This window comes from Pandoraea sp. 64-18, assembly GCF_001899225.1.
Taxonomy (GTDB): domain Bacteria; phylum Pseudomonadota; class Gammaproteobacteria; order Burkholderiales; family Burkholderiaceae; genus Pandoraea; species Pandoraea cepalis.
This window is the reverse complement of sequence record NZ_MKVU01000020.1, coordinates 157606-212855: the sequence shown is the minus strand read 5'-3', so window position 1 is coordinate 212855 and position 55250 is coordinate 157606. Positions and strand designations below refer to the sequence as shown.

Below are 55250 nucleotides of genomic sequence, written 5' to 3'. Positions count from 1 at the left end.
ACCTTCGGAACCATGCTGTCGCGATGATACCCGCTTGCCCTGATTCTCGCTGGTCGCGCTCTCGTTGCCGCCGCCCCCGTCGCCACGTTCGCCGCCCGAGCTTTCGCCACTGCTTCCGCCCGTCGGTTTGCGACGTCGGCGGCGACGCTTGGCGGCCGGCGTGGAGCCCGGTCCGCTGCCTTGGGAAAGCAGGGTGTCGCGTGTCGCGGCGTCGCCTTCGAGGAAGTCGGTCCACCACTGGCCGGCTTCGGCCGGGACTTCACCGGATTCGCAACGCAGCAGCAGGAAATCGTAACCCGCGCGCAGACGCGGATGCTCGAGCATGCGCAGCGGCGTGCGGCCAACGCGTTTGTCCAGGCGCACCTGCAAGCCCCAGATATCCTTCATGTCGGCGACGAAACGCCGCTGGATCGCCAGCTTGCCGGTTTGCGCGTCGAGCACGTCGTCCATCGCGAGATGCAGCGCCGGAATCGGATATTCGCCCGCACTTTGATAGGCCTGCCACTTTTCGAGCACGAGATGCCAGAGCAGCGCGGCGAACAGGAAGCCCGGCGAGACCGGCTTGCCTGCGCGGATGCGTGCATCGGTGTTGGCGAGCGCCAGCATGACGAATTTCTCGCCCAACGGCTGCTCCAGTACCACGTCGAGCAACGGCAGCAGGCCGTGATGCAGGCCCTGCTCACGCAGTTGCTGCACACACGCCCACGCGTGACCCGAGAGCAGCAGCTTGAGCATCTCGTCGAACAGACGCGCCGCTGGCACGTTGTCGATGAGTGGCGCGAGCTGTGTAATCGGCTCGGCCGTCGCGTCGTCGATCTTGAAGCCGAGCTTGGCCGCGAAACGCACCACGCGCAGCATGCGCACGGGGTCCTCGCGGTAGCGCGTGGCCGGGTCGCCGATCATGCGCAGCACGCGCTTCTGAATGTCTTCCCAGCCGTGGTGATAGTCGTGCACCGTCTGGGCCGCCGGATCGTAATACATGGCGTTGACGGTGAAGTCGCGCCGGGCAGCGTCTTCCTCCTGCTCGCCCCAGACGTTGTCGCGCAGCACGCGGCCCGATTCGTCGGTGACGTGCGTCTTGCGGTCGAGTTCGCCTTTTTTCGGACGACGTGCGCCGATCTGCTCGCTGTCGACGGCATCGACCAGCGCCCGGAACGTGGAGGTCTCGATGATCTCCTGGCCGAACTGCACGTGCACGATCTGGAAGCGGCGACCGATGATGCGCGCGCGGCGGAACAGGCGCTGGACCTGCTCGGGCGTGGCGCTGGTGGCGACGTCGAAGTCTTTCGGGGCAATGCCCAGCAGCAGATCGCGCACGGCGCCGCCGACGATGAAGGCCTTGAACCCGGCTTGCTGCAGCGTGTCGGTCACGCGCACGGCGTTCTTCGAGAGCAGGCTCGGATCGATGCCGTGGACCGAGGCGGGGATGACAACCGGCTTGCCGGTCGGGGGCAGGATGGCCTGGCTGTCTTTGCCAAGCAGTTTCTTGATGAGTTTGCGGATCACTGGAACAACTCGAGAATGGGCCAGCGACGCGCCAGCGCGATGTCGCGCAGCGCCTCATCGGGGTTCGTTGCCACCGGATGGTTCACCTTCTCCATCAGGGGGACGTCGTTGGCGGAATCGCTATAGAAAAAGACGTGGTCGAAATCGTGCCACGACTTGCCAAGGCTGGCGAGCCAGCCTTCGGTGCGCGTGATCTTGCCCTCGCGGAAGCTCGGTGTACCAACATAGTCGCCGGTATAGCGTGCGTCCGGTGCGTTCGGATCGTCGCCGGCCACGGCCGGTTCGGTGCCGATCAGGTGATCGATGCCGAACGCCCGGGCGATCGGCCGCGTGACGAACGTGTTGGTGGCCGTCACGATCGCGCACAGGTCGCCGGCCCGGCGGTGCGTGTCGAGCAGTTCGAGTGCTTCGGGACGAATGTGCGGCAGGATCGCTTCTTCCATGTACTGCGCATGCCACGCGTCGAGCTGGTCGCGCGGATAGCGCGCGAGCGGCGCGAGGCAGAAACGCAGATAAGCCGGCATATCGAGCCGGCCTTCGCAGTAATCCTGATAGAACGCCTCGTTGGCCTGTGCGTACGAATCACGCTCGACAGCACCCTGGCGCACGAGGAAACGACCCCACTCCTTGTCGCTGTCCGTGGGCAGCAGAGTGTGGTCGAGATCGAAGAGGGCTAAATTGGTCATTGCGCGAATTTTACCTGAAGCTAGGGGCGGCTTACCTGAACCGGCGCGATACCGGTCAGTTTTTCCCTTCGGGGACGGCCGGATCGGTGTGGGTCAGCATCTGGCGCAGCAACGGCAGGGTCACCGCGCGCTTTTGTTCCATCGAAAAGCGGTCGAGACGATCGAGCAACGCCATCAGGCTCGACATATCGCGCTCGAAGTGCGTGAGCAGATAGGCGGGCACGTCGGTCGCCAACTGCAACCCGCGCTCGCGGGCGGCATTCTGCAGCGCCTGCTTCTTGCCGTCGTCATCGAGTCCCACAATGTGAAATACGAGGCCCCAGCCGAGGCGGGTGCGCAGGTCTTCGCGCAGCGGCATGTCGACAGGGGGCTGGGCGCCTGCGGCCACGAAGGCACAGTGCGGGCGGGCGCGTGTCTCGTTGAACAGGTTGAAGGCGGCGATCTGCTGAGTAGGGGAGAGATGGTCGCAATCGTCGACGCAGTAGACCGTGCTCGCGTCGTCGAACGTGAAGGCGGCCAGCGGGCTGTTCGGGCGCAGATAGCGCGCGCTTGGGCCCACGGCATGGCACAGGGCCTCCATCAGGTGGGTGCGGCCGGACCCGGCCGTCCCCCAGAGGTAGATGCCGCGATCGCGTGCCGTGCCGGCCGAGAGTTCGGCGGGCAGGCCGGCGAGCGTTTGCGCCGCCTCGCGATTGGGCCCGACAATGAAATTGTCGAACGTGGCGGGCGGCGGTGTGCCGAGGTCGAGAAACAGTTGCTGGATCACGAACGAGGAAAGCCGGCAAAAGGCTGGCGGAGTGCGGTTTACAGGGCAAGCCGACGTCGGCTTGCGTCCGATATCCGGTTTGCATGCCGAAAGGGCACGCGCATCGGGTAAAATCGCATTTTACCGAACCTTGATGCATTCCCGTCATGTCACACCCTAACGAAACATCCGGCCTTTCCTATCGCGACGCTGGCGTCGACATCGAAGCGGGCGACGCATTGGTCGAAGCGATCAAGCCGTTTGCCAAAAAAACCCTGCGCGACGGCGTGCTGGGCGGCATTGGCGGCTTCGGCGCGCTGTTTGAAGTACCCAAGCGCTACAAGGAGCCGGTGCTTGTTTCGGGGACCGACGGCGTGGGCACCAAGCTCAAGCTGGCCTTCACGCTGAACAAGCACGACACGGTCGGCCAGGATCTGGTCGCCATGAGCGTGAACGACATCCTGGTGCAGGGTGCCGAGCCGCTGTTCTTCCTTGACTACTTTGCCTGCGGCAAGCTCGACGTGGCCACCGCGGCCACCGTCGTCAAGGGCATCGCCCAGGGGTGTGAGCTGGCGGGCTGTGCCCTGATCGGTGGCGAGACGGCCGAAATGCCGAGCATGTACCCGGACGGCGAGTACGATCTGGCGGGTTTTGCGGTCGGTGCGGTCGAGAAGAGCAAGATCATCGACGGCACGACCATCGTGCCGGGCGACGTGGTGCTGGGTCTGGCCTCGTCGGGTGCGCATTCGAACGGTTATTCGCTCGTTCGCAAGATCATCGACGTTGCCAAGCCAGATCTGGACGCCGATTTCCACGGCCAACCGCTGCGCGACGTGCTGATGGCGCCGACGCGCATCTACGTCAAGTCGCTGCTGGCGCTGATGCAGTCGCTGCCGGTCAAGGGCATGGCCCACATCACGGGGGGCGGCATCGTCGAGAACATTCCGCGTGTGCTGCAAGACCACTTGACGGCCGACATCAAGCAAGACGCCTGGACGCTGCCTCCGTTGTTCCAGTGGCTGCAGGCGCACGGCAAGGTGGCCGACGCCGAAATGCACCGCGTGTTCAACTGCGGTATCGGCATGGCGGTGATCGTCGCGGCGGCTGACGCCGACGCGGCCGTCAAGCACCTGGAAGCGTCGGGCGAGACGGTCTACCGTCTGGGCACGATCCGCGAGCGCAAGGAAGGTGAAGCGCAGACGATCGTGTCGTAAGCCCCGGGAGGGCGATGCCCTCCGGATATGCGCAATGCACTGAGAGCCCGCCGGCGATCGCTTCGGCGGGCTTTTTTATGGCAGCGCGAGGTCAACGTACGGCGGTGTCGGCCAAGGGCTCACGCAGATCGGCCGCGTCAGCGCTTCATCCGCGCCTCCACGGCTCGCATGACATCCTCCAGCGTGGTCTCCATCACGCGCACGAGATCGTCGAGTTGCGCGCTGGGGGCCGCGGCGCGAGGCGTGATGCGCAGTGTATGAAATGGCATCGACGGCTCGAAACGTCGCAGCACGAGATCGGAGTCGAGGAAGTCGTAGGCCGACACCGGGTGCAGCAACCCGATGCCGACGTTCTCTTTCACCATCGTGCCGATGTTGACCGAGTAGCGGGCCGTGGCAACGACCTGCTGATGCAGATTGCCCTCGGCAAAGAGTTGATCCATGCCCCAGCGCACCATGTCGGTCGGCTCGTAAGACAGGATCGGCTGCCCCTTCAGATCGGCCAGACGGATCACCTTCTTGCGCGCGAGGACGTGCCCCGCGGGTAGGGCGCAGATCGCGTCGAGGTTGGCGAACGAGACGGCATCGGTCGCGGCCACGTCGATCGTATTGGTCACGAGGCCGAGCGCGAGCTGATGCGTGACGACCTGGTCGCGAATCAGATCGGAGGCCCCCGTGGTCAGCGCGAGCTGCACGCTCGGATGCAACGCCCGGTAGCCGGCCATCACGCGTGCAAAGAAGCCCAGACCGAACGACACGACCGACCCCACGCGAATGACGGCCGTGTCGGGGTTACGCAGATTCAGCGCGAATTCGCGGATGTTGTCGAGGCCGGCATAGCGGCGCTCGACTTCCTCGAAGAGCGCGAACGCCTCGGCCGTCGGTTCGAGCCGTCCGCGCGCGCGATCGAACAGCGTGAGACGCGTCGAGCGTTCGAGATCGGCCACGAGACGGCTGACTGCGGACTGCGACGTGCCGAGCACCTGGGCCGCTTTGGTAGTCGTGCGCGTGAGCATCAGCGCCCGAAAGGCGTCGATGTGCCGGAAATCCATCGATTCTCCACGGAAGGGTTAGCTGTCGGGGCCCTTGCGCATGGGGCCTACAGCGCGAAAGCGTGGATTCTACCGCCCTTCATCACCATCGGAATCCGCTCCCCCTGGCCGAGTAGACAATCGATCGACGCCAGCGGATTGCCGTCGACGATCAGCACGTCGGCATGCGCGCCGGGCACGATCTCGCCCAACTGGCCCGACTGGCCGAGCACCTCGGCGCCGATGACCGTCGCGCTGCGCAGAATCTCCGCCGGCGAGAGCACTTCGGCGCGTAGACGGAATTCGTCGCTTTGCAGGCGCTGCGACTCACCCAATAAATCCGAGCCGTACCCCATCTTTACACCGGCCTCGCGGAAGATCTCCAGCGAACGCAGGCCCGCCGCATGAACATTGGCGATCTTCGCGACGCTATCGTCGGGCAGCCCGAGCGACTTGCCTTCGTTCGCGAGGGCGTCGTACGTCACCAAGGTGGGTACGACGTAAGCGCCTTGCTCGGCCATGTAGCGGGCCGTGGGGGCGTCGACGAGGTTGCCGTGTTCGATGGTGCGCACGCCGCAGCGCACGGCGCGTTCGATGGCCGATGCCGTGTAGGCGTGGGCGAGCACATAGGTGCCGCGCCCGCGGGCCTCCGCGACGATGGCGCGGATTTCGTCTTCGGCATAACCCCAGGCCCCAACGGGATCGGTGGGCGAGGCCACGCCGCCCGAGGCCATGATCTTGATTTGGTCGGCGCCCATTTGCAGCTCTTCGCGCACCGCGCGTCGAACCTCGTCGACGCCATCGGCCACGCGCGACAGCGCGCCGACGCGCACGCAGCACGGGCAGGGCCCGTCGGTGCCGAGGTAGTCGGTGCGCGCGCGACCGTCGCCGTGTCCGCCGGTCTGGCTGATCGCGCGGCCCGACACGAACAGGCGCGGCCCTTCGGCCAGTCCGCTTTCGACCGCTTGCTTGATGGCGTGTCCCGCACCGCCCGCGTCCCGCACGGTGGTGAAGCCGCGCCGCAGCATGCCCTGCAGAATCGGCACCGACCGGAGCGTGACGAGCACGTTCGGCAGATGGGCTTGCGAGGCCAGGTTGAGCTGCGTGGCATGCACGTGCACATGCAGATCGATCAGTCCCGGCATCACGGTGCGCCCGTGTGCATCGATCTCGCGCGCCGACGCCGCCCGAATCGGCTTGTCCGACACTTCCTTGATGCGTCCGCCTTCGATCAGTACGGCGTGGTCTTCGCGCAGCTCGCCCTTGACCGGGTCGAGCAGCGCACAATTCGACAACAGAATCGACTCCATGACCTCTCCTCCAGGATGGTGTGTCTGGGGTTGCCCGGGTCAGCGGGCAACCGTGACTCGCGGGCCTGCAATCGTCAATCGATCGTGGCGTGGGCGAGCGTGCGGGGCGTGCGCGTGAGCATCACGGGGGTGTCGCCGGTGACGACCGAGTCGTCCAGACGGAAGCCCCCCAGGCCGTAGACATAGATGCCGGGCTCGGCCGAATACACCTCGTTCGCGAGCAGCGGACGATGGTTGAACGCCATGTCGTCCGGGTACTCGTGGCCGATGATGCCCATGCCGTGGCCCGTGCGATGTCGGATGAACTCACCGCACCCCGCTTTCTCGATGACGGCCTGCGCCGCGGCGTCGATCCCCGAGACGGGCTTGCCGGTCACGGCCGCGTTCACTGCGGCTTCATTGGCGGCGCGCGCGACCTCGTAGTAGCGCGCCTGCTCGCTCGACGGCTTGCCGCAGAACCACGTGCGTTCGTTTTCGATCACGAGACCGTTCAGGCGCGGGATCACGATGTTGACCATGCCGTCGCCCGCATTGATGCGCGCTCCGCACGATGCCCCATCGCCATGCGGCGAGGCCGAGGCGGGGCCGGGCAGTGTCCAGCAGCGCATCACTTCGAGGTTCTCGCCGGGGAAGCGCTTGGCCCCTTCCGTGACCATCAGCGCGGCCATCGCGTAGTCGAGTTCCTGCACTAGACGGCCGGGACGAATGTTCTCGCGATACCGGTCCTGCACCCAGTCGGCCAACTCGGCGGCGGCGCGCATGATGGCGATTTCCTCGTCGTGCTTGACCCAGCGCAGGGCGCGCATCTCGGCAAGCATGGGCACGAGCTTCGCATCGGGCAGCAGGCCACCGGCGCGCGCGAGCGGGCCACCGGCCGCATCGACGCCAATGCGCGAGCCTGCCAGACCGGCGGCGCGCAGCGTGTCGGCGATCAGCATGGGCACATCGGCGAGCAGCGGCTGGCGCTGGGTCACGCGCGGATGCTCGGCGTAAAGCGTGACGCGATCGAGATCGAGCCACAGATGGCCCCGCTCGCGAGCCATCATCAGGTGATGCGTCGACAGCTCGTTCATCACCGCGAACGGCTCGCCGTTGCGCGGCACGCACACGGCGATGGGGCGCTCCCACGTCTGCACATCGACGTGAAAGTTCGTGGCCCACTGAAAGAAATCGGCGGCGGTGAACACGAGCGCGTCGACGCGCGCGCGGTCCATCAGGTCTTGCATCAGACGATGGCGGTACTGACGTGTCGCATCGGAGAGAGTCGGCATCACGAAGTCCTTATCGGCAAATTGGGGCAAATGTCAGGGGCAGACGGCGTTGGGCATGACCGACGGATGGGGCCGGTCGGCACGCAAGGTCGCGCGGATCAGGGCGGGCAGATCGGTCAGGTCATCATCGTCTTCGCATAGCGCCGATGGATGATCCAGTGCGACGCAATGGCGAGCACGAACGTCACCACCATCGAGACGATGGACAGCACCGCGCCGAACGGCCAGTTGTTCGCTTTCGCGATCTGGTCGTAGATCGTGGGCGTCATCATGGTGATGCCGGTGCCGCCGAGCAGTACGGGGGTGGCATAGGCGTTCATGCAGAGAATGAACACGAGCATGGTGCCGGCGGCGATGCCCGGTGCGGCCATCGGCAGTATCACGCGCGTGAGTGTTTGCCAGAAGGTGGCGCCCAGATTGCGCGCGGCTTCCTCGACGGAGAAGTCCATGCCTTCGAGCACGCTTTGCAATGTGAGGATCATGTAAGGCAGCACCACGGCGGTGGTGCCCACCACGACCGCGAACGGCGTGTACAGCAAGCGAATCGGCTGCGGCACGATGCCCAGCGACACGAGCATGGCGTTGACGAAGCCGGCCGTGCCGAGCATGACCATCCAGCCGGCCGCGCGCACGACGTTGCCCACCAGCAGCGGGAAGACCAGCAGCATCACCAGCAGGCTCTTGAAGCGGGTTTGTGTGCGCGCGAGCACGTAGGCGACCGGGAAGCCAAACACGAGCGCGAGCGCCGTGCACAGCGAGGCAACCTTGATCGTCGTCCAGAGCACCGAGAGGTAGTACGGATCGGTGAAGAACTTGACGTAGTTCGTGCCGGTCAGTGCCGCCTGCATCATGTCGACCGGATCGAACCGGTTGAAGCTGTAGCGCACCAGTTGCAACCCGGGCAGCACGATGACGAGCAACACCACGAGCGTGGCGGGCGTGGCAAGCGAGCCGCCCGTGAGCGCGCCGCGCACCGCGCGCGCGGTGGCGGCCCGGGCGGCTCGGGCGGCATCGGCAGCCGGTGGGGACGGCGTCATCGCAGGCTCCGGGGTGTCGGCGACGCTCACAGACCCACCTTGAATTCCTTGTTCCAGAAGTCGAGCAGCGCGGGCTTGTCGGCGGTGAAGCGGGCGTAATCGAGCTTGACCATGCGATCGAGTTCGGCGCGGGTGAAGCCCACGCTTTCCTGCAGCGACGGCGGCAGATTCGCGTTCGTCACAGTCGGCGCATAGCCCATCGTCTCCGCAAAGCCGATCTGGGCGCGCGGATCGAGCATCGCGTTCAGGTAGTTGAAGCCGCACAGCTTGGACTGCGAATTCTTCGGCACGGCGGCTTCGAACGTTACCGGCACGGCACCTTCCTTGGGCACCACGTAATCGATCGGCACGCCCGCCTTCTTCCATTGCAGCGCGCGCGCTTTCCACATACAGGTGAACCAGATGTCGCCGCTCTTGAGCGCCGACGCCACGGCTTCGTTCGACGGATAGACCTTGGGCTGCTGCGACTTGCGCAATTCGCGCAGGAATTGCACACCACCGGCCATATCGCCGTCTTTATGGCCGGCCGCGAGCGAGCTGCTCACCACGTTGAAGTTGTAGAGGATGTCCGAGAAACCCACACGGCCCTTGAGCTTGGGATCGAGTGCGGCGGTGAATGAGTCGGGCTTCGTGCCGAGCTTCTCCGGGTTGTAGACGATCACCATCGCGCTGAAGATGTGCGGGATCGAGTACGGACGGCGCAGCGCCTCCAGCGCATTCGCCAGATTCGGGACGAGCTTGGCGTCGACCGCTTCGAGAATGCCCGAGCGGTTGATGTCATACATATCGAGATCGGCCAGGCATGCAACGTCGAGCGAGCCGCGTCGCGACGCCTTCTCGGCGCGCAGCTTCGTCATGCGCTCGACCTGACCGGCCGAGTCGTACGTGACCTTGCCGCCGGCGGCTTCGATGATCGGCTTGCCGATGTTCTGTTCGAGAAGATTCAGATAGTCGCCGCCCCAGGTGCCGACGACCACGTTCGGGCAGGCGGCGGCAGCGTGTGCCGAGAGGGCATCGAGGCCGAGCGCGGGGGCGATCACCAGACCGGAGGCGGTCTTCAGAAACGAGCGGCGGTTCAGGGCGTGCGTCATGTCGTCATCCTTCAAAACGTTGGCCACGAGGTTGGCCAATACATGGGCCGAAGCGGGTGGAAGTGAGGCAGTGTCGTCAGGCGTTGAAAAACAGGCAATCGGTGCTCGCGAAGCACGCGTTGAGGGCGCGGCCCGGGGCATAGCGGCCGACGTCGTCGCGTGCGGTGTTCTGCACGTGCGCGACGAGCATCTCGCCCTGCGGACTCTTCAGACGGAGTTCGAGCGTGGAACCGAGATAGATCGTCTGGTCGACCGTGACCGGCATGGCCGTTTCGTTGTGCACAGGCGTGTCGCTCAGGCGCAGGCGCTCGGGGCGAATGCCGAGCGTCGTGGCGTCGGGGGCGGCGCTCGGCAAGGCCAGGCGCTCGCCTTTGGCCGTCACGAAATGGCCGTCGGTCATCCGCCCGGCGAGGAAATTCATCTTGCCGAGGAAGTTCGCGACAAATGGATTGGCCGGGCGTTCGTAAAGCGCATCGGCGGTGCCGATCTGCTGCACGCAGCCGTCGTGCATCACGGCCAGGCGGTCGGCAATCGCCAGCGCCTCTTCCTGATCGTGGGTGACGAAGATCGTCGTCAGGCCGAGCCGTCGCTGCAGGGCGCGGATCTCTTCGCGCACTTCGGTGCGCAGCTTGGCGTCGAGGTTGGACAGCGGCTCGTCGAGCAGAAACACGTCGGGACGAATCGCCAGTGCGCGGGCAATCGCCACACGCTGCTGCTGACCGCCGGAGAGCTGGCGCGGATAGCGATCCGCCAGCGACGTGAGACGCACCATATCGAGCGCTTCGCGAATTCGCGTAACGCGCTCAGCACTGGACACGTGCCGCATCTCGAGGCCGAACGCCACGTTCTCTGCCACGGTCATGTGCGGAAAGAGCGCGTAACGCTGGAACACCATGCCGGTGTTGCGGCGATGCGCGGGCAGGCGCGAGACCTCCTTGCCGCCGATCCAGATTTCGCCGGCCGTCGGCTCGACGAAGCCCGCGACCATGCGCAGCGTCGTGGTCTTGCCGCAACCGCTCGGGCCAAGGAAGGCGACGAGTTCGCCGTCGGCAATCTCCAGCGAGAAGTCCGCCACGGCGGCGGCGTTGCCGTATTGCTTGCGCAGACCGCGCAATGAAACGTTGGCCATGTCAGATCACCTGGCTGAGTTTGACGAAGCGATCGGTGATCAGCATGACGATGCCGAGCAGGACGATCTGCGCCGCGGAGACGGCGGCAATCGTCGGATCGAGGTTGAATTCGAGGTACTGCATGATCGCGATGGGCAGGGTGGTTTTGCCCGGTCCGACCAGCGGCAACGTGAGTTCGAGGTTCTCGAACGACACGATGAAGCTGAACAGTCCGGCCGCCACGACGGCGGGGCGCAACATCGGCAATGTGACGCGCCACAGTGTGCGCCACGGGCCCGCGCCGAGATTGCGGGCGGCTTCCTCGATGGTGCCGTCGATCTGTGCAAGGCTCGCGCCCACGAGACGCATCGTCCACGGAATGGTCAGGCAGACGTGCGCGATCACGAGACCGCCGAAGGTGCCGACGATGTCCATATCGAGCGCGTTTTCGGCGCGCAGATAGAAAAGGTAAGTCGCGATGCCCGCGACGATGCCCGGGACCACGAGCGGCAACAGCAACACATTGCCGAGCGTGCGGCGGCCGGGAAAACGATAGCGCGCGAGGGCGAGAGAGGCGGCGACACCGAGGATTACGCCGCCGATGGCCGCGCAGGCGGCGAGCTGGAGCGAGAGCAGGAAGCCGTCGGCGAACGCGGCATTGCGCCAGGCGTTCAAATACCATGAGAGCGTGTAGCCGCTCGGCGGGAACGTGATGATCGCGTCTTTGAAGAAGCTCAGCCAGACGACGAAGATCAGCGGGCTGAGCATGAACAGATAGATCAGCGTGACCCCGGCGCGCACCGCCCATTTAGCGACGGGCACGCGTCGCGCGCCGCCGGTCGGCCGCCGCAGCCCGTCACCCGCCACCCCACTTGGCTCCATCGAAGTCTGCGTCATTGGCGTCCTTCCCGGTATCGTGGATTCGATGCAAATTTGCATTGAACGAAACGTTGATATGCAAATTAGCATATCAAAATCGTCGTGCAAACCGGAAAGCTGTCAGGGTTTCAACGGAGACGGGAGACGGCTGGGGCGATAAGGCGATGCGGGTTTCGCAGCGTGCGACGCACGCGGGCACAGAACGCCTCGCCGGACGATCAGCGAGGCGTTCCGCAGGGATGGCGATGCGCTCAGACTTGCCAGAGCGCGCGTACGGCGTCGATGGCGTGTTGCAAGGCGTGGGCGGCCGTGCAGTCGACGATGTGGCGCTCGGGCATCGAGCGCAGCCAGGTGAGCTGACGCTTGCACAACTGGCGCGTCGCGAAGATGCCCTTGTCTCGCATCGTGTCGTAATCGATCTCGCCGTCGAGGTATTCCCATACCTGCCGGTAGCCGACACAGCGCATGGACGGCAGGCTCGGGTCGAGATCGCCGCGTGCGCGCAGGTGTTCGACTTCTTCGATGAAGCCGGCCGCGAGCATCAGACGAAACCGTTCGGCAATACGTGCGTGCAGTACCGCGCGGTCGCTCGGCTCCAGCGCCACCGGCACGAACGTATGGGGCGTTGGCGCGGCAGGTGCCCGGGCTTCTTCGGCAAGCCATTGCGACATCGGTTTGCCCGACAGCACGAAGATTTCCAGCGCGCGTTGAATGCGCTGTGCGTCATTCGGCGCGAGGCGGGCGGCCGTCGACGGATCGACGCTCGCCAGCCGTGCATGCATGGCGGGCCAGCCCTCGCGCGCGGCATCATCGTCGAGTTGGGCGCGTACGTCGGCGTTGGCCGACGGCAGCGGTGAGAGGCCTTGCGTGAGCGCCTTGTAGTACAGCATCGTGCCGCCGACGAGCAGCGGGCGGCGTCCGCGCGCTGCAATCTCATCGACAAGACGCAGCGTGTCTTCCCGGAATTGCGCGGCGGAATAGGCGTCGCGCGGATCGATGATGTCGATCAGGTGATGGGGAACGGCGGCCAGCTCGGCCGCGCTCGGCTTGGCCGTGCCGATGTCCATCTCACGATAGACGAGGGCGGAGTCGACGCTGATGATCTCGAGTGGGGTGTCCTGCGCCAGCGCAAGGGCGGCGGCGGTCTTGCCGGATGCCGTCGGGCCCAGCAGGCAGACGATCGGGGGCGATGACGTCATGAGCGGCTCAACGTCCCCGCATGAACAACTTGTCGAGATCGCCGAGCGTGAGCTGGTACCAGGTGGGACGCCCGTGATTGCACTGATCGGCGCGCTCGGTCGCTTCCATCTGGCGCAGCAGCGCGTTCATCTCTTCATGCGTGAGCCGTCGATTTGCACGTACCGCCGTGTGGCAGGCGAGCGTGCCGAGCAGTTCATGCTGACGTTCCGTGAGCACGCGCGAACCGCCGTACTGACGTAGGTCCGCGAGCACAGCGCGCGCCAGGGCTTGCGCGTCGGCGCCGTCGAGCAGGGCGGGAATGGCGCGCACGGCGAGCGTGGTCGGCGACATCGCCGCGAGGTCGAAGCCCAGTGCGGTGAGCGTTTCCTGATGTTCTTCCGTCGTACCGATTTCCACCGGGTCGGCGAAGAACGTCACAGGAATCAGCAGCGGCTGCACTGGCACGCTGCGTTCCACGAGTGCCTGCTTGAAGCGTTCGTAGAGAATGCGCTCGTGGGCCGCGTGCATGTCGACCAGCACGAGGCCATAGGCGTTCTGCGCGAGGATGTAGATGCCGTGCAATTGGCCGAGGGCGAAGCCGAGCGGTTGTTCCAGCGCCATGGCGTCGGCGTTGCCGCCGGTGCCTGCCGGCAGGGTGTCGCTGCCGGTGAGTGTCGTGTCGCCTTGCGTTGTCCCGGCATGGCCATACGGCGGCGGGGGTGCATCCGTGACGCCTGGCTGACCATACGGGCGCGGGGCGGGGGGCGCGGCGCGTCCGAACAAGTTGTCATAGACGGACAGCGGTTGCGCCATCGGCAGCGTGCCTTGCTGCATGCGGGGATTCCAACTGCTGCCGACGCCGCCGATCCCTCCGGCCGGGCGCGCAGCCATCATGCCGCTGCTGCCGCCGCCCAAAGCGGCACCCGGCCCGGCGGCAAGTCCACCGCCGTCGGTCAGGTGGGCGGCGTGCGTCGCGCCGCCGCTGCCCGCCGCTCGGGCCAGCGCGCGTTGCACGACGTGGAATACGAACTGGTGGACGCTGCGGGCATCGCGAAACCGCACTTCGATCTTCGAGGGGTGGACATTGACGTCGACCCATTGCGGCGGCAGTTCGAAATACAGCACGTAGGCCGGATAGCGGTCGCCGTGGAGCACGTCTTCATAGGCCGCGCGTACCGCGTGGGTGAGCAGCTTGTCGCGCACGAAACGGCCGTTCACGAAGAAATACTGCTGGTCGGCGCGCCCGCGACTGGCGGTCGGCAACCCGACGAAGCCCGACAGGCGCAACTCGGCGGCCCCCTCGTCCAGCGCCAGATGCGCGCCGGCAAAGTCGTTGCCGAGCACGCGCGTGACGCGCGTCGCGGCGTCAGTCGCGTTCCAGTGCTCCACCGCCCGGTTGTTGTGCAGGATCGAGAAGCCGACGTCGGGACGCGCGAGCGCGCTGCGGCGAATAACGTCCATGCAATGACCGAACTCGGTCTGCTCGGTCTTCAGAAATTTGCGCCGCGCGGGGGTGTTGAAGTACAGGTCGCGAACGTCGACCGTCGTGCCCACCGGGCCTGCGGCGGGGGTCAGCGCACCGGTGTTGCCGTCGATGGCGCTCGCGTGCGGCGCATCGGCCTGGCGGCTCGACAGCGTGAGTTGGGCCACCGACGCGATGGAAGCGAGCGCTTCCCCACGGAACCCCAACGTAAGCACCGATTCGAGTTCGTCGAGCGAGCGAATCTTGCTCGTCGCGTGGCGCGTGAGCGCCAGCGGCAATTGTTCGGCGGACATGCCGCCGCCGTCGTCGGTGATGGCGATGCGGCGCACGCCGCCTTCTTCGAGCTTGATCTGGAGTGCGCGGGCGCCGGCATCCAGGGCGTTCTCGAGCAATTCCTTGACGACGGACGCGGGGCGTTCCACCACCTCGCCCGCGGCGATCTGGCTGATCAGCTGGTCGGGAAGGACCTGGATGGCGCGCAACGGCGCGAGGCCCGTCGGCAGGGGGCCGGGGCGGCGCTCAGGGGCCTGGGTGCCGGTCGGGGCGGGCACGCCGGCCGGGTCGTGTGCAGGGGGGGAGGAGGTCGGGGTCGCAGACATGGGAACCATTATAAAGGTTGCCCTCAAAGACATAGGTCGAGCCAGGTTTCAGCGGGCAATACCCGCAACGGCGCCCGTAGCAGCGCAACTCATTCCTGTCATGGGAGGGTTGTAGGCTGGACCATGAATTCGACATACCCGTGACGGTCGGCGCCGACCGTCACGGGCACGACACGACGCCCGACGTTTGCGCTGGTATCATGCGTTCGTCGCGTGCCCGCAGGGACGGGCCGGCGTCCTTTATCTTGAGGAATCGACTTGGATACTTTGGTGCAATTGGTGGAGATGGTGCTCCACATCGATAAACATCTGGGGGTGTTTATCGATCAATACGGAAACTGGGTGTATCTGTTCCTGTTCATGATCGTGTTCGTGGAAACGGGGCTGGTGCTCTTTCCGTTCCTTCCGGGTGATTCCCTGCTGTTCATTGGCGGTGCATTTGCGGCGACCGGTGCGATGGATCCGTGGTTGCTCGGCGTACTGCTCTTCATTGCGGCAGTGACCGGCAACACGCTCAATTTCTGGATCGGATCGAAGATCGGGCCGCGCGTGTACGAGAAGAACTGGCGTTTTCTCGATCGCGACGCCTTGCGCAAGACCCACGACTTCTACGAGCATCACGGCGGCAAGACCATTGTGATTGCGCGTTTCGTGCCAATCGTGCGGACGTTCGCGCCGTTCGTGGCGGGGGTGTCGGCCATGTCGTGGGTGCGCTTCCAGCTCTACAACTTGCTCGGCGCCCTGATCTGGGTGACTCTGCTCGTGGGCGGCGGTTACCTGTTCGGCAACCTGCCGATCGTCAAGCAATACCTGAACGTCATCGTGCTGGTGGGCATTTCGGCAGCGGTGGTGCCGATCGCGCTCGGCGCGCTCTGGAAACTGGTCACGCGCGGTCGTCGCCGTGTGGCGCAGGGCCAGGGCGAGTAAGGTCGACCGTCGGGCAGACAGCGACCTCGCACAGGTCGAATAAAAAATGGCGCGTCCGGTTGATGACCGGGCGCGCCATTTTTGTCTTGGCGTTGCGCGAACGTCCGTGGCCGGCCGTCAGGCCGTCCGATTCTTCGCAAGGGGCGGATTCTTGGCGAAGTAGGCCTTGATGCCCTTGAGCAGTGCATCGGCGAGCCGCTCCTGGTAGGCCGGATCGTTCAGCGCCTGCTCTTCCTTGGGGTTGCTGATGAAGGCCGTCTCGACGAGCACCGACGGAATGTCGGGGGCCTTGAGCACCGCGAAGGCCGCCTGTTCGACGTGCTTGCTGTGCAGCCGGTCCGCGACGGTGCCGATCTCGGCGAGCAGCGCCGTGCCGAATACCTTGCTGTCACGGATCTGCGCCGTTGTCGACATATCGAGCAACGCATGCGCTACGGCGCGGTCGTTGGTCTTGATATTGACGCCGCCGATCAGATCGGACGCGTTTTGCGTCTTTTCCAGCAGACGTGCCGTCGCACTCGTGGCGCCACGCTCGGACAGGGCGAATACCGACGCCCCGTTCGCCGACGGCGAGGTGAACGCATCGGCGTGAATCGACATGAACAGGTCGGCGTCCACGCGGCGGGCCTTCTGCACCCGCACGCCGAGCGGCACGAAGAAGTCGGCGTCGCGCGTCATCATCACCCGCATATTGGGTTGCGCATCGATCTTCTCTCGCAGCCGCTTGGCGATCTGCAGCACCACCACTTTCTCGTAGGTGCCGCTGCTACCGATCGCGCCGGGGTCTTCTCCGCCATGGCCGGGGTCGAGGGCGATGGTGAGCAGGCGGGCGGTCTTCGGTCCGCGTGACGGTGGCGTGAGCAGCCCGTCGTCGTTGCGCTGGGCGAGCGACGGCATTCTGTCCGTGGTCGAGGGCGCCGGGGGGCGTGAGACGCGCGGGCCCGGCTCACGTTGCGCGTAACGCTGAAAGAACGCTTCGCTCTCCTCCGTGCTCGGCGTGCCCGTGCCCGACGACGGGTTCGAGGGCTGAGCGGGCGGTGTGTTCTGCGCCAATGCCTCGGCCTTGTGGCTGGACTTGGCGAGCAGTTCCATGAGCGGGTCGGGCTCGACCGCCGGATACAGGTCGAACACGGTGCGGTACTTGTAGCCCGCGACCGGCGGCAACGTGAAGGATTGTGGCTTCACGCCGGCCTTCAGATCGAACACCATGCGCACGACGCCGGGTTTGAACTGCCCCACGCGCACCTGCATGATCTGCGGGTCGTTCGGCTGGATCTTTGACACGAGATCGCGCAGCGCCGGGCTCAGATCCACTTCGTCGAGATCGATGACAAAGCGGTTCGGACTGGCCATAAGTTGCTGCTGGAACTTGACCGGGTTGTCGGTCTCCAGCGTGACGCGTGTGTAGTCCTTGGCCGGCCAGACGCGCACCGCCACGATGGCATTGGCGAAGGCGAGACGCGGGCCGGTGAGGGCGAGGATGAGTGTCGAGGCGCCGGCGCGCAATGCACGGCGGCGGCCGGCATTGGGCGATGAGGCGTCGTCGGTACGAATAAAGCGTTTGATCAGCATGAGTTCAGGCAAGCAAGACCGGCCGGCGTGTAGGCGCTCGTCGTCAGACGGCGGCTGTTGCCTACAGGTTCCAGCCAAAGGCCCAAATCGGGGGTGCCCAGGAGACCTTCGGCTTTCTCCGGCCACTCGACGAGGCACAGGGCGTCGCCTGCAAAGTGCTCCCGAAAGCCCGTGTCGTGCCATTCGGCCGGATCGGCGAAGCGATACAGGTCGAAATGATAGACCGGCAACACGCCTTGTGGTGTGTCGATGTTGTAAGGTTCACACAATGCATACGTGGGACTTTTGACGCGTCCGGTATGGCCCAGCGCGCGCAGCAGGGCACGCACGAGCGTGGTTTTCCCTGCACCGAGGTCGCCCGAGAGCTGCACGTGCAGTCCCGCATGCGCCGGGTCAGTGTGCGCCGCGCGTGCCACGATGGCGCGCGCGAGCGCTGCGGCGAAGGCCTCGGTGGCGGCCTCGTCCGGCAGCGCGAAGATGCGCTCGCCCAGGGGCGTCGGCGTTGATGAATCGGGCATTGCGTAAAATGGAGTCGATGAAAGCTTCCGTGATTTTCCCCGCTACCGCCGCACAAGTCGAGTCGGCGGCACCTCCGAATGCCTCGGAAGTGTCGTCCTCGCGCGACAATGCGACGTCTCCCGCCCTCGATGCCGGGGACTTGGCCGCGCTTGCCGGTCAGATTCGCGCATGGGCGAGCGAACTCGGTTTCGGCCGGGTCGGCATCACGGACATCGATCTCTCGCACGCCGAAGCGGGGCTGCAACAATGGCTCGACGACGGCTGTCATGGCGACATGGACTACATGGCGGCGCACGGCATGAAGCGCGCGCGGCCCGCGGAGCTGGTTCCCGGCACGGTGCGCGTCATCAGCGCACGCATGAACTATCTTCCGAACGACACCGACATGGCGAGCTGGCGCGAGCGTGAAGCCGCGCGCGCGGCGATGCCAGCCGAGGCGGTCGTGTCGATCTATGCGCGCGGACGCGACTATCACAAAGTCATGCGCCATCGGCTGCAACAACTGGCCGATCGCATTACCCAGGCCATCGGGCCGTTCGGCTACCGTGCATTCACCGATTCGGCCCCCGTGCTCGAAGTCGAACTCGCGCAGAAGGCCGGGCTGGGCTGGCGCGGCAAGCACACCCTGCTGCTCTCGCGCGACGCGGGCTCGCTCTTCTTTCTCGGCGAGATCTTTGTCGACGTGCCGCTGCCGGTGGATGCCGATGCGCCAAGCACGCCGAGCGAGGTACCAGGCAAGGCAACGGGGCACCGCCTGCACCCGGGCGAGCACTGCGGGCAATGTCAGCGATGCCGCGACGTTTGTCCGACCGGCGCCATCACCGAAGCGTTTCGCGTCGATGCGCGGTTGTGCGTGTCGTATCTGACGATCGAGCACAAAGGGGCAATTCCCGAGAATTTGCGCGCGAAGATGGGCAATCGCATCTATGGCTGCGACGATTGCCAGCTCTACTGCCCGTGGAACAAGTTTGCGCAGCCGTCGCCGCTCGCCGATTTCGCTCCGCGCAACCGGCTCGATAGCGCCTCGCTCGTCGAACTGTTCGCCTGGAGCGAAACGGAATTCATGGATAAGCTGGCCGGCAGCCCCATTCGTCGTATTGGCCATGAGCGATGGCTGCGCAATCTGGCCGTGGGGCTTGGCAATGCGCTGCGCGACTCGGCAGATGCCGCCGCGCGCGCGCCGCTGCGCGATGCCTTGCTCGCGCGACGCGATCACCCATCGGCGTTGGTGCGCGAGCATGTCGAATGGGCGCTGGCCCAGGAAGGAGCCACCGTTTGACCCCAGGCACCCACCCCGCGAGCGAGAACCTCACCGACGTCGACAATCTCGATGACCCGTCGTCTCCGCTGGCCTTCGACCCCGACGGCGCGACCTATGTGCGCAGTGTCACGCTCATCGACCAGTTCTGCGACACGATCTGGCTCGAAGACGGCCTCTCTCGCAATACGCTCGACGCTTACCGACGGGATTTGCGCCTCTTCGCGCAATGGCTCGCCGCCAAGTGCGAGACCTCGCTCGATGGCGTGGACGAGGCGGCGCTCGCCGCCTATCTGGCGTGGCGCCGCGAGAGTCTGGCGAGCAGCGTCAATCGTCGTCTGTCGGTCTTCAAACGGTTCTATCAATGGGCACTGCGCGACCATGTCGTGCACCAGGACCCGTGTTTGCGCATCGCATCGGCCAAGCGTGCCCAGCGGTTGCCCTCGACATTGTCGGAGGCGCAGGTCGAAGCGTTGCTGGCGGCCCCCGATCTGGCCCAGCCGCTTGGGTTGCGCGATCGCGCGATGCTCGAACTGATGTACGCGAGCGGTCTGCGCGTTTCGGAACTGGTCGCGCTCAAGACGATTGAAGTGGGATTGAACGAGGGTGTGCTGCGCATCTTCGGCAAGGGCGCGAAGGAGCGGCTGGTGCCGTTCGGCGAAGAGGCCAACGCGTGGCTCACGCGATATCTGGCGCAGAGTCGAGGGGTGCTGCTGGCCGGTCGCGCCTGCGACACGCTGTTCGTCACGCAACGCGGCCAGGGGATGACGCGGCAGGCGTTCTGGTATCTGATCAAGCGCTATGCGTTGCAGGCGGACATTCGTGCGCCGCTCTCACCGCATACGCTGCGTCATGCCTTCGCGACGCATCTGATCAATCACGGCGCGGATCTGCGTGTGGTGCAGCTGTTGCTCGGCCACGCCGACATCTCCACCACACAGATCTACACGCACGTCGCGCGCGAACGCCTCAAGTCGCTGCACGCACAGCATCATCCGCGCGGGTGAGCGCCGTGTGTGAAGCGCGTGCTGCGTGGGCCGCGTGTACGGCAAGCAAGGCCGGCGCGGTAGGCGAGCGACGCCGCCGCGCCATCAAACTTCAAAGCAACGCCTTGAGCTTGTGCTTGAGCACCTTGCCCGTCGACGCGGCGGGCAGGGCATCGAGCACCCGAATCTGCGCCGGACGCTTGTACGGTGCGAGCCGCGTCGCCGCCCACGCGGCCAGCGCTGCGACGTCGATCGCATGGCCCGGGCGCGCCTCCACGAACGCGATCACCTGCTCGTTCTCCTCGTCGGGACGTCCGAGGACGGCCGCTTGCAGCACATCCGGATGGCTCGCCAGCGCCTGCTCGACTTCGAGCGGATAAACGTTGAAGCCGGAGTGGATGATGAGTTCCTTGGCGCGTCCCGCGAGGAAGAGCGCGCCGTCGACGGTGCGCCGCGCAAGATCGCCGGTGCGCAGCCAGCCGTCGTCGGTCACGGCTGCCGCCGTCAGCGCTGGGGCACGGTAGTACCCGAGCATCACGTTAGGACCACGCACCCAGAGTTCACCAACGTCGCCATCGGGCAGGTCATGCCCGTCGCGACCCACGATACGTACCGTCACGCCGGGGATCGCCGGTCCCACGGCGCAGTCGTCGCGCGGGGCGTCGAGCAGCGTCTGCGAGACGGTCGGACTACTCTCCGTCAGCCCATACCCGTTGTGAATCGGCAGGCCATAGAACGCTTCGGCACGCGCCTTGAGCGCCGCATCGAGGGGCGAGCCGCCCGAGTAGACGAAGCGCAGCCGCGGTGCGATGAGTGTCCGGTTCTGCGCCGTCACATAGGCCATCAGGCGGGCGTGCATCGCGGGCACCCCTTGCAGGATCGTCAGCCCGTCGTGGGCGAGCGAATCGAGCACGGCTTCGGGAGTAAAGCGCGCGGCCAGCCGTAGCGTGCCGCCAGCGTACAGCGTGCCCAGACACACCGACGTCAGGCCGTAGACATGCGAGATCGGCAGCACGCCGTAGGCAATATCGTCGGCACCGACGCGTCGCAGCGCGCTCGACACCGCAGCGATGAACATCAGGTTGCGATGCGAGAGACGAACGCCCTTGGGCGTGCCGGTCGTGCCGGTTGTGTAGATGAGCGCCGCGCATTGCAGCGCCGGATCAGTCTGCACCGGCTCGGCGGCGCTGTCGGGATCGATGTCGGACACCGCGATGGCGCCGAGCGCAAGGTCGGTCCAGGCGACCTTGGCGGCGTCTCCCCGGGCGTGCGCGGCGGCATCGGGCGAGGCATCGACGGTGTAGATCGCGCAGCGCGGTTGCGCATGATCGCGAATGGCGTTCAATTCCGCGGCGCTGATCCGCGCGTTGCACAGCAGCGGCCAAGCGTCGAGGGCTGCCACGGCGAGCAGCAGCACCACATACGCGATGCCGTTCTCACCGACGATCATCACGCGATCGCCGCCCCGCACGCCGTGCGCGCGCAGGCGCTCGGTGCAGGCGCTGACGGTGTTCGCCAGTGCCTCGTAGGTGAGACGGCTGAAGTCGTCGATCAGGGCGATGCGCGTGGGCGCTTGCGCGGCGATCCGCGCGGGCAGCGTGTCGATGCGTGCGGGCAGATTCGCGAGCAAGCTGGAGGCGAAGGTGTCCGGATGAGAGGGGGCGGGAGAGGCTGACATGCCGGCATTGTAATGCGCTCGCCGTCATCGAGCATCGCACACGCCGTCGAGGATGACCGCGGTGCGCGCATTCCGGGACCGCAGTCCTTGGCCGTTTCATTACAATAGGCGCCCATGAGCAAGACCAAACACGTCTCGGAAACGCCGGCCACGCAGTTTCTGAAGCAAAAGAAAGTGGCCTTCACCGAACACGTCTACGAGTACGTCGAACATGGCGGGACCGGCGAGTCGGCACGCCAGTTGGGCGTGCACGAGCATGCGGTCGTCAAGACGCTCGTCATGGAAGACGAGAAGGCCCGGCCGCTGATCGTCCTCATGCACGGCGACCGGACCGTCTCGACCAAGAACCTCGCGCGCCAGATCGGCGCCAAGCGCGTGGAGCCCTGCAAGCCGGAGGTCGCCCAGCGTCATTCGGGTTATCTGGTGGGCGGCACGTCGCCGTTCGGCACGAAGCGCGCGATGACCGTGTATGTGGAGGCGTCGATTCTCGATCTGCCGCGCATATTCATCAACGGCGGGCGACGCGGGTACCTCATTGGCATCGCCCCGCAGGTGCTGCTCAACACATTGGCGGCCAAGCCGGTGTCGTGTGCGCTGAGCGACGAGTAGTCGCCACGGCGCGGCGGCCTGCGTCTGTCCGATCGATCCGGTCGCGGCGCAACCCCGTGGTTGCCAGAATGGAGGGACGGAGCGCGTCAAGTAGAATGGCGGCCATTACACATTCTGCTCACGCTCGAAGTTCATGGCCACACTGGTTTTTATCGTTCTCGCGTACCTGATCGGCTCGTTGCCGTTTGCGGTGATCGTCAGCCGCACGATGGGTCTCGCCGACCCGCGCAGTTATGGCTCGGGCAACCCGGGCGCCACGAACGTGCTGCGCTCAGGCAACAAGAAGGCCGCCGTGCTCACGCTGATCGGCGACGCCCTCAAGGGCTGGCTTGCCGTCTATCTTGCGCAACGCTTCGCCGATACGTGGGGTGTAGGTGACTTCGGTCTGGCGGCCGTGGCCCTTGCGGTCTTCATGGGCCATCTGTACCCGGTGTTTCTACGCTTTGCCGGCGGCAAGGGCGTAGCGACGGCGGCCGGCGTCCTGTTCGCCATCCATCCGGTGCTGGGGCTCGCCGTGCTCGCGACGTGGCTCATCATCGCGATCTTCTTCCGCTATTCGTCGCTCGCGGCACTGGTGGCGGCGGTGTTCGCGCCGCTTTACTACGTGTTCATGTCTGGCTTCGGACCGTACGCCCCCGCGGTGATCGTCATGGCGATCTTGCTGGTCTACCGGCACCGCGCCAACATCGGCAAGCTGATGGCGGGCAAGGAAAGCCGCATCGGGCAGAAGAAGGCGAAGTAAGGCCGGCGTTACGTCGGCTCGGCCGAACCCGGCACGGCCTCGACCCATACAAAACCCGCAGCGAGTCTGCGGGTTTTGCTTGTCTGCGGCGCGCGTCTGTCAGTCGCGGAAGTTGTTGAAGTCGAGCGGAGTGTCGGTCACGTCCTTGCGCAGCAGGGCCATGGCACTTTGCAGGTCGTCGCGCTTGGCGCCCGCGATGCGCACGCTGTCGCCCTGGATGCTCGCCTGCACTTTCATCTTGCTGTCCTTGATCACGCGCACGATCTTCTTGGCCAGATCGCCTTCGACGCCTTTCTTCACCTTGACGACCTGCTTGACCTTGTCGCCGCTGATCTTCTCGACCTTGCCGTAGTCGAGGAAGCGCACGTCCACGTTGCGCTTGGCCATCTTGCTGATGAGCACCTGCGTGACTTGCTCGAGCTTGAAGTTGTCGTCGGCGAACAGCGTGAGTTCCTGCTCCTTGTGCTCGATTCGCGAGTCCGATCCCTTGAAGTCGAATCGCGTCGAGATTTCCTTGTTGGCCTGCTCGATGGCGTTCTTGACTTCAATCATGTTGGCTTCGCTAACCACGTCGAACGATGGCATCTGGCTCTCCTGAAAGGTAAAGGGTTCGTGAAATGGCACGCCGGGCATGCCGCACGGGGGATGGTGGCGCCGGCGCACCCGGACGGGACGACCGGGTCATGCGGGCAGCGCGAACCTCGGCCGCGTGGCCGCTATAATGGTGCGCAAAATTCTTTCGCCCGACATTGTAATTCAGCCGTCGCTCCGGTGTCCCTTCCGGGCGCTGTCCGGGACGGCGGCCCCACGGATCACCCACTGATTTCTCCCGACTTCATGCCTCAGTTGCAACGCGACGTCAGCCTGCGCGACTTCAATACCTTCGGCCTGCCCGCCTCCGCCCGCTTTGTCGTGACGATCGACAGCGAAGCGGCGCTTCTCGATGCGCTCGCCATGCCCGAACTCGCAGGCTTGCCGCGTCTCGTGCTCGGCGGCGGCAGCAATGTGGTGCTCACGCGCGACTTCGACGGCGTGGTGTTCCGGATGGCGATTCGCGGCCGTGAGCGGCTCGCCGACGACGCGCACGCGCGCTATGTGCGCGGCGGCGCCGGCGAGGTCTGGCACGACTTCGTCGACTGGACGCTCTCGCAGGATTGTCCTGGCCTGGAAAATCTCGCCCTGATCCCGGGCACCCTCGGGGCTGCCCCGATTCAGAACATCGGCGCCTACGGGCTGGAACTGGCCGAGCGCTTCGCCGAGGTGCGCGCGCTCGATACGGCCACGGGCGCATTCGTCACCCTCACCCGCGAGGCGTGCGCGTTCGGCTATCGCGATTCGCTGTTCAAGCGCGAACCCGGGCGTTACCTCATCGTCTCGGTCACATTGCGGCTGCCACAGCCGTGGCAGCCCGTGACGGGCTACGCGGACGTGTCGCACACGCTCGCCCAGGCGGGAATCGCGCAGCCGAATGCGCGGCAGATCTTCGAGGCCGTGGCGGACATTCGCCGCCGCAAACTGCCCGATCCGGCCGAACTCGGCAACGCCGGGAGCTTCTTCAAGAACCCCGTGGTCGACGCCGCAACGTTTGCCGCACTGCGCGAGCGGTTTCCGGAAGCGGTCGGCTATGCTCAGCCGGACGGCGCCTGGAAAGTCGCCGCGGGCTGGCTGATCGACCAATGCGGCTGGCGCGGCAAGTCGCTCGGCCACGCGGGCGTGCATGAGCGTCAAGCGCTCGTGCTCGTCAATCGAGGCGGCGCCAGCGGCGCGGAGATCGTGGCGCTCTCGCGCGCCATACAGGCCAGCGTGCAGGAGCGCTTCGGTATCGCGCTCGAGCCCGAACCGCTCATGCTTTGATCGACGTGGCGTCGGGCAGGCGCTGCAGGTAATCGCGCCGCAGGTCGACGGTGGAGCGCACGCCGACGTCGTCGAAGTGCGCATCGAGCCAACGGCTCGCCGCCTCGCGGCCACGGTCGCGCAGCGTGGTGAGGAAGTGCCAGTCGGTCACGAATTTCGTCGATGACGACAAGTCGTACAGCGCCTTGTCCGCGCGAATCGAGTGAATCAGCGGGTACTTCAGACGCTTGCGAAACTCGGGCTTGAGCCATCCCTCGTCAAGCAGTTTGTGCACGAAGGAAATGGCACGGAATTCGCGCTGCAGCGACGCATTGAACGTGATCTCGTTCACGCGATTCATGATCTGCCCCGGCAGCACGGGTTTCTCTTTGCGCTCGATCGGGTTGATGTGCACGATCAGGATGTCGCTCGTGAGCGTCTCGTAATAAAACGGATAGAGCGGCGGGTTGCCGAGATAGCCGCCATCCCAGTAAAAATCCTCGTCGATTTTCACCGGCTTGAAGAGCCACGGCAGACACGCCGACGCCATCGCGACGTCGAGCGTGATTTCGTGTGTGCGAAAGATGTGGATGTTGCCGGTGCGGACGTTGGTCGCAGACACGAACAGGCGCGTCGCGGTGCTTTCGCGCAACCGTTCGAAATCGACCTGCGCTTCGAGCACGGTGCGCAGCGGGTTGATTTCGGCCGGGGGCTGCGCGAACGGTGTCATCCATTGCTGCATGCTCTGCATCCAGTCGTGCCAGACCGGGTATTCGGTCGGACGGCCGTTGAGCCAACTGAAGACGGTCTGCGCCCAGGCGGTTGCCGAGGAACCTGCCTGCGACACGCCGAGCCAGAAGCTGTGCAGCGCCTCACGCGCCTTCTCGCGCGGGTCGACACCCGGACGATCGAGCAGGCCGTGCGCCAGTACGACGGCGTTCATCGTGCCTGCGGACGCGCCGCTGATGCCTTCGAACTCCAGGCGTCCGTCTTCCAGCAATTTGTCGAGCACGCCCCAGGTGTAGGCCCCATGCGCACCGCCCCCTTGCAGCCCCAGGTCGATGCCTTTTCGCTTCGCGGAGCGGCTGCGTGAGGGTTTCGTGGATTTGGCGGGGGCGCGCGCACGGGGAGCCTCAGGTGTCTCGGTAGCGCCCTTGGCCGAGAGGGTGCCGCTCGGCACATCCGTGGCGGAGGTGCGCTTGCGAGCGCGAGGCGCGGCGGATTTCTGGGGCGCGTTGCCGGTACGTGCCGGCCGGGTGAGGCCATCTGGCGGGAGCAACGGTACGTCGGTCGGCTCGAGATCGGTGCTCGTGCCGTTCACTGATTCGGCAGCGGATTCGGCCGGCACCGAGTGAGAGGACAGCGAGGCGGTCGAAGCCGCGGCCTGCGCATCGGCAGGGGGGGCATCAGCTCGGTCGCCGGTAGCATCGTCGGCGGATTCGGGGGGCAGACGCGACATAGTGAGTAGCGGCGCCGGGCCGCGCTGAACCGGCCGAGAGGGCGACGCCGGGGGAGACCCCCCGCGCAGTCGCGATGCTGGCCGGTCGGTTAGCCGTAATGGCAGACGTAATCGAGCGTCTCCAAGACCTCGATATCGAACTTGCTGTTGCCCGGCACGGAGAACTGCTGACCGGCGGCGTATTCCTGCCACTCGGCCTGACCGGCCAGACGGATGCGGCAGCGGCCGCTCGTGACTTCCATGATTTCGGGCGCATCGGTGCCGAACTGGAGCATAGCCGGGAAAATCACGCCCAGCGTCTTGCGCGTGCCGTCCGGGAACAGCACGGTGTGCGACACGCACTTGCCGTCGAAATAGGTGTTGGCGCGCTTGATTACGGAAACGTTGTCGAACTGCGTTGCGTTTTGCGTCATGACCGAATGCGGAGTCGAATGCGATGGAAAGTCGCGATGATGGGTCGATAAGCCTGCCCCAACGGGGCAAACGTGAATTCATGCTAGCACGTTTCGAACGTCCACCCGTCTGCATTTTGTGCGATGCACAACGAATTTGCCCCGTTGTGGTGCAAATTGCGAAATGTTCTGACGGAGGGTAACGACTACAACGTGCGGTGATGAAGCGCGCGTCTACGAGGGACGCCTGCGCGTGAGCGATGATAGCGGAACGTTGGTCGCGGTGGGGATGCCGGATGTTGGAGCGGGCGGCGAGCGTGACGCGAAGGTGACGCGAGGGAGGTGCGGAGGACGTACGGGGGAGGCGCTGGCGCGGTGGCCAAAGATAACGCGCCCGGACGGCGTTGCGCTGGTCCGGGCGTGGTCTGATCGACGCGTTAGACGCGACCGAGCATCAGGTATTCCATGAGCGCCTTCTGCACGTGCAGACGGTTCTCGGCTTCGTCCCAGACGACGCTTTGGGCGCCGTCGATCACGTCGGCCGACACTTCCTCGCCACGGTGCGCGGGCAGGCAGTGCATGAACAGTGCGTCCGGTTTGGCGCGCTGCATGAGGTCGGCGTTCACGCACCACTGAGCGAAGGCCGCTTTTCGCGCCTCGTTCTCCGCTTCATAGCCCATGCTCGTCCAGACGTCGGTCGACACGAGGTCCGCGCCCTCGCAGGCCTCGCGCGGGTCGTCGAACTCGCGCACGAACGGGCGGCTCGATTCGGCCACCATCGCCTGATCGAGGCGGTAGCCGGGCGGTGTCGAGATGTTGAACTGGAAGCCGAAGATCTCGGCGGCCTGTATCCACGTGTAGGACATGTTGTTCGCGTCACCGATCCAAGTCACGGTCTTGCCCTTGATCGGGCCGCGATGCTCGTAGAACGTAAAGATGTCCGCCATCACCTGACACGGGTGATATTCGTTGGTCAGGCCGTTGATCACCGGTACGCGCGAGTGCTGCGCGAAGCGCTCGATGATCTCCTGACCGAACGTGCGAATCATGATGATGTCGGTCATTCGCGAGATCACCTGGGCCGCGTCTTCGATAGGCTCGCCACGGCCAAGCTGCGTGTCGCGCGTGTTCAGAAACACGGCGTGGCCACCCAACTGGTGAATCCCGGCTTCGAACGAGAGTCGCGTGCGTGTCGAGCTTTTCTCGAAAATCATCGCCAGCGTGCGGTCGTGAAGCGGGTGGTAGGTCTCGTAGTTCTTGAATTTCTTCTTGAGAATGCGGGTGCGCTCAAGCACGTAGTCGTACTCGTCGAGCGTCAAATCCGAAAACTGAAGGTAATGCTTGATGGGTTTGGCGGTGGTCATTTGGATGTTCTGCTGGAGGCCGATAGCGCGGGAATTCAAAGGGAACTCTCTCGCTGGCGGCACGACGAACAAGCCTTGAGGCCTGTCCCCCGGTCAGGCGCGTGAAGGTGTTCTACCGGTTGCTGGCATCAGGGGAACAGCCGCTAGTCTACCAAATCGTTTTGCCGTCACACGAAAAGCGTATGATCGAGCGCGATGCTGCACGGCCAAAAACGGCTGGCAAGACCGAAAAAAACATCGGCAGCGAGGGTGGGGGACAGGTTTGAGTCTTATATAAGATATAATACTGTCTCTGTCAGCGACGCTACCCGCGTATGGCTGGCCAGGTGCTTTTTGAGGTGATTGAGCGATATGACCGACCAGGTTTCCGCGCGCGAGTATTTCATCCAGGGGCTCACCCGGGGTGGCAAGAAGTTCCGTCCGAGTGACTGGGCGGAACGTCTGTGCGGCGCCGTGTCGTTTTGTGGCCGGCGCGATACCGGCCCGAACGCATACATGCAGTACTCCCCCTACGTGCGTCCGATCATGGTGGGCGACGTCAAATGCGTCGTTGTTGACGAGCGGTTGCGCGACATCGAGCCGATGGCTTTCGATTTCGTGATGAATTTTGCGCGTGACAACGACTTGCAACTGACCGAAGCCTGCTTCGTTCCCGACGTCAAGTAATCCCCCGTGGCCGTTTTGCGGCCAGACGTGAGTGTCGGGCCTTTGGCCCCGACTCACCGTCGTTCTACCCCGTCGTCGCCCGTCGCGCGGTGACCGGCCTCGTGGTTCACGCCATTCACGCATTCGTCCCGGATTCTCTCGCAGCCGTACAGTGGCTTGCGCGCGCGCCGCGTGAGTGTGGTCGGCGTTCTTTGGCTTCAGCGAAAAGAAAAAGCCCGCACGAAGCGGGCTTTTTTTGTGTTCCGACCGAAATCGGAACCGGCAAGCAACTTGAGTCTGCTTGACCGCTTGCGCGGTTAGGCAGCAGCCGACATCGCCTTGATGGCGGCCGACAGGCGGCTCTTTTGACGAGCGGCGGTGTTCTTGTGAACGATCTTCTTGTCAGCGATGATGTCGATCGTCTTGGCCGACTTGCGCAGCACTTCCTTGGCAGCGGTGGGGTCGCCAGCGGCGATGGCCTTGCGGACCGCCTTGACTGCCGTGCGCAGACGCGAGCGCAGTGCCGAGTTGTGGGCGTTGATCTTAACGGTTTGACGCGCGCGCTTGCGTGCTTGTGCGGTATTTGCCATGTTCGGTGAATTCCTTGAATTGCTCCGCCTGATGCGGCTTCTATGCAGTTTGGCTCGGCTCCCTGGGAGACACGGTGGCCAGGAAGCAATCCATTGACTTCGAAACCGTCGATTATAGCCGAACGCCAATGGAAATTGCAACTTCTTTGCTGCAATGCTGTGCGTATAATACGCGCAACATGAATTTGCTCAAAGCTCTCGCTACGGTCAGCGGTTTCACGATGCTCTCGCGCATCACCGGTCTGGTCCGTGAAATCCTTATTGCACGCATGTTTGGCGCCGGTCCCATGACCGACGCCTACAACGTCGCATTCCGCATCCCCAATCTGCTGCGCCGCCTGTCCGCCGAAGGTGCGTTTTCGCAGGCCTTCGTGCCGATTCTGGCCGAATTCAAGTCGCAGCGCAGTCATGAGGAGACGAGAACCCTCGTCGATTCAGTGACCACCGTGCTGTTCTGGGGGTTGCTGGCGATCACGATTGCCGGGGTGCTCGGCGCGACCGGGGTCGTCTATGCCGTCGCGACCGGGCTCTCGCGTGAGAACGGCACGTTCGACTCGGCCGTGTTCATGACGCGCGTGATGTTCCCATACATCACGCTCATCTCGATCACGACCCTTGCCGCCGGCGTGCTCAATACGTGGCGGCGATTCTCGATGCCCGCGTTCGCGCCCGTGCTGCTCAATCTCTGTTCGATCATCGCCTCGCTGTGGGTCGCGCCGCATCTGGCGAAGCCGGTCTACGCGCTGGCCTTCGCGGTGATCGTTGGCGGCGTGCTGCAATTGGTCATCCAGCTCCCGGCGCTCGCGCGCATCGACATGTTGCCGCGCATCACGATCAATATCGCGGCGGCGTTGCGTAACACCGGCGTGAAGCGGGTATTGGCGAAGATGGTGCCGGCCACGCTGGCCGTGTCGGTGGCGCAGGTGAGCCTCATCATCAACACGAACATCGCGTCGCGCCTCGCGCAGGGCAGCGTGTCGTGGCTGGCGTATGCCGACCGGCTGATGGAGTTTCCGACGGCATTGCTCGGTGTGGCGCTGGGCACGATCCTGCTGCCGAGCCTCTCGCGCGCCCATGCCGATGGCGATGGCGCCGAGTATTCAGCCTTGCTGGACTGGGGGCTGCGCCTGACCTTCCTGCTGGCGATGCCGAGTGCCGTCGCGCTGTTCGTCTACGCCGAGCCGCTGACCGCAACGCTCTATCAATATGGCCGTTTCGACGCGACCGACGTCGCGATGACGGCGCACGCGCTGACCGCCTATGGCGTCGGGCTGGTTGGCCTGATTCTCATCAAGATTCTGGCGCCCGGCTTCTATGCCAAGCAAGACATCAAGACGCCGGTGAAGATCGCCGTCGTGGTGCTCGTTGCCACGCAGCTCTCCAATCTGCTCTTCGTTCGGTGGTTCGCCCATGCGGGGCTTTCACTGTCGATCGGCGTGGGCGCGTGCATGAACGCGGTGTTGCTGTTCGCGGGGCTTTACAAGCGTGGTATCTACCGGCCGGCGCCCGGATGGCGTCTGTTCTTCGTGCAATTGCTGGCCGCCTGCCTGATTCTGGCGGGCTTGCTGCTGTGGTTCACCCAAAGCTTCGACTGGGTGGCGATGGGCGCGCGCCCGCTCTCGCGCATTGCGCTGCTTGGCGCCAGTCTGGTGCTATGCGCGGTGGTGTATTTCGGGGCATTATTCCTCATGGGTTTCAACTTCTCGTTCTTCCGCCGACGCACTCGCTAGCGATTCGCTCGCGCGCCACTGGCACGGTGGACTTCACGGATACCGCATGGCGAATCGATTTCTCGAGTATTTTGCTGCGCTGGTCGCGTCCGACGACGGTCTACCGCTGACCGAAGCGGCCATCGCCATCGCGCAAGACGTCTATCCCGATCTCGACGTTCAGGACACGCTGACCCGGATCGACGCGCTCGCCGCGCGTCTGGCCAAGCGTCTGCCGCCCGACGCCGGGCCCCTGCAGAAGCTCCAGTTGCTCGATCATTTCTTCTTCCGCGAACTCGGGTTCTCCGTCAACCAGAACGATTACTACGATCCGGACAACAGTCATCTGCATGTGGTGCTGGACCGGCGTCGCGGCATTCCGATTTCGTTGGCCGTGCTTTGCATGGAGATTGGGCACCAGATCGGCCTGCCGCTGCGAGGCTTGTCGTTCCCGGGGCATTTCCTGCTACGGCTTGCGGTACCGGCCGGCGACGTGGTCATCGACCCGATTTCGGGCAACTCGCTTTCGCCGCAGCGACTGCTCGAAATGGTCGAGCCCTATCTGAAGCACTATCGCGACGAGAGCGCCGAGCCGATTCAGGAGTTGGCGCTTTGGGCGTTGCTGCACCCCTTCCTGGAGCCCGCCACGCCGCGCGAAATTCTTGCGCGGATGTTGCGCAATCTGCGAGCGATCTACACGCAGAACGAGCGATGGGAACGCGTGCTTGCGGTGCAGGAACGCATGGTGCTCGTCTTGCCCGACCAGCCGGTCGAGCAGCGCGATCGCGGGCTGGCCTATGCTCGCCTTGGGCTGGTACGTCCGGCGCAGGACGACCTTGAGCACTACCTGGGCACGCGCCCCGATGCCGAAGACGCCAATGCGATTCGGCAGATTCTCGACGACCTGAGCCGTCGTCCGGGCAGTCACGGATAACGACCGGCGCTTCCTGTTCTCCCCCTGTCGTTTCCGTCGTCTCTAAGGCAAAACGCCCGCGGTGTCGGCTGGCGCTGCGGCATCGCGCGTCGTTCGTCGGGACGCGCGGGCCATTACGCGGACTGTGCCGCCAATTCCTGGACGCGTCGTTGCAGACCGGGTTTGTAGCCGAAGTGAAAGAACACCTCGGCCATCAGGAACATCGGTGCGATAAAGATCTGGAAGACGTTATCGAGCAGCGCGGGCTTGCGGCCCTCGAAATGATGGCCGATCAACTGAACGATCCAGCCGCCGACGAACAGCACGCCAAAGACCGTCAGCGCCCACGGCCACGACAAGGTGGCCAGGTGCTGTGTGATGGCCAGCAGCGCGGCGAAGAAGGCCGTCATGGCAAGTGCCAGCGGGACATCGAGCAGGAAGTAATACATCAGCAGCACCAGCACGATCACATGCGCGACATTCAAGCCGCTCGGGCCTAGCGGCAGCGCTGAGAGCGCCTGCATCACGGCCAGCATGATCATGGGAACGCCGAAGAAATGGGTCAGACGATTCTTGGGACTGCGGTGATAGCGCTGGTAGAACGACATCTGTTGCGCCAGTGATTTCATGCCAGCCTCCTGCCATGGGGACGGGAAGAACGCGGGATCGCCACCGACAGCCTCGGCGATTGAACCGACCGCAAGTGCGTTCGGATTTCCATTGTAGTCATCGCCGTAACGACAGTTTGTTGCGTTGCGGCAATTCGACTCACCCCGTTGATGCGCCGGGAGCGACACTCCCTGACATTGGCAAAAAAGGCGGCCCAGGGTGACCTGGCCGCCTTTCTCTACGTCGTCGTTCGCGCCGACCTGACCCCGGGCGCAGCGAATGCCGCACGGAGTCAAAGGGGCGACGCTCGCGTGCTTACTTCAGTGCCTCGAACACGCGCGCACGAATTTCGTCCACGCTGCCTTGCCCCGAGATCTTGCGATACTGCGGTGCCTCGACGGTCGCGCCCGGGCTGCCATGCTTCGCCCAATCCGAGTAGTACGCCACGAGCGGCTTGGTTTGCGATTCGTACACGCTCAGGCGTTTCTTGACGGTGTCTTCCTTGTCGTCGTCGCGCTGCACGAGCGGTTCGCCGGTCACGTCGTCCTTGCCTTCGACCTTGGGCGGGTTGAACGTGACGTGGTACGTACGACCCGATGCCGGATGCGTGCGTCGACCGCTCATGCGTGTGATGATTTCGTCGAAAGGCACGTCGATCTCGAGCACGAAGTCGATGGCGACACCGGCGTCCTTCATGGCTTCCGCCTGCGCAATCGTGCGCGGGAAGCCGTCGAACAGGTAGCCGCTTTTGCAGTCGTCGGCGCTCAGGCGCTCACGCACCATGCCAATGATGACGGCGTCCGGCACGAGGTCGCCCGCGTCCATGTAACGCTTGGCTTCGAGGCCAAGCTGCGTGCCTTCCTTGATCGCGGCGCGCAGCATGTCGCCGGTCGAGATTTGCGGGATGCCGAATTTCTCTTTGATGAAAGTGGCTTGGGTGCCCTTGCCGGCCCCGGGTGCCCCCAACAAAATCAGACGCATCAATGACTCCTGAAAGTTTGTGATTTGTGAATGCTGTGCGTGCGGCAGGCAGGCGCGTCCCCGGGATTCGGCGGCGGTTGCGGGTCGTGTGACCGGCCAACCGCGCTGCGCGCAGGCGACGCGTCGGCAGGGCGCGTCGCGCGCGGCCGGGGAGGCTGCTCGCGAGAATCAGAGCGATTATGCCACGATGAGCCCGTCTGGCGGCGTTTTGCCAACCAATGGGCGTCGTACCGGTGCGATTTCCGGGACAAGCGCGCGAGCGATTGGCCGGCGTGCCAACGCCGGCATTCGTGCTGGATCGGGCGTTAGTTCCGCAGCAGCGCGCGAACGCGTTCGAGATCATCCGCTGTGTCCACGCCCGGCAGCGGGGCGTCGGCAGTCACGAGCACGGCAATGCGCTCGCCATGCCAGAGGGCGCGGAGTTGTTCGAGCGATTCGGCGGTTTCGATCGGGGCCTGCGGCAGGCTCGGATAAGTGCGCAGGAATTTGGCGCGATAGGCGTAAAGCCCGATGTGACGAAAGACGGGCGTGGTCGCCGCGGGTAACGTTGCGGTGTGGGCAAGCCCGGCGGACCATGCATCGCGCGACCACGGAATCGGCGCGCGCGAGAAGTAGAGGGCGCGGCTATGGGCGTCGAGCACGACCTTGACCACATTCGGCGAGAAGATCTCCGCGTTGTCGGTGATCGGATGCGCCGCCGTCGACAGGGCACATTCCGGGTGCTCGGCCAGATGCGCCGCTACCGCGTGCACCAGACGCGGATCGATGAGTGGCTCGTCGCCCTGCACATTGACGACGATCGTGTCGTCGGGCCACCCCTGCTGGACGGCCACCTCGGCGAGACGATCGGTGCCAGTCGGGTGATCCGCACGCGTCAGGGCGACATCGAAGCCGTGCGCGGCGACGGCATCGGCCACACGCTGTGAGTCGGTCGCGACGACCACCTGACACGCCCCCGATTCGCGCGCCCGCTCGGCCACGCGCACGACCATCGGCTTGCCGCCGATATCGGCGAGCGGCTTGTTCGGTAGACGCGTCGACGCGAGACGCGCCGGCACGACGGCGACAAAGTCGACGGTGTTCATCGAATCGCTCACGATGCCGGCTTGTCGCCGCTCAGCGGCACGGGCGTACCTTCGACGGACTGGCGCGCTTCATCGGCCAGCATGACGGGAATGCCGTCCCGAATCGGGTAAGCGAGCTTGTCGGCGTGGCAAATCAGCTCCTGGGCTTTCTTGTCGTACTCCAGGGGGCCCTTGCACAACGGGCAGACGAGAATCTCAAACAGTCGGTTGTCCACGCAATTTCTCCACTACCAGGGATACGAGGCGCGCGTCGAGCGCTGCCTCCGCAGGCACGGCCCACACGCGTGGGTCGGACCAGGTGACGCATTTTACTGCATCCTTTTCGGTGATCAGGATGGCATCGGCCGCGGCGCCGTCGAACGGATTCGTCGCAAAGTCGTAATGGTCGGGCAACGCCAGCGTCTCGATCTGCAGACCTGCGCCACGCAGCGCCGCGAAGAAGCGCTCGGGCGCGCCGATACCGGCCGCCGCCAACACGCGTTTGCCCGAGAAGTGCACCAGCGCCCGGGTCAGGCTCGGCTGGCTTACGCACCAGGCATCGCCCAGCGTAAGTGTCAGCCGCCAGGTGTCGGGCCACTGGGGGAGCGTTTTGCCGTAAGGGTCGTTGATCAGATTGGCGTCGCGTCGCCGCGAGAGCGGTTCGCGCAACGGTCCGGCGGGCAGCAGGAAGCCGTTGCCGCCCAGCCGGTGGTCGAAGACGGCGATTTCAACGTCACGCGCGAGCGCGTAATGTTGCAGGCCGTCGTCACAAACGATGACGTCGCATGCCGGATGCGCGGCCAGCAGCGCGCGGCCACCTTCGACACGCGACGGCCACACCCACACCGGCACCCCCGTGCGCTTGGCGATCAGCAGCGGCTCGTCGCCGACCGCGTCGGGGCGTGCCGTTGGACTGACTTCGGTCGGACGTGGCAGCGTTGCCCCGTATCCGCGCGACAGAACGCCGGGCGTATAGCCGAGCGCGCGCAACGCGCCGACCAGCGCGATGACAGTCGGCGTTTTACCGGTGCCCCCGACGGTGAGATTGCCGACGACGACGACCGGAACCGGCAGCCGCGTCGACGTTCTCCATCCCTGGCGAAAGCTCAGGCGCCGCCAGGCCGCCATGGCGGCAAAAACCCACGATATCGGCCACAGCAGCCAGGCGAGGAGTCCTCGTCGCTGCCACTGGGCGCTGACCCAATGCACCAACGAGCCCGACAGACGCGGCACCAGTGCGCGCGAGCGCACGCCCGCGGCATGGCTGGGGTGTGATGAAGGTGTCGTCATCGGGACAGTTGACCCGCCGCGCCGTGGGCCGTCGTCGAGCGTGCGGCGAACGTCAGGCGAGACAGACCGGCCTCGCGGGCGGCTTCCATGACGTTGATGACCGACTGATGCGCGCTTTTGGCGTCGGCATTGATCACGACGACCGGCGACTCGGCGTCGGTGTTCGCGGGACCGGCCGCTTGACGCAGCGCTGTCGTAAGGCTCGCGACATCGCGCTGCGCGAGCGCGTGCCGGTCAATGGCGTAACTGCCGTCGGCGCCGACCGAGACCACGATCTGACGTGGCGGCACGACGGCCTTCTGTGCATCGGCCGTCGGGAGGTTGACCTTCAGCGCCGTGTAGCGCGTGTAGGTCGTGGTGACCATCAGGAAGATCAGAATGACCAGCAGCACGTCGATGAGCGGGATCAGGTTGATCTCCGGTTCGTCGCGTGTGGAGAGACCTCGACGGAAATTCATCGTGCGTCCCTCGGATCAATGCCGCGGCAGCGTGGCATCGAGGAAATGGACCGCCTGCGTCTCGAGTTCGACCAGGAACGCGTCGACACGGGTGCGGTAGTAACGATAGAAGATCATCGCGGGAATCGCGATCATCAGACCGAAGCCGGTGTTATAGAGCGCAACCGAAATGCCGTGCGCCAATTGCGCGGGATCCGTGCCCGAGGCGTCTTGCGCACCAAAGATTTCGATCATGCCGACGACGGTGCCGAACAGGCCCATCAGCGGTGCGACCGACGCGATGGTGCCCAGCGCGGGCAGAAAACGCTCCAGTTCGTGCGCGACAGCACGTCCGGTCTCTTCCAATGCTTCTTTCGCGCCTTCACGTGGACCCTGCGGGTTGTGGGCGACGTAGCGAACGCCGGTGGCGAGCACGCGCCCGAGCATCGAGCCGCGCGCCAACGCGTCGGTCGCGTCTTGCTTGCCCGAACCACGCCTGGCGAGCGTGATGGCATTTTCGAGCACGCCGCTCGGCAGCACGCGGGTGCGGCGCAGCGACAGGGCGCGCTCGACGATCAGGGCGAGCGCGAAAACGGAGGCGATGAGAAGCGGCCAGATGGGCCAGCCGGCGGCCTGGATAACGGCAAACAAGGACGACCTCTTACTTATTGCGGGGGATCGGGCAAACGAGTCCGAACTGTAGCTTGCAGGGGGGGGATGGGCAAGCACCGTTTTCCACACCACAGGCGCACAAGGATGTGGAAAAGCTTGGGATACATTCAGCAACTGATTGATGCGACGTGATTTTTTCCTCCGTGATGAAAAAATGGGCAGGAAAACGTTTCAGAAATGAACATATCCGCAAACTCACGATTCCCAGTCAATCGCCGCGCGCCTGTGGATAACTATGTGAACATGTCGGCGAATCAAGCGATCGCGTGACGATCGCGTTGATATCGCTTCGCCGCATCGCCGCGAAGCGCTCCGCAAGGGCCGATAAATCAAGGGTTTGGCATCGGGGCGAAGGAAAAATGCGGCGACCGGGCGAGAAAACCCTTAAATTAGCGGGCCTGTGGACAGTTTTTTGCCGGCAAACACGCATGAACTTATCTTTCGACGACGCCCGGCCCGCTGGTGGCGCGGATCGCGTGCTAAGTGTTTCGGATTTGAACAAAGCCGTGGCCGGCGTGCTGGAGCGGAGCTTCCCCCTGGCATGGGTCAGCGGTGAAATTTCGAACTTCACGCGCGCGGCGAGCGGCCATTGGTATTTCTCGATCAAGGATGCGCAAGCGCAAATGCGCTGCGTGATGTTTCGCGGCCGCGCCCAGCACGCCGATTTCTCGCCGAAGGAGGGCGATCGGGTCGAAGTCCGCGCGCTGCTCTCCATGTATGTACCGCGCGGGGAGGTGCAGCTCAATGTCGAAGCGATCCGCCGCGCCGGGCAAGGCAATCTGTATGAGGCGTTTCTGCGACTCAAGGAAAAGCTGGCGGCGGCCGGGCTGTTCGACGCGGCGCGCAAGCGTGAGTTGCCGCGCTATGCCCGTCGCATTGGCGTCGTAACGTCGCTGCAGGCGGCAGCCCTGCGCGACGTGTTGACGACGCTCGCCCGGCGCGCACCGCACGTCTCGGTCGTGGTGTATCCCGCCCCGGTGCAGGGCGCCGATGCCGCCATGCGGCTCGCGGCGGCACTCGACACGGCCAACGCCCGCCGCGAGGTCGATACCCTGCTGCTTTGCCGGGGCGGCGGTGCGATCGAAGACCTGTGGGCATTCAACGAGGAAGTGCTGGCCCATGCCATTGCGCGCAGCGAGTTGCCCGTGGTGTCCGGTGTGGGGCATGAAACCGATTTCACCATTGCCGACTTTGTGGCGGACGTTCGGGCGCCCACGCCGACGGCGGCGGCGGAGCTGATCAGTGCGTCGCGCGACGAATGTTTGCGCGAGCTCGACCGTGAGCGCCAACGTCTGACGCGGGCCATGTGGCGCATGCTCGAGCAACGCGCCCAGCAGCTCGACAGTGTGTCGCGCGCGCTGGTGTCGCCGCGCGAGCGTCTGGCGCGCCAGCGGGGCGAACTGGCGCACTTGGCCGATCGGTTGCGTCACGCGCTTGAGCGCCCGTTGGCCCAGCGCCGCGGCCGCTTCGAAATGCTGCGCCTGCGTCTGACGCGTGCCGTGCCCGGCATCGCCCCGCAACACGAGCGCGTTGCGCTCCTCTCGCAGCGCCTGCAAAACGCGATGTCACGCCGCACGGAGCGCTCGGTACAACGGCTGGCCGATGCCACGGCGCAACTCGAGCTGCTCAACCCGCGCCGCACGCTGCAGCGCGGTTATGCCGCCGTGCTCGACGCCAAGGGACAGCCGTTGCGCGACCCCCGCAAACTCCAGCGCGGCCAGCACGTGACGATGCATCTGGCCGACGGCGCGGCCGATGTGGGTATTGGTGATGTTCAGGTCAGGCTAGACGATACTTTTTAGCGGGGCTTGGTACGGCAATCCGGGGCAATCGCGGGCATCATGCGTCGATCAGGCGGTATTGGCCAGCAATCGTCGCGTTGCAGCCACCCGGTGCGGCCCGGCGAGTAACCGTGCGGTTTGCGGGGTTATCGCATCTGCCCTAGAATCGATGGCTCCGGATAACGCAAAATCGGGTTCCCCTCAGAGCACAAAGGACAATCGCCATGGAACACAAGCTCCCTGAACTGCCGTACGCCATCGACGCACTCGCGCCGACCATCTCCAAGGAAACGATGGAGTATCACTACGGCAAGCATCACCAAGCCTATGTGACCAACTTGAACAACCTGATCAAGGGCACCGAATTCGAAAGCGCCAGCCTCGAAGACATCATCAAGAAGTCGTCGGGCGGCGTGTTCAACAACGCGGCGCAGGTGTGGAACCACACCTTCTTCTGGAACACGCTGTCGCCGAAGGGCGGCGGTGCGCCGTCGGGCGATCTGGCCAAGGCCATCGACGCCAAGTTCGGCTCGTTCGACGCGTTCAAGGAAACCTTCTCGAAGTCGGCCGTCGGCAACTTCGGTTCGGGCTGGACGTGGCTTGTGAAGAAGGCCGACGGGTCGGTCGACATCGTCAACACCAGCAACGCCGCCACGCCGCTGACCGGCGCGGACAAGCCGCTGATCACGATCGACGTGTGGGAACACGCGTACTACATCGACTACCGCAATGCCCGTCCGAAGTTCGTCGAGGCATTCTGGAACCTGGTCAACTGGGACTTCGCCGCAAAGAACTTCGCGTAATCGAGGCCCCGGACGTTGCCGGTCGACGTCGGCAACGTGCCAACGAGGTGACGTCAGGCGCCCGACCCGAGCGTCCGGCGTCACCGGCAAAAAGAAAGCCCACCGCTCGCGGTGGGCTTTCTTTTTACTGCGGTTGCCAGACTGTAGGCATCTGCCCTGGGCTTGATGGCAATCAATATTTGCGGATCTGCGCGTCGTTAGAGTGTGCGTTTCAAACTCACCGAACAATGTATGCCCGACCCTGCGCCAACGCACGCCATCCCCGTGGCGAGCGCCTCTTGCACCCGCGATGCCTCGCGGGCAGCGACCGGTCGCGACGCCTCGCACGACCGCACACAACCCCACTCGCACCGCCACTGGCTCGCAGACGCCCGTCTCATGCGCAGCCTGCCGCCCGCAGCGTGGGCACTCTTCCGGTTGGCCGAACATAAGCGCGGCGGCACCGCGACCCACATGTGGCGTGTCGGCGCGCTCACCTGGCGTTTCGCCCAAGCGTTGGGGATCCCAGCGGTCGAGGCGCAGGCCCTCGGGCTCGCCGCCGCGCTGCACGACACCGGCAAGCTGTGTGTTCCGAACGCGATATTGGAAAAGCCGGGCAAGCTGACGCCCGATGAGATTCGCGTGATGCGCATGCATCCGCAATCAGGCGCCGACATACTGAGCACGCTCGGCGGCGCAGCCTGCGCGTTGGCCGCGACGGTCGCCCGCACGCATCACGAGCGTTACGACGGCGGTGGCTATCCGGGTGCGCTGTCGGGAAATCGTATTCCCCTGGCGGGACGGATCGTAGCGCTGGTCGATGTGTTCGACGCGCTCGCGAGTCACCGTCCGTATCGCGCGGCACTCAGTCCCGCGCAGATCGTCGAGGCGATGCTCGCGGAGCGCGGGCGTCACTTCGATCCATGGCTGCTGGATCGTTTTCTCGAGCGCTCGCTCGGACCGGCGTTGCGGCTATCGAGCGGCGCGTACTGAGCGCAACGCCATCATTCAGCGCGGCAGGCCGGAGATCTTTGCGCCGGGGCCGATGTGTTTGCTTTTGAACCAGCCTTGATTCATTTCCAGTGCGTAACGCACGGCGGCACGCGGGCAATGATTGTCTTCGGTCTGCGGCGCCATGTCTTCGATGTTGACGATCGTGCCGTCGTCGGCCAGGAACGCGATCGACAGTGGCAGATCGGTGTTCTTCATCCAGAAGCAGTGACCGGCGCGTTGTTCGAACACGAAGAGCATGCCGGCGTTGGCGGGCATCGTCGTGCGATACATCAGGCCCTGTTCGCGGTCGGCCTCATTCGCGGCGACCTCGGCCTTGATGAGATACATGCCGGCGGAGAGCTGAACGGTCGGGAACTGCCCGGCCTGCTTGATTTGTGCCGAGGCGCTGGCCGGCGCGATTGCCAGGAAGGCGGCGGTAGCGGCAAACGTGGCGCTGGCGGCGAGCGCGGCCAGTTGACGTGGAATCCGGATCACAAACGGCTCCTGGAAAGATCGGGGGAACGTCAGGTACGTGGCGAGCCATTGTAGCCGCCGGGCGAAAAAAAAGCAGGCTGCGTGAGCAACCTGCTTATTACCATGCGTTGCGCAGCGAGGCTGCGCGACGTGGTACTTACTTGCTGGCAGCAGCCGGAGCTTCAGCAGCAGCAGCCTTCTTGGCCGACTTCTTGTGCGACTTCTTGTGGGCCTTCTTGTGGGTCGACTTGGCAGCCGGCTTCGTAGCGGCAGCCGGAGCAGCAGCGTCAGCGGCCGGAGCCGAAGCTTGGGCGAACACGCCCGTTGCGAACAGGCCAGCGACCAGGGCAGCGATCAGTTTTTTCATGAGATTCCTCGTTGGAGCTCGATGTTGGGGTGATGTACTCGTTGACCCGCGAAGTGAGTCACTTCCTATAACGTCCGTTCAGGACATCGGTTGACAACCCGCTCGCGGATTTTTTCGGTGAAACGTATTACGGCTTGTTACCGACGGCCGGTTGCTTGGTGGCCGGCTTCTTGTGGTGATACTTCTTGTAGTGATGCTTCTTGTAGTGATGCTTCTTGTGTTTGGGGGCCATTTTCGCGGGGGCTGCGCGATCGGCCGCCGGTGCCGACATCGCGGGCGCCGCTGCTGCGGGTGCCGCCGGTGCGACGGGCGCCGTGGCCGGCGCCGATTGTTGGGCCATCGCGGCGCCGGACACGATCAGCCCGGCGGTCAGTGCAAGCAGCAGTTTCTTCATGACTTGGTTTCCTCGTTTCTGAGTGGTGCGTATGTTGCGCACCTGTTCCCTCAACGAGGTGAACGACGGCTTCGTTGACCGGGAAGTGTAAGTATTTGTTGCGGCAACTCGCACCATTGTCCCGGGACAAGCTTCAACGAAAAGACGTCAACCGGGCCGATCGCAATGCGAACCAGTCGCAGCGTCGGTTTGCCGACGGCGGCGGTCATGCGTCTGACCTGGCGGTTCTTGCCTTCGACGAGCGAGATTTCCAGCCAGTGGGTCGGGATGCTGGCGCGATAGCGGATCGGCGGGTGACGTGGCCAGAGCTGGGCGGGCTCAGCGATCTCGCGTGCTTCGCACGGCAGCGTGACGAAGTCGCCCAGATCTAGGCCGGCGCGCAGACGTGCGACGGCCGCCTCGTCGTACTCGCCCTCGACCTGCGCCCAATACGTCTTCGGCAATTTGCGTTCCGGCTCCGCGATGCGGGCCTGCAGACGACCGTCGTCGGTGAGCAGCAGGAGTCCCTCGCTGTCGGCGTCGAGCCGTCCGGCCGGATAGACGCCCGGGCGCGTCACGCACTCGGCGAGCGTGGGACGTGTCGGATGCGGCGAAAACTGGCAGATCGTGCCGAAGGGCTTGTTGAGTGCGAGAAGTGTCATACCAAGGGAAGAAAATCGGAAGTTGCCGATGCCGTCGGGCGCGATCGGCGCTCGACCCGGGCTCGACCCCATGGCGCTACGCCCGCCGAGCGCGTACGGCGCTGGTCAGCCCCGTCATGTTAATGCATAATCGAGATCGCCAGTCTTATGTCTTATATAAGACTTGATTTGCGTCAACGCGCCCTACGACGCTGTGACTACAATAAAGCCGTAATGCGGCGAGCGGTGGCATCCTTCACCCCGTTTGACGCGCACAGTCCGATTCATCCCATTGGAGCCCACCATGTCGTATCAGCACATCAAGGTCCCGGCAGGCGAGAAGATCACGGTCAACCAGGATTTCTCCCTGAACGTGCCCGACAATCCGATCATCCCGTACATCGAGGGCGACGGCACCGGCGTGGATATTACGCCGGTGATGCTCAAGGTCGTCGACGCGGCAGTGGCCAAAGCGTACGGCGAGAAGCGCAAGATCCATTGGATGGAAGTCTATGCCGGCGAGAAATCGACGCGCGTTTACGGACCGGATGTATGGCTGCCCGATGAAACGCTCCAGGTTGTCAAGGACTACGTAGTATCGATCAAGGGGCCGCTGACCACCCCCGTGGGCGGTGGCATTCGATCGCTCAACGTCGCGTTGCGCCAGCAGCTGGACCTTTATGTGTGTCTGCGTCCGGTGCAGTACTTCAAGGGCGTACCGTCGCCGGTGCGTCATCCCGAGAAGATCGACATGGTGATCTTCCGCGAGAACTCCGAGGACATCTACGCGGGCATCGAGTGGGAGGCGGAATCGGCCGGCGCGAAAAAACTGATTGCCTTCTTGCAGGACGAGATGGGCGTGACCAAGATCCGCTTTCCGCAGACGTCGGGGATCGGCATCAAGCCGGTCTCGCGCGAGGGTACCGAGCGACTGGTGCGCAAGGCGATTCAGTACGCGATCGACAACAATCGCGACTCGGTGACGATCGTTCACAAAGGCAACATCATGAAGTTCACCGAGGGCGGATTCCGCGATTGGGGATACGCGCTCGCCAAGAACGAATTCGGCGCGATGGAGATCGACGGCGGTCCGTGGTGCAAACTGAAGAACCCCAAGACGGGCAAGGAGATCACGATCAAGGACTCGATCGCGGATGCATTCCTGCAACAGATTCTGTTGCGCCCCGCAGAGTACGACGTGATCGCCACGCTCAACCTGAACGGCGACTACATCTCCGATGCGCTCGCCGCGCAGGTGGGGGGCATCGGAATCGCCCCGGGGGCGAACCTGTCCGACTCGGTTGCGATGTTCGAAGCGACGCACGGCACGGCGCCGAAGTACGCGGGCAAGGACTACGTGAATCCTGGATCGGAGATTCTCTCGGCCGAGATGATGCTGCGGCACATGGGCTGGACGGAAGCGGCGGATCTGATCATCGCGTCGATGGAAAAGTCGATCCTGTCGAAGCAGGTGACCTATGACTTTGCCCGCCTGATGGAAGGGGCGACGCAGGTGTCGTGCTCGGGCTTCGGCAACGTGATGATCGCCAACATGTGACGCGCCACGGGGTTGCCGCTGATTTGCCGCCGCTCGTTTGGCAACGCCGACGCTTCCGTCCGGGGGCGCTCGGCCTAGTGCACGACGACGGTGGTGCTCACGCGGTGGTCGCCGGTGCTTGGCACACGGCTCGTCAGTTCGCGCGGAAAACCGACGGTCCAGACGACGGTGTCCGTGCCCGGCGACGATCCCGCCTGATACCAGACGACCATGCCGGGAAAATGCATCGTCTCGCAGCGTTGTCCGTCCGGAACCACATAGTCGATCCATTCCGGCGTGACTTTACCGAGTGCGGGCGTCGAGTCGAGTTCGAACGTCGGCTGGCCCAACGAGCGGCACAGCACACTGAAGTTGGGTTGTACCCAGATCGCGACCTTCTCGCCGACGCCCACGCTTACCGCGAGGGTCGGCGGAGGATACGCTGACTGTGCATGCGCCGCGCCCGCCGTCAGCAGGCACGCGACGAGTACCATGACTCGCCATGCGGTCGTCGTGGTGTCCATGCCGGACCTCCCAACCCCCCTTTTGCGGCCAACACGTGGGCGTTCTCCTTGCCCGCACAAGTCGTCGGTACAACGCTTTCATTACAGTGCATGCGTACGCGTAACGCAAGGGACGGGCGCGCAGCGCGCCGATCCGCGCGACCCGCTCGGTCTTCGACTCGGTAGCCTCACGCATGGTTGGTCGCAATGCGCACGGGGGAGCGATGCTGTCGAGGCCACTCACCGCCCGTCGAAATACGCGGCTAGGCGTTGGGCTTCGAACGCGTGGACAACGTGATCCACGAACACGCGTGTCCGCAGTGGCAGCTGTTTCTTGTTCGAATAGTAGATGGACACCCCGCCGTATTCCTCGAACCAGCCCGGCAACAGCCGTTGAATTCGACCGGACGCGAGCAGGGGCGCGGCATGCGGCATCGGTAGCAACGCCACGCCATAGCCCAGCGCGACGGCGTGCGCCATCGCCTCCGGGTCGTCGAAAATCATGCGGGTTCGCGCCTCGACGTTGACCCGCTCACCGATCGCGTTTCGCAAATCCCATGCGCGCAGCCGCCCCGACGTTCCGGAGCGCCGGACGATCGCGTCGAACGTCGCGAGTTCGGCGGGATGCCCCGGTACCTGACGCGCGCGCATATAGTCGGCCGACGCGCAAATCACGGCGTACGTCGGTGCCAGGCGCCGGGCGATGACGCCGGGGGTGAGTTCGATACCGCCGCCTATCGCGGCGTCGAAGCCCTCGCTCACCACGTCCACGCCCCGGTTGTCGAATCGCCAATCCGGCACGACATCCGGATAGCGGGCAAGAAAGTCGCCCAGCAGCGGCACGAGATACTGGCGGCCGAAGGCGTGGGCCACGCTCACCTTGAGGATCCCGGACGGGGTGCCTTCGCGCTCGGCGGCGCGTGAAAAGGCGTCGTTCAGGGCCGCGAACGGGCCATCGACGTCCAGCAGGAATCGCTCGCCGCCCGCCGTCAGTGTCAGGCTGCGAGTACTGCGGTGAAACAGCCGCAAGCCGAGCTGCCCCTCCAGCCGCGCCACATTCTTGCTCACCGCTGCAGGGGTCATCCCCAGTCGTCGCGCGGCCGCCGAGAAACTGCCCGCACGCGCACTCAGGACGAATGATTCGATCAGATGCAAGGCGTCCATCGTTCATCTATTCCGTTGGGTTGAAAGTGATGATATGGATTATGGTCTAGTTGAGGTGTAATTTGCTCGCGATACTGGCTTCACCTCTTAACCGAATGGAGCAATGAGATGGCAACGAACTTTCGAGGCAAGGTGGCTTTCGTGACAGGCGGCTCGCGCGGTATCGGCGCGGCGATCGTGCAGCGGCTCGCGCACGGCGGTGCGGCGGTCGCGTTCACATACAAGGGATCGAAGGCCGCGGCGCAGGATCTGGTCGAGCGCATTGAGGCGTCCGGCGGGCGTGCCATGGCCTTGCATGTGGATGCAGCAGACGCCACCGCCCTGACCCAGGCAATCAACGACGCCGCCCACGCGCTCGGCAAGATCGACATTCTGGTGAACAATGCCGGCGTGTTTTCGATGGCATCGGTGGCCGACCTTGCGCTGGAAGAATTCGACCGCATGCTCGATGTGAACGTGCGCGCTGTGTTCGTGGCCTCGAAGGCGGTACTCGCGCACATGGGCGAGGGCGGTCGCATCATCAATATCGGCTCGTGCAACGCGGAGCGCATGCCGTTTGCGGGCGCCGCGACGTATGCGATGAGCAAGGCGGCACTGGTCGGCCTGGTCAAGGGCATGGCGCGTGACCTTGGGCCGCGCGGCATTACGGTCAACAACGTGCAGCCGGGCCCGACGAATACCGACATGAATCCCGCCACCGGGGATTTCGCGGCGACCATGCACGACCTGATGGCGCTCAAGCGTCATGCGCATCCCGAGGAAATCGCAGCGATGGTGGCTTATGTCGCCAGCGACGAGGCGGGTTTCGTGACGGGTGCCAGCCTGACCATCGATGGCGGTTTCAACGCGTGATTCGGAACGGGGCGGCAGCTCGCCGCCTCACTCCGAGAACAGCTCGAACAGGAGCGCGCGCATCCACTGGCTTGCCGGTTCGCGGTGATAGCGCGCGTGCCAGAACAGGTTGATCTGGACGTCCGGTAGGTCCAGCGGATGGTCGACGTAACGCAAGCCGAAGTGCTGCGCGCTGCGCTGGGCAAACTTCTCCGTCACCGTGGCGATTAGATCCGTGGCGTGCAGAATGTCGGCGAGCGCGACGAAGTGCGGCACGCGCAGCCGGATGTTGCGCTGTACGTGAGCGCGCGCCATGAAATCGTCGACCCGGCCGTGCCCGGTGCCGGCGGCGACCACCATTACCTGCTCCGCGTGCTCGAAATCCTCGCGCGCCATCCTCGCCGTCGCCGGTCGGTCGAGCGGATGCCCGGGGCGAAACATGCACACATACTTCTGCCGAAACAGACGCCGCTGGAAAAACTCCGTCGTCAGATCCGGCAGATGCCCCACGGCGAGATCCACCTGACCCGCCGCCATCTCCTCCTGCAAGTTGACCGCCGTATTGCGCACCGTGCTGATCGTAATGCCCGGTGCCCGCTCGCCAAGCGCGTGCATGAGCCTGGGCAGGAAGTGCACTTCTCCGATGTCCGTCATGGCGATTTGAAACGCGCGCTGGCTCGTTGCCGGATCGAAGGCGAGCTGACGATTGAAGACCCCGTGCAGCGCATCCAGCGCCGCGGCGACCGGTTCGGCCAGTTCGATGGCCATCGGGGTCGGCAGCATGCCGCGCGAGGTGCGGATGAACAATTCGTCGTTGAACAACTTGCGCAGGCGCGCGAGCGAATTGCTGATCGCGGGTTGCGTCACGCCAAGCGTCTCTGCCACGCGAGACACGCGTCGCGCGTTGTACAGATGCTGGAAGACCACCAGCAGGTTCAGGTCGACGGAATGCAGGTCCATGGGAAGGAACGCGTCTCGATGCTCAGTTAAATCACTGAGATTTATAGGACATATAACCTGAATTCTATTGGTTTATAACGCGGCTTGCGAGATGCTTCTTGCAAACGGCGTCCAAACGCCACGCGCGGTGCCCGAGGCGGGTGCCGTCAGAACGGAGACCCTCCCCATGCAAGTTCACGTGCAGCCACTCGGCGAACGCTTCGAGGTCGCGCCCGGCGACAATTTGCTCAAAGCCCTCACCGATCGTCAGATCCCGATGTCGTACAGTTGCCTGTCCGGACGCTGCGGCACCTGCCGCTGTCGCGTCGTTTCGGGGGCCGTGCGCGAAGCCGAAGGCGTCGAATATCGTCATCACGATGGCGATGGCGATGGTCTGGCGGGGCGGGCGGGGCGCACGGCATCCCCTGCGCGTTACGTGCTCGCGTGCCAGTCGACCGTCCACGGCGACTGCGAGATCGCCTTGCCGGATGTCGATGAAGTCGTCGTGCATCCCGCGAAAATTCTCAAGGCGACGGTGCTCGCGATCGAACCACTGACCCACGACATCAAGCGCGTGGTGCTCACGACGGCGAAGCCGCTCAGTTTTTCGCCCGGTCAGTACGCCACGCTGCAATTCACCCCCGCGCATATCCGGCCATATTCCATGGCCGGACTCGATGCCGACGACACGCTCGAATTTCACATCCGCCGGGTGCCCGGTGGGGCCGTGACCGGCTATGTCGACGAACAGCTCAAGGTCGGCGATGCCGTGCGGGTATCGGGCCCGCTTGGCACGTCGTATCTGCGCACGCGGCACGACGGGCCGATGCTTTGCGTCGCCGGCGGCACCGGCCTGGCGCCGGTGCTGTCGATCGTGCGCGGGGCGCTCGCCCGTGGCATGACCAACCGCATCGACATTTATGTCGGCGCGCGCTCGCCGGCGGACGTGTATGGCCTTACGTGGCTGCGCGAACTCGCGTCGCGTCACGACGGCATTCGCCTGCATGTCGTGACGACGACCGACGCTCCGGGCGCACCCATCACACCCATCGCACCCGACGCACCGAATCCGGGATTCCGCCTGGGGCATGTCACGCACGCGCTCGCTGCCGATTACGTCGGCCCCGATGCGCTCTCGGGCTGGCGCGCCTATTTGTGCGGCGCGCCGCCGATGGTCGACGCCGCCACCCGGCTGCTGCGCGAGCGCGGTGTTGATGCCGCCCATATCTATGCCGACGCGTTTTACGCGAAGGTGGCATGACGGCCGGTGAAGTTCCCGCCAGCAGCGCACTGGCGCGTTCCCGGTCTTTCCCGCATCCCCCTCAGGAGACGATCATGAGTACCACACCGCAGACTGCCGAGTTCGACCCGGCGCCGTGCGCCGGCGCGCAGCCGTCGGATGTCTGGCCCGCCGAGGGCTCGAGCCGCATCCCCTTTCGCGTCTATACGGACGCAGAACTGTATCGGCGCGAGCTGGACGCCTGCTTCTACCGCAACCACTGGAACTACGTCGGGCTGGAAGCCGAAGTGCCGAATCCGGGCGATTTCAAGCGCACGGTGATCGGTGAGCGCTCCGTCATCGTGACGCGAGATGCCGCGGGGGACATCAACGTCGTCGAAAACGTCTGCGCGCATCGTGGCATGAAGTTCTGTCGCGAAAAGCGCGGCAACCGCACGGACTTCCACTGCCCATATCACCAGTGGAACTACGACCTGAAGGGCAATCTGCAGGGCGTGCCGTTCCGGCGCGGCGTGAAGCAGGACGGCAAGATCAACGGCGGCATGCCGAAGGATTTCAAGCCGGAAGATCACGGCCTCACCCGGCTCAAGGTCGCCACGCGCGGCGGCGTGATTTTCGCGTCATTCGATCACGACATCGAATCCCTCGAGAACTTTCTCGGGCCGGAGATCTGCGCCTACTTCGATCGACTGTTCAACGGGCGAAAGCTCAAACTGCTCGGCTACAACAAGCAGCGCATCCCGGGGAACTGGAAGCTGATGCAGGAGAACATCAAGGACCCCTACCACCCAGGTCTCTTGCACACGTGGTTCGTCACGTTCGGGTTGTGGCGCGCGGATAACAAATCGCGTCTGGTGATGGACGAGCACGGGCGTCATGCCGCGATGGTGTCCACGCGCGGGCAGGGCGGTGGCGGGGAAGTGACCTCGGGGGTGTCGAGTTTCAAGGCGTCGATGTCGCTCAACGACACGCGCTTTCTCGACATCGTGCAGGAAGACTGGTGGAAGGGGCCGACGGCCGTGCTCATGACGCTTTTCCCCAGCGTGATTCTGCAGCAACAAGTCAACTCGGTCTCGACGCGTCACATCCAGCCGCGCGGCCACGATGCGTTCGACTTCGTCTGGACGCATTTCGGTTTCGAAGACGACACCGAGGAAATGACGCAGCGCCGTTTGCGTCAGGCCAATCTGTTTGGCCCGGCCGGCTTTGTGTCGGCCGACGACGGCGAGGCCATCGAGTGCTCGCAGGAAGGTTTCGCGCAGAAGCCCTGGCACCGCGCCCTCGCCGAGTTGGGCGGCACAGGGGTGGAGAACACGGAACACATGGTGACGGAAACCCTGATTCGCGGCATGTACGCCTATTGGCGCCGCGTCATGGGCGTTTGAGGAGACGACGCGATGGTGGATTTTGCAACGTTTCAGGCCGTGATCGACCTCAACGCCGCTTATGCGGCGGCGCTCGACACGCAGCAGTGGGATGCCTGGCCCGACTTCTTCCTGGATGACTGCGTGTATCGCATTCAGCCGCGCGAGAATTTCGAGATGGGCCTGCCGCTGGCGACCCTGTCGTTCGAGAGCCGCGGCATGCTGCGCGATCGCATCTATGGCATTCGCGACACGCTGTTCCACGACCCTTACTACCAGCGCCACGTGATCGGACTGCCGGCCATTCGGCGACGCGACGACGACACGCTCCAGGTCGAGGCCAACTACGCCGTATTTCGGACGAAGCCGGATCAGCTCACCGACATTCTGTCGGTCGGGCGCTATCTGGACGTCGTCAAACGAACGGGCGACGGATGGAAATTCGCGTCCCGCCAATGCATTTTCGACAGCGAGATGATTCCCAACTCGCTGATCTATCCGATCTGAAGCGAGGCACACGATGAGCGGCAACTGGATTGAGGCGGCGTCGCGCGACGCCATTCCCGAGGACGACGTGATCGGCGTGATCGTGGGCGGACGGGAGATTGCCCTGTACGGCGTGGACGGCGAGGTGTATGCCACGGACAACGCCTGCACACACGGAAACGCCCGCCTGTGCGACGGCTTTCTCGACGGGCACGAGATCGAGTGCCCTCTGCATCAGGGGAAATTCGACGTGCGAACCGGCGCAGCGATGTGCGCGCCGCTCACCGCAGCAGTGAGGCGCTATCCGATTCGCATCGAGGCCGATAAGGTCTACGTCGATCTGAGCTAACGCTTTTGCCGTGAGACCGGTGGGTTGCCCCGCCTAGGGGCAACACGACTGCACGGGCCGCCTATCGAACTTGAGAGGGTTCGGGGCGGCCCGTCGCATTTCCGCGGCGGGGCCGCCGGTCAACGCTACGGTGGGGAGCGATGTGCACATGGCGAAGTATCATTTGTTGCATTTTTATTTTGTATGAAACAAATAATATTCATGCGTGAATCGCATAGCTGTCACGGATTCGGTTTGCACAGTCCTTAAACAACCCGTTCATTCCGATACTTAACTCGCGACGATTGAGTCGTGGTTGACCGGCCGGCTGCATAGGAATGCCGAGTCAAATTGGTCGAATGCGTAATGGGTTTCCGCAGAGCAACAATGTCCGGTCCCATTTTAATTTGGGAGCGGAATATATCGATGAAGCCAGGTAGCAAATGGATTAAACGCCATCGCGTTTCAAAAAGCTGCCGGGCCGGAGTGGAATGCGGCGTCGGTTTTGATATTCGCAAAGCGAACTGCAAAATTCACCGGTGCGTGTTGCATTGTTGCGACGCAATAAAAAACCCGGCCGGAGCCGGGTCTTCAATACGACGAGCGGCGCTACCTCAGGCGGGCGCCTGAATGTTCGAAGCCTGCTTGCCCTTCGGGCCTTGAACGACCTCGAACTGCACCTTTTGACCTTCCTTGAGGGTCTTGAAGCCGTTCATCTGAATAGCCGAGAAGTGCGCGAACAGATCTTCGCCACCCTCATCCGGCGTGATGAATCCAAAACCCTTGGCGTCGTTAAACCATTTGACCGTACCGGTTGCCATACGAACTTCCCCTGAACAATTACGACTACTACATATCACCGCAACAACGAGCACATCTGAAAATCCCGCCGGCTGGCGGCGGCTTCTTAGGCTCACCCAGGCATCTTTTCTTTTAAAACCCTTATTGAGGAAAAGCGCCACGTTGATTGTTTTCGCTAACTACCAATAGTGTCAAGCCCTTTTTGAACGATAGAAGTTGTGCTCGATCAGGTTTTACCCTGATGCTTGTGCGCGCGCCGGGCCTGCGGAGACACGCCCTTGAAATTTGGGTTAAGCTGACTCATATGGGTGTGGCACGCCCCGGTGGTCGGGGCTGCGGCGCCTTGCTGGACAACGCGCGGAACGACGAGTGTTGGCATTCCGGTGGACGACCGGACGGCAGGCGGCAATCGGGACGCCGATGGCTTGCTGAACCCGGGAGTTGTTTAGAATCCACGTATGGCAACCTTACCGACAACGCATGACGACACCGTACAGGAGCGGCAGGAGCAACAGCTCAAGCCGCCATCGATGTACAAGGTGGTACTGTTGAACGACGATTTCACCCCGATGGAATTCGTGGTGATGGTCATTCAGGAATATTTCAATAAGGACCGGGAGTCTGCCACGCAGATCATGCTCAAGGTTCACCGAGAGGGCAGGGGAGTTTGTGGGGTCTTTACGCGCGACGTCGCGGCGACCAAAGTTGAGCAAGTTGTTAGCCATGCAAGGCAGTCCGGGCACCCGCTGCAGTGCGTGATGGAGGAAGCATGATTGCCCAGGAATTGGAAGTCAGCCTGCACATGGCGTTTATGGAAGCGCGCCAGGCAAGACACGAATTCATCACGGTCGAGCACCTGTTGCTCGCCCTGTTGGATAACCCGACCGCTGCCGAAGTGTTGCGCGCCTGCGCCGCAAATCTTGAGGATTTACGGCAGAACCTGCGCAACTTCATCGCCGACAATACGCCGACGGTGCCGGGTAGCGACGAGGTCGACACACAGCCCACGCTCGGGTTCCAGCGCGTGATTCAACGCGCCATCATGCACGTGCAATCGACTTCCAACGGCAAGAAGGAAGTGACGGGCGCCAACGTGCTGGTCGCCATCTTCGGTGAAAAGGACTCCCACGCGGTCTACTACCTGCAGCAGCAGGGCGTGACGCGTCTGGATGTCGTCAATTTCATCTCTCACGGCATTACCAAGACGGGCGCGCCCGGCGAGTCGGCCAAGGCCGGCGAAGGCAGTGCCGAAGGGGAAGAGGGGGCGAACGCCAAGGAGAGCCCGCTCGCGCAGTACACCCAGAACCTCAACCAACTGGCGCGCGACGGCAAGATCGATCCGCTCATCGGGCGCGAGGCGGAAGTCGAGCGCGTGGTGCAGGTGCTGTGCCGCCGCCGCAAGAACAACCCGCTGCTCGTCGGCGAAGCCGGCGTGGGCAAGACAGCCATCGCAGAAGGCCTCGCCTGGCGCGTGACGCGCGGCGAAGTGCCCGAGATCCTGCAGGACGCCACCGTCTACTCGCTCGACATGGGCGCGCTGCTCGCCGGCACGAAGTATCGCGGCGACTTCGAGCAACGCCTGAAGGCGGTGCTCAAGGAACTCAAGGAGCGCAACAACGCGATCCTGTTCATCGACGAGATTCATACGCTGATCGGCGCGGGCGCCGCGTCGGGCGGCACGCTCGACGCCTCGAACCTGCTCAAGCCGGCGTTGTCGTCGGGGCAGCTCAAGTGCATCGGCGCCACGACCTTCACCGAGTATCGCGGCATTTTCGAAAAGGACGCCGCGTTGTCGCGTCGTTTCCAGAAGATCGATGTGAACGAGCCGACCGTCGAGCAGACCGTGCAGATCCTGCGCGGGCTGAAGTCGCGTTTCGAAGAGCACCACGGCGTGAAGTACTCGTCGAGTGCACTGTCGGCCGCGGCCGAGCTGTCCGCCAAGTTCATCACCGACCGTCACCTGCCTGACAAGGCCATCGACGTGATCGACGAAGCCGGCGCCGCCCAGCGCATTCTGCCGAAGTCCAAGCAGAAGAAGACGATCGGCAAGGGCGAGATCGAGGACATCGTGTCGAAGATTGCGCGCATTCCGGCGCAGAGCGTGTCGGCCGATGACCGCGGCAAGCTCCAGACGCTCGACCGCGACCTCAAGAGCGTGGTGTTCGGGCAGGACCCGGCCATCGACGCCTTGTCGGCCGCAATCAAGATGTCGCGCGCCGGGCTGGGCAAGACGGACAAGCCGATCGGCGCGTTCCTGTTCTCGGGCCCGACCGGTGTCGGCAAGACCGAAGTCGCGAAGCAGCTCGCCTTCACGCTGGGCATCGAGCTGATCCGCTTCGATATGTCGGAGTACATGGAACGTCACGCGGTGAGTCGTCTGATTGGCGCGCCCCCGGGGTATGTGGGGTTCGATCAGGGCGGGCTACTCACCGAAGCCGTCACGAAGAAGCCCCATTGCGTGCTGCTGCTCGACGAAATCGAGAAGGCGCACCCGGACATCTTCAACGTGCTGCTCCAGGTGATGGACCACGGCACGCTCACCGACAACAACGGTCGCAAGGCGGATTTCCGTAACGTCATCGTCATCATGACGACGAATGCGGGCGCGGAGACGATCAACCGCGCGAGCATCGGTTTCACGAACGAGCGTCAGGCCGGCGATGAAATGGCCGACATCAAGCGCATGTTCACGCCGGAGTTCCGCAACCGTCTGGACGCGATCATCAGCTTCAAGCCGCTCGACGAACAGATCATCCTGCGCGTGGTCGACAAGTTCCTCATCCAGCTCGAAGACCAGTTGCACGAGAAGAAGGTCGAAGTGGTCTTCACCGACAAGCTGCGCGCGTTCCTGGCGAAGAAGGGCTTCGATCCGCTGATGGGTGCGCGTCCGATGCAGCGTTTGATCCAGGACACGATCCGTCGTGCGCTGGCCGACGAATTGCTGTTCGGGCGTCTGACCAGCGGCGGGCGCGTCACCGTGAATCTGGATGAGCACGATCAGGTACAACTGTCGTTCCCGCAGGATGGCAACGCCCGTGCCGAACCGGAAGCGGCCGAAGTCGAGTAATCGTCACGGCATCGCCCAATGAAAAAGCGCCGCTTCATGCGGCGCTTTTTCGTGGTCCTCGTCGGCCGGGTCGCGCCGCCGCCGCGTGGCGTCAGTGCTTGCCGGTGCTGCCGAAACCGCCCGCGCCGCGATCGCTCTCGGGGAACGCGTCGACGAGGTTGAACGTGGCCTGCACGACCGGCACGATCAC

At 64.3% G+C, this 55250-nt stretch carries 57 protein-coding genes (2 of these 57 only partly in view); 21 read left to right on the top strand and 36 right to left on the bottom strand.

Translation table 11 applies throughout. The features are described from left to right. The 3 genes in view from pcnB to hda are tightly spaced (at most 55 nt apart) and all read right to left on the bottom strand, a layout consistent with a single transcriptional unit that may run on beyond the window. Positions 1-1506, bottom strand: the 5' portion of a protein-coding gene (gene pcnB / locus BGP02_RS18025; protein ID WP_286798934.1) for a polynucleotide adenylyltransferase PcnB. Its footprint begins 9 nt before the window's first position; the window shows 1506 of its 1515 coding nt (coding positions 1-1506); it begins with the start codon at positions 1504-1506; its stop codon lies off the left edge, out of view. Next, positions 1503-2192, bottom strand: a complete 690-nt coding sequence (locus BGP02_RS18020; protein WP_017232035.1) for a histidinol-phosphatase — start codon at positions 2190-2192, stop codon at positions 1503-1505. Before BGP02_RS18020 ends, pcnB begins: the two co-directional genes overlap by 4 nt. A gap of 55 nt (positions 2193-2247) precedes the next feature. Beyond that, a complete protein-coding gene (gene hda, locus BGP02_RS18015) occupies positions 2248-2958 on the bottom strand; it encodes a DnaA regulatory inactivator Hda (RefSeq protein WP_017232036.1) in 711 nt (236 codons plus the stop codon). A gap of 146 nt (positions 2959-3104) precedes the next feature. On the opposite strand from hda, the gene purM reads away from it, so the two are divergent. Next, complete coding sequence (purM, locus tag BGP02_RS18010) at positions 3105-4151, top strand: phosphoribosylformylglycinamidine cyclo-ligase (RefSeq protein WP_017232037.1); 1047 nt, start codon at positions 3105-3107, stop codon at positions 4149-4151. Positions 4152-4288: 137 nt separating this feature from the next. Here purM and BGP02_RS18005 read toward each other — a convergent pair whose 3' ends face one another. The 9 genes from BGP02_RS18005 to mutL form a co-directional block, all read right to left on the bottom strand. Continuing rightward, positions 4289-5203: a LysR substrate-binding domain-containing protein gene (locus BGP02_RS18005; protein WP_150562607.1), complete on the bottom strand. Its 915-nt coding sequence runs from the start codon at positions 5201-5203 to the stop codon at positions 4289-4291. 47 nt (positions 5204-5250) lie between these two features. Beyond that, positions 5251-6492 (bottom strand): metal-dependent hydrolase family protein, encoded by a 1242-nt coding sequence (locus BGP02_RS18000; protein ID WP_017232720.1) that lies wholly within the window; start codon positions 6490-6492, stop codon positions 5251-5253. Positions 6493-6566: 74 nt separating this feature from the next. Next, positions 6567-7763 (bottom strand): M24 family metallopeptidase, encoded by a 1197-nt coding sequence (locus BGP02_RS17995; RefSeq protein WP_286798933.1) that lies wholly within the window; start codon positions 7761-7763, stop codon positions 6567-6569. A 116-nt stretch (positions 7764-7879) separates the two neighbouring features. After that, complete coding sequence (locus BGP02_RS17990; protein ID WP_017232722.1) at positions 7880-8800, bottom strand: ABC transporter permease; 921 nt, start codon at positions 8798-8800, stop codon at positions 7880-7882. Positions 8801-8826: 26 nt separating this feature from the next. Beyond that, positions 8827-9891, bottom strand: coding sequence for an extracellular solute-binding protein (locus BGP02_RS17985; RefSeq protein WP_026131728.1), 1065 nt, complete (start codon positions 9889-9891; stop codon positions 8827-8829). Positions 9892-9967: 76 nt separating this feature from the next. Beyond that, the gene (locus BGP02_RS17980; RefSeq protein WP_017232724.1) at positions 9968-11020 is read right to left on the bottom strand and encodes an ABC transporter ATP-binding protein; all 1053 of its coding nucleotides are present in this window, start codon (positions 11018-11020) and stop codon (positions 9968-9970) included. Position 11021: 1 nt separating this feature from the next. Then, on the bottom strand, positions 11022-11897 hold the full coding sequence (locus BGP02_RS17975) for an ABC transporter permease (RefSeq protein WP_026131729.1): 876 nt from the start codon (positions 11895-11897) through the stop codon (positions 11022-11024). Between the two features lie 233 nt (positions 11898-12130). Continuing rightward, on the bottom strand, positions 12131-13078 hold the full coding sequence (gene miaA / locus BGP02_RS17970; protein ID WP_017232726.1) for a tRNA (adenosine(37)-N6)-dimethylallyltransferase MiaA: 948 nt from the start codon (positions 13076-13078) through the stop codon (positions 12131-12133). A 7-nt stretch (positions 13079-13085) separates the two neighbouring features. Continuing rightward, complete coding sequence (gene mutL, locus BGP02_RS17965; RefSeq protein ID WP_442796424.1) at positions 13086-15140, bottom strand: DNA mismatch repair endonuclease MutL; 2055 nt, start codon at positions 15138-15140, stop codon at positions 13086-13088. 258 nt (positions 15141-15398) lie between these two features. Here mutL and BGP02_RS17960 point away from each other — a divergent pair, with 258 nt between their 5' ends. Then, entirely contained in the window at positions 15399-16067 is a 669-nt protein-coding gene (locus BGP02_RS17960) for a VTT domain-containing protein (RefSeq protein WP_017232728.1), read from the top strand. Between the two features lie 117 nt (positions 16068-16184). On the opposite strand, the gene BGP02_RS17955 is transcribed toward BGP02_RS17960, so the two are convergent. Together BGP02_RS17955 and BGP02_RS17950 are read right to left on the bottom strand one after the other, a co-directional pair. Further along, positions 16185-17639: an N-acetylmuramoyl-L-alanine amidase gene (locus BGP02_RS17955; RefSeq protein ID WP_254440920.1), complete on the bottom strand. Its 1455-nt coding sequence runs from the start codon at positions 17637-17639 to the stop codon at positions 16185-16187. Further along, a complete protein-coding gene (locus tag BGP02_RS17950; RefSeq protein ID WP_017232730.1) occupies positions 17633-18157 on the bottom strand; it encodes a bifunctional tRNA (adenosine(37)-N6)-threonylcarbamoyltransferase complex ATPase subunit type 1 TsaE/phosphotransferase in 525 nt (174 codons plus the stop codon). The genes BGP02_RS17955 and BGP02_RS17950 overlap by 7 nt, the downstream gene beginning before the upstream one ends. A gap of 17 nt (positions 18158-18174) precedes the next feature. On the opposite strand from BGP02_RS17950, the gene queG reads away from it, so the two are divergent. Further along, positions 18175-19437, top strand: a complete 1263-nt coding sequence (gene queG / locus BGP02_RS17945; RefSeq protein ID WP_157211384.1) for a tRNA epoxyqueuosine(34) reductase QueG — start codon at positions 18175-18177, stop codon at positions 19435-19437. Between the two features lie 68 nt (positions 19438-19505). Beyond that, positions 19506-20423, top strand: coding sequence for a site-specific tyrosine recombinase XerD (xerD, locus tag BGP02_RS17940; RefSeq protein WP_051060093.1), 918 nt, complete (start codon positions 19506-19508; stop codon positions 20421-20423). Positions 20424-20514: 91 nt separating this feature from the next. On the opposite strand, the gene BGP02_RS17935 is transcribed toward xerD, so the two are convergent. After that, positions 20515-22080 (bottom strand): class I adenylate-forming enzyme family protein, encoded by a 1566-nt coding sequence (locus BGP02_RS17935; protein WP_286798932.1) that lies wholly within the window; start codon positions 22078-22080, stop codon positions 20515-20517. Between the two features lie 114 nt (positions 22081-22194). On the opposite strand from BGP02_RS17935, the gene ybaK reads away from it, so the two are divergent. Together ybaK and plsY are read left to right on the top strand one after the other, a co-directional pair. Beyond that, a complete protein-coding gene (gene ybaK, locus BGP02_RS17930) occupies positions 22195-22689 on the top strand; it encodes a Cys-tRNA(Pro) deacylase (RefSeq protein WP_017232734.1) in 495 nt (164 codons plus the stop codon). A 133-nt stretch (positions 22690-22822) separates the two neighbouring features. Then, the gene (gene plsY / locus BGP02_RS17925; protein WP_017232735.1) at positions 22823-23431 is read left to right on the top strand and encodes a glycerol-3-phosphate 1-O-acyltransferase PlsY; all 609 of its coding nucleotides are present in this window, start codon (positions 22823-22825) and stop codon (positions 23429-23431) included. Between the two features lie 99 nt (positions 23432-23530). Here plsY and BGP02_RS17920 read toward each other — a convergent pair whose 3' ends face one another. Continuing rightward, positions 23531-24016 (bottom strand): YajQ family cyclic di-GMP-binding protein, encoded by a 486-nt coding sequence (locus tag BGP02_RS17920; RefSeq protein ID WP_017232736.1) that lies wholly within the window; start codon positions 24014-24016, stop codon positions 23531-23533. A gap of 252 nt (positions 24017-24268) precedes the next feature. Here BGP02_RS17920 and murB point away from each other — a divergent pair, with 252 nt between their 5' ends. Further along, on the top strand, positions 24269-25285 hold the full coding sequence (gene murB, locus BGP02_RS17915; RefSeq protein WP_286798931.1) for a UDP-N-acetylmuramate dehydrogenase: 1017 nt from the start codon (positions 24269-24271) through the stop codon (positions 25283-25285). Here the strand turns inward: murB and BGP02_RS17910 are convergent. From BGP02_RS17910 to argF, 3 genes are all read right to left on the bottom strand, one after another. Further along, entirely contained in the window at positions 25275-26723 is a 1449-nt protein-coding gene (locus BGP02_RS17910) for a patatin-like phospholipase family protein (protein ID WP_353744115.1), read from the bottom strand. The genes murB and BGP02_RS17910 overlap by 11 nt on opposite strands. An 89-nt stretch (positions 26724-26812) precedes the next feature. Then, the gene (gene ppnP / locus BGP02_RS17905; protein ID WP_017232739.1) at positions 26813-27136 is read right to left on the bottom strand and encodes a pyrimidine/purine nucleoside phosphorylase; all 324 of its coding nucleotides are present in this window, start codon (positions 27134-27136) and stop codon (positions 26813-26815) included. 416 nt (positions 27137-27552) lie between these two features. Further along, positions 27553-28479, bottom strand: coding sequence for an ornithine carbamoyltransferase (gene argF / locus BGP02_RS17900; RefSeq protein ID WP_017232740.1), 927 nt, complete (start codon positions 28477-28479; stop codon positions 27553-27555). Positions 28480-28830: 351 nt separating this feature from the next. On the opposite strand from argF, the gene BGP02_RS17895 reads away from it, so the two are divergent. After that, entirely contained in the window at positions 28831-29145 is a 315-nt protein-coding gene (locus BGP02_RS17895; RefSeq protein WP_017232741.1) for a DUF3579 domain-containing protein, read from the top strand. 296 nt (positions 29146-29441) lie between these two features. Here BGP02_RS17895 and rpsT read toward each other — a convergent pair whose 3' ends face one another. Then, a complete protein-coding gene (gene rpsT, locus BGP02_RS17890) occupies positions 29442-29714 on the bottom strand; it encodes a 30S ribosomal protein S20 (protein ID WP_017232742.1) in 273 nt (90 codons plus the stop codon). Positions 29715-29893: 179 nt separating this feature from the next. Here rpsT and murJ point away from each other — a divergent pair, with 179 nt between their 5' ends. Further along, positions 29894-31444, top strand: coding sequence for a murein biosynthesis integral membrane protein MurJ (gene murJ, locus BGP02_RS17885; protein ID WP_026131734.1), 1551 nt, complete (start codon positions 29894-29896; stop codon positions 31442-31444). Positions 31445-31490: 46 nt separating this feature from the next. Beyond that, positions 31491-32357, top strand: a complete 867-nt coding sequence (locus BGP02_RS17880; RefSeq protein WP_017232744.1) for a SirB1 family protein — start codon at positions 31491-31493, stop codon at positions 32355-32357. 113 nt (positions 32358-32470) lie between these two features. Here BGP02_RS17880 and BGP02_RS17875 read toward each other — a convergent pair whose 3' ends face one another. The 7 genes from BGP02_RS17875 to BGP02_RS17845 all read right to left on the bottom strand — a co-directional run bounded on the left by BGP02_RS17875 (position 32471) and on the right by BGP02_RS17845 (position 37368). After that, positions 32471-32965 carry an Mpo1 family 2-hydroxy fatty acid dioxygenase gene (locus BGP02_RS17875; protein ID WP_261938046.1) on the bottom strand — a complete coding sequence of 165 codons (495 nt, stop codon included), beginning with the start codon at positions 32963-32965 and terminating at the stop codon, positions 32471-32473. A gap of 295 nt (positions 32966-33260) precedes the next feature. Continuing rightward, the gene (adk, locus tag BGP02_RS17870; protein ID WP_261938047.1) at positions 33261-33926 is read right to left on the bottom strand and encodes an adenylate kinase; all 666 of its coding nucleotides are present in this window, start codon (positions 33924-33926) and stop codon (positions 33261-33263) included. A 305-nt stretch (positions 33927-34231) separates the two neighbouring features. Further along, a complete protein-coding gene (kdsB, locus tag BGP02_RS17865) occupies positions 34232-35011 on the bottom strand; it encodes a 3-deoxy-manno-octulosonate cytidylyltransferase (RefSeq protein ID WP_130027944.1) in 780 nt (259 codons plus the stop codon). A gap of 8 nt (positions 35012-35019) precedes the next feature. Then, on the bottom strand, positions 35020-35226 hold the full coding sequence (locus BGP02_RS17860; protein WP_017232748.1) for a Trm112 family protein: 207 nt from the start codon (positions 35224-35226) through the stop codon (positions 35020-35022). Next, a complete protein-coding gene (gene lpxK / locus BGP02_RS17855; RefSeq protein ID WP_286798930.1) occupies positions 35207-36280 on the bottom strand; it encodes a tetraacyldisaccharide 4'-kinase in 1074 nt (357 codons plus the stop codon). The genes BGP02_RS17860 and lpxK overlap by 20 nt, the downstream gene beginning before the upstream one ends. Next, complete coding sequence (locus BGP02_RS17850; protein WP_286798929.1) at positions 36277-36738, bottom strand: ExbD/TolR family protein; 462 nt, start codon at positions 36736-36738, stop codon at positions 36277-36279. Before BGP02_RS17850 ends, lpxK begins: the two co-directional genes overlap by 4 nt. Positions 36739-36753: 15 nt before the next feature. Further along, a complete protein-coding gene (locus tag BGP02_RS17845; RefSeq protein ID WP_017232751.1) occupies positions 36754-37368 on the bottom strand; it encodes a MotA/TolQ/ExbB proton channel family protein in 615 nt (204 codons plus the stop codon). A gap of 449 nt (positions 37369-37817) precedes the next feature. Here BGP02_RS17845 and xseA point away from each other — a divergent pair, with 449 nt between their 5' ends. From xseA to BGP02_RS17830, 3 genes are all read left to right on the top strand, one after another. After that, positions 37818-39191, top strand: coding sequence for an exodeoxyribonuclease VII large subunit (xseA, locus tag BGP02_RS17840; protein ID WP_261938051.1), 1374 nt, complete (start codon positions 37818-37820; stop codon positions 39189-39191). Positions 39192-39394: 203 nt separating this feature from the next. Beyond that, complete coding sequence (sodB, locus tag BGP02_RS17835; protein ID WP_017232754.1) at positions 39395-39973, top strand: superoxide dismutase [Fe]; 579 nt, start codon at positions 39395-39397, stop codon at positions 39971-39973. A 231-nt stretch (positions 39974-40204) separates the two neighbouring features. Further along, on the top strand, positions 40205-40945 hold the full coding sequence (locus tag BGP02_RS17830; protein WP_157211385.1) for an HD-GYP domain-containing protein: 741 nt from the start codon (positions 40205-40207) through the stop codon (positions 40943-40945). 15 nt (positions 40946-40960) lie between these two features. Here the strand turns inward: BGP02_RS17830 and BGP02_RS17825 are convergent, their stop codons facing one another. The 4 genes from BGP02_RS17825 to BGP02_RS17810 all read right to left on the bottom strand — a co-directional run bounded on the left by BGP02_RS17825 (position 40961) and on the right by BGP02_RS17810 (position 42821). Next, the gene (locus BGP02_RS17825; RefSeq protein WP_410007527.1) at positions 40961-41440 is read right to left on the bottom strand and encodes a DUF192 domain-containing protein; all 480 of its coding nucleotides are present in this window, start codon (positions 41438-41440) and stop codon (positions 40961-40963) included. A 136-nt stretch (positions 41441-41576) separates the two neighbouring features. Continuing rightward, the gene (locus tag BGP02_RS17820; RefSeq protein WP_130026851.1) at positions 41577-41786 is read right to left on the bottom strand and encodes a hypothetical protein; all 210 of its coding nucleotides are present in this window, start codon (positions 41784-41786) and stop codon (positions 41577-41579) included. Between the two features lie 127 nt (positions 41787-41913). Then, entirely contained in the window at positions 41914-42180 is a 267-nt protein-coding gene (locus BGP02_RS17815) for a hypothetical protein (protein WP_017232758.1), read from the bottom strand. A gap of 50 nt (positions 42181-42230) precedes the next feature. Further along, a complete protein-coding gene (locus tag BGP02_RS17810; RefSeq protein ID WP_286798928.1) occupies positions 42231-42821 on the bottom strand; it encodes a pseudouridine synthase in 591 nt (196 codons plus the stop codon). Positions 42822-43104: 283 nt separating this feature from the next. On the opposite strand from BGP02_RS17810, the gene icd reads away from it, so the two are divergent. Further along, positions 43105-44358: an NADP-dependent isocitrate dehydrogenase gene (gene icd, locus BGP02_RS17805; RefSeq protein ID WP_017232760.1), complete on the top strand. Its 1254-nt coding sequence runs from the start codon at positions 43105-43107 to the stop codon at positions 44356-44358. Between the two features lie 74 nt (positions 44359-44432). On the opposite strand, the gene BGP02_RS17800 is transcribed toward icd, so the two are convergent. Both BGP02_RS17800 and BGP02_RS17795 read right to left on the bottom strand, forming a co-directional pair. Then, the gene (locus tag BGP02_RS17800; RefSeq protein WP_017232761.1) at positions 44433-44861 is read right to left on the bottom strand and encodes a hypothetical protein; all 429 of its coding nucleotides are present in this window, start codon (positions 44859-44861) and stop codon (positions 44433-44435) included. Positions 44862-45080: 219 nt separating this feature from the next. Beyond that, the gene (locus tag BGP02_RS17795) at positions 45081-46004 is read right to left on the bottom strand and encodes a LysR family transcriptional regulator (protein ID WP_150562628.1); all 924 of its coding nucleotides are present in this window, start codon (positions 46002-46004) and stop codon (positions 45081-45083) included. Between the two features lie 108 nt (positions 46005-46112). Between BGP02_RS17795 and BGP02_RS17790 the strand changes: the two genes are divergently transcribed. After that, positions 46113-46856: an SDR family oxidoreductase gene (locus BGP02_RS17790; protein ID WP_261938054.1), complete on the top strand. Its 744-nt coding sequence runs from the start codon at positions 46113-46115 to the stop codon at positions 46854-46856. A 27-nt stretch (positions 46857-46883) separates the two neighbouring features. On the opposite strand, the gene BGP02_RS17785 is transcribed toward BGP02_RS17790, so the two are convergent. Further along, on the bottom strand, positions 46884-47795 hold the full coding sequence (locus tag BGP02_RS17785; protein ID WP_017232764.1) for a LysR family transcriptional regulator: 912 nt from the start codon (positions 47793-47795) through the stop codon (positions 46884-46886). Between the two features lie 166 nt (positions 47796-47961). Between BGP02_RS17785 and BGP02_RS17780 the strand changes: the two genes are divergently transcribed. The 4 genes from BGP02_RS17780 (at position 47962) to BGP02_RS17765 (ending at position 51213) form a co-directional block, all read left to right on the top strand. Further along, complete coding sequence (locus tag BGP02_RS17780; RefSeq protein ID WP_286798926.1) at positions 47962-49035, top strand: 2Fe-2S iron-sulfur cluster-binding protein; 1074 nt, start codon at positions 47962-47964, stop codon at positions 49033-49035. 74 nt (positions 49036-49109) lie between these two features. Continuing rightward, positions 49110-50399 carry an aromatic ring-hydroxylating dioxygenase subunit alpha gene (locus BGP02_RS17775; RefSeq protein WP_017232766.1) on the top strand — a complete coding sequence of 430 codons (1290 nt, stop codon included), beginning with the start codon at positions 49110-49112 and terminating at the stop codon, positions 50397-50399. 12 nt (positions 50400-50411) lie between these two features. Then, positions 50412-50885 (top strand): aromatic-ring-hydroxylating dioxygenase subunit beta, encoded by a 474-nt coding sequence (locus tag BGP02_RS17770; RefSeq protein ID WP_261938056.1) that lies wholly within the window; start codon positions 50412-50414, stop codon positions 50883-50885. A gap of 13 nt (positions 50886-50898) precedes the next feature. After that, complete coding sequence (locus BGP02_RS17765; RefSeq protein ID WP_017232768.1) at positions 50899-51213, top strand: non-heme iron oxygenase ferredoxin subunit; 315 nt, start codon at positions 50899-50901, stop codon at positions 51211-51213. A 593-nt stretch (positions 51214-51806) separates the two neighbouring features. Here BGP02_RS17765 and cspD read toward each other — a convergent pair. Then, positions 51807-52013 carry a cold shock domain-containing protein CspD gene (gene cspD, locus BGP02_RS17760; RefSeq protein WP_017232769.1) on the bottom strand — a complete coding sequence of 69 codons (207 nt, stop codon included), beginning with the start codon at positions 52011-52013 and terminating at the stop codon, positions 51807-51809. 438 nt (positions 52014-52451) lie between these two features. On the opposite strand from cspD, the gene clpS reads away from it, so the two are divergent. Beyond that, entirely contained in the window at positions 52452-52766 is a 315-nt protein-coding gene (clpS, locus tag BGP02_RS17755; protein WP_010807118.1) for an ATP-dependent Clp protease adapter ClpS, read from the top strand. After that, a complete protein-coding gene (gene clpA / locus BGP02_RS17750) occupies positions 52763-55060 on the top strand; it encodes an ATP-dependent Clp protease ATP-binding subunit ClpA (RefSeq protein WP_017232770.1) in 2298 nt (765 codons plus the stop codon). The genes clpS and clpA overlap by 4 nt, the downstream gene beginning before the upstream one ends. Before the next feature lie 91 nt (positions 55061-55151). Here the strand turns inward: clpA and dut are convergent, their stop codons facing one another. Then, positions 55152-55250, bottom strand: the 3' end of a protein-coding gene (gene dut, locus BGP02_RS17745; RefSeq protein ID WP_017232771.1) for a dUTP diphosphatase. Its footprint extends 348 nt past the window's final position; only the last 99 of its 447 coding nucleotides appear in the window; its start codon lies off the right edge, out of view; it ends in the stop codon at positions 55152-55154.

Bases quoted from the DNA above. Each gene is read 5' to 3' on its own strand.
- BGP02_RS18020 (WP_017232035.1), bottom strand. From the start codon at position 2,192: ATGACCAATTTAGCCCTCTTCGATCTCGACCACACTCTGCTGCCCACG.
- purM (WP_017232037.1), top strand. From the start codon at position 3,105: ATGTCACACCCTAACGAAACATCCGGCCTTTCCTATCGCGACGCTGGC.
- BGP02_RS18005 (WP_150562607.1), bottom strand. From the start codon at position 5,203: ATGGATTTCCGGCACATCGACGCCTTTCGGGCGCTGATGCTCACGCGC.
- BGP02_RS18000 (WP_017232720.1), bottom strand. From the start codon at position 6,492: ATGGAGTCGATTCTGTTGTCGAATTGTGCGCTGCTCGACCCGGTCAAG.
- BGP02_RS17995 (WP_286798933.1), bottom strand. From the start codon at position 7,763: ATGCCGACTCTCTCCGATGCGACACGTCAGTACCGCCATCGTCTGATG.
- BGP02_RS17990 (WP_017232722.1), bottom strand. From the start codon at position 8,800: ATGACGCCGTCCCCACCGGCTGCCGATGCCGCCCGAGCCGCCCGGGCC.
- BGP02_RS17985 (WP_026131728.1), bottom strand. From the start codon at position 9,891: ATGACGCACGCCCTGAACCGCCGCTCGTTTCTGAAGACCGCCTCCGGT.
- BGP02_RS17980 (WP_017232724.1), bottom strand. From the start codon at position 11,020: ATGGCCAACGTTTCATTGCGCGGTCTGCGCAAGCAATACGGCAACGCC.
- BGP02_RS17975 (WP_026131729.1), bottom strand. From the start codon at position 11,897: ATGACGCAGACTTCGATGGAGCCAAGTGGGGTGGCGGGTGACGGGCTG.
- miaA (WP_017232726.1), bottom strand. From the start codon at position 13,078: ATGACGTCATCGCCCCCGATCGTCTGCCTGCTGGGCCCGACGGCATCC.
- mutL (WP_442796424.1), bottom strand. From the start codon at position 15,140: ATGTCTGCGACCCCGACCTCCTCCCCCCCTGCACACGACCCGGCCGGC.
- BGP02_RS17955 (WP_254440920.1), bottom strand. From the start codon at position 17,639: ATGCTGATCAAACGCTTTATTCGTACCGACGACGCCTCATCGCCCAAT.
- BGP02_RS17950 (WP_017232730.1), bottom strand. From the start codon at position 18,157: ATGCCCGATTCATCAACGCCGACGCCCCTGGGCGAGCGCATCTTCGCG.
- queG (WP_157211384.1), top strand. From the start codon at position 18,175: ATGAAAGCTTCCGTGATTTTCCCCGCTACCGCCGCACAAGTCGAGTCG.
- BGP02_RS17935 (WP_286798932.1), bottom strand. From the start codon at position 22,080: ATGTCAGCCTCTCCCGCCCCCTCTCATCCGGACACCTTCGCCTCCAGC.
- ybaK (WP_017232734.1), top strand. From the start codon at position 22,195: ATGAGCAAGACCAAACACGTCTCGGAAACGCCGGCCACGCAGTTTCTG.
- plsY (WP_017232735.1), top strand. From the start codon at position 22,823: ATGGCCACACTGGTTTTTATCGTTCTCGCGTACCTGATCGGCTCGTTG.
- BGP02_RS17920 (WP_017232736.1), bottom strand. From the start codon at position 24,016: ATGCCATCGTTCGACGTGGTTAGCGAAGCCAACATGATTGAAGTCAAG.
- murB (WP_286798931.1), top strand. From the start codon at position 24,269: ATGCCTCAGTTGCAACGCGACGTCAGCCTGCGCGACTTCAATACCTTC.
- BGP02_RS17910 (WP_353744115.1), bottom strand. From the start codon at position 26,723: ATGTCGCGTCTGCCCCCCGAATCCGCCGACGATGCTACCGGCGACCGA.
- ppnP (WP_017232739.1), bottom strand. From the start codon at position 27,136: ATGACGCAAAACGCAACGCAGTTCGACAACGTTTCCGTAATCAAGCGC.
- argF (WP_017232740.1), bottom strand. From the start codon at position 28,479: ATGACCACCGCCAAACCCATCAAGCATTACCTTCAGTTTTCGGATTTG.
- BGP02_RS17895 (WP_017232741.1), top strand. From the start codon at position 28,831: ATGACCGACCAGGTTTCCGCGCGCGAGTATTTCATCCAGGGGCTCACC.
- rpsT (WP_017232742.1), bottom strand. From the start codon at position 29,714: ATGGCAAATACCGCACAAGCACGCAAGCGCGCGCGTCAAACCGTTAAG.
- murJ (WP_026131734.1), top strand. From the start codon at position 29,894: ATGAATTTGCTCAAAGCTCTCGCTACGGTCAGCGGTTTCACGATGCTC.
- BGP02_RS17880 (WP_017232744.1), top strand. From the start codon at position 31,491: ATGGCGAATCGATTTCTCGAGTATTTTGCTGCGCTGGTCGCGTCCGAC.
- BGP02_RS17875 (WP_261938046.1), bottom strand. From the start codon at position 32,965: ATGAAATCACTGGCGCAACAGATGTCGTTCTACCAGCGCTATCACCGC.
- adk (WP_261938047.1), bottom strand. From the start codon at position 33,926: ATGCGTCTGATTTTGTTGGGGGCACCCGGGGCCGGCAAGGGCACCCAA.
- kdsB (WP_130027944.1), bottom strand. From the start codon at position 35,011: ATGAACACCGTCGACTTTGTCGCCGTCGTGCCGGCGCGTCTCGCGTCG.
- lpxK (WP_286798930.1), bottom strand. From the start codon at position 36,280: ATGACGACACCTTCATCACACCCCAGCCATGCCGCGGGCGTGCGCTCG.
- BGP02_RS17850 (WP_286798929.1), bottom strand. From the start codon at position 36,738: ATGAATTTCCGTCGAGGTCTCTCCACACGCGACGAACCGGAGATCAAC.
- xseA (WP_261938051.1), top strand. From the start codon at position 37,818: ATGAACTTATCTTTCGACGACGCCCGGCCCGCTGGTGGCGCGGATCGC.
- sodB (WP_017232754.1), top strand. From the start codon at position 39,395: ATGGAACACAAGCTCCCTGAACTGCCGTACGCCATCGACGCACTCGCG.
- BGP02_RS17830 (WP_157211385.1), top strand. From the start codon at position 40,205: ATGCCCGACCCTGCGCCAACGCACGCCATCCCCGTGGCGAGCGCCTCT.
- BGP02_RS17820 (WP_130026851.1), bottom strand. From the start codon at position 41,786: ATGAAAAAACTGATCGCTGCCCTGGTCGCTGGCCTGTTCGCAACGGGC.
- BGP02_RS17815 (WP_017232758.1), bottom strand. From the start codon at position 42,180: ATGAAGAAACTGCTGCTTGCACTGACCGCCGGGCTGATCGTGTCCGGC.
- BGP02_RS17810 (WP_286798928.1), bottom strand. From the start codon at position 42,821: ATGACACTTCTCGCACTCAACAAGCCCTTCGGCACGATCTGCCAGTTT.
- icd (WP_017232760.1), top strand. From the start codon at position 43,105: ATGTCGTATCAGCACATCAAGGTCCCGGCAGGCGAGAAGATCACGGTC.
- BGP02_RS17800 (WP_017232761.1), bottom strand. From the start codon at position 44,861: ATGGACACCACGACGACCGCATGGCGAGTCATGGTACTCGTCGCGTGC.
- BGP02_RS17795 (WP_150562628.1), bottom strand. From the start codon at position 46,004: ATGGACGCCTTGCATCTGATCGAATCATTCGTCCTGAGTGCGCGTGCG.
- BGP02_RS17790 (WP_261938054.1), top strand. From the start codon at position 46,113: ATGGCAACGAACTTTCGAGGCAAGGTGGCTTTCGTGACAGGCGGCTCG.
- BGP02_RS17785 (WP_017232764.1), bottom strand. From the start codon at position 47,795: ATGGACCTGCATTCCGTCGACCTGAACCTGCTGGTGGTCTTCCAGCAT.
- BGP02_RS17780 (WP_286798926.1), top strand. From the start codon at position 47,962: ATGCAAGTTCACGTGCAGCCACTCGGCGAACGCTTCGAGGTCGCGCCC.
- BGP02_RS17775 (WP_017232766.1), top strand. From the start codon at position 49,110: ATGAGTACCACACCGCAGACTGCCGAGTTCGACCCGGCGCCGTGCGCC.
- BGP02_RS17770 (WP_261938056.1), top strand. From the start codon at position 50,412: ATGGTGGATTTTGCAACGTTTCAGGCCGTGATCGACCTCAACGCCGCT.
- BGP02_RS17765 (WP_017232768.1), top strand. From the start codon at position 50,899: ATGAGCGGCAACTGGATTGAGGCGGCGTCGCGCGACGCCATTCCCGAG.
- cspD (WP_017232769.1), bottom strand. From the start codon at position 52,013: ATGGCAACCGGTACGGTCAAATGGTTTAACGACGCCAAGGGTTTTGGA.
- clpS (WP_010807118.1), top strand. From the start codon at position 52,452: ATGGCAACCTTACCGACAACGCATGACGACACCGTACAGGAGCGGCAG.
- clpA (WP_017232770.1), top strand. From the start codon at position 52,763: ATGATTGCCCAGGAATTGGAAGTCAGCCTGCACATGGCGTTTATGGAA.